The sequence below is a fragment of the Chachezhania sediminis genome (assembly GCF_009765275.1).
Taxonomy (GTDB): domain Bacteria; phylum Pseudomonadota; class Alphaproteobacteria; order Rhodobacterales; family Rhodobacteraceae; genus Chachezhania; species Chachezhania sediminis.
The window spans coordinates 1-57,671 of record NZ_VOPH01000016.1; the positions used below are offsets into that span (position 1 = coordinate 1).

General features: G+C 68.9%; 44 protein-coding genes and 1 pseudogene (1 of these 45 running past the window's edge). 31 read left to right on the forward strand and 14 right to left on the reverse strand.

Annotated elements, in window-relative coordinates; translation table 11 throughout:
- The first annotated feature begins 303 nt into the window (after positions 1-303).
- Positions 304-1,464 (forward strand): DUF2793 domain-containing protein, encoded by a 1,161-nt coding sequence (locus FQK05_RS24115; protein ID WP_158971824.1) that lies wholly within the window; start codon positions 304-306, stop codon positions 1,462-1,464.
- Positions 1,465-1,685: 221 nt separating this feature from the next.
- On the opposite strand, the gene FQK05_RS24120 is transcribed toward FQK05_RS24115, so the two are convergent.
- The gene (locus FQK05_RS24120; RefSeq protein ID WP_158971826.1) at positions 1,686-2,699 is read right to left on the reverse strand and encodes a replication initiator protein A; all 1,014 of its coding nucleotides are present in this window, start codon (positions 2,697-2,699) and stop codon (positions 1,686-1,688) included.
- Between the two features lie 460 nt (positions 2,700-3,159).
- Between FQK05_RS24120 and FQK05_RS24125 the strand changes: the two genes are divergently transcribed.
- From FQK05_RS24125 to glf, 4 genes are all read left to right on the forward strand, one after another.
- Positions 3,160-4,572: an AAA family ATPase gene (locus tag FQK05_RS24125; RefSeq protein WP_158971828.1), complete on the forward strand. Its 1,413-nt coding sequence runs from the start codon at positions 3,160-3,162 to the stop codon at positions 4,570-4,572.
- 175 nt (positions 4,573-4,747) lie between these two features.
- A complete protein-coding gene (locus tag FQK05_RS24130) occupies positions 4,748-5,821 on the forward strand; it encodes a ParB/RepB/Spo0J family partition protein (protein ID WP_158971830.1) in 1,074 nt (357 codons plus the stop codon).
- Between the two features lie 412 nt (positions 5,822-6,233).
- A complete protein-coding gene (locus FQK05_RS24135) occupies positions 6,234-7,241 on the forward strand; it encodes a glycosyltransferase (protein WP_233270662.1) in 1,008 nt (335 codons plus the stop codon).
- 138 nt (positions 7,242-7,379) lie between these two features.
- Positions 7,380-8,537, forward strand: a complete 1,158-nt coding sequence (gene glf, locus FQK05_RS24140; protein ID WP_199252760.1) for a UDP-galactopyranose mutase — start codon at positions 7,380-7,382, stop codon at positions 8,535-8,537.
- 372 nt (positions 8,538-8,909) lie between these two features.
- Here the strand turns inward: glf and FQK05_RS24145 are convergent, their stop codons facing one another.
- The 4 genes from FQK05_RS24145 to FQK05_RS24160 form a co-directional block, all read right to left on the reverse strand.
- A complete protein-coding gene (locus tag FQK05_RS24145; protein ID WP_158971832.1) occupies positions 8,910-10,016 on the reverse strand; it encodes a hypothetical protein in 1,107 nt (368 codons plus the stop codon).
- Positions 10,013-11,296 (reverse strand): hypothetical protein, encoded by a 1,284-nt coding sequence (locus FQK05_RS24150; protein ID WP_158971834.1) that lies wholly within the window; start codon positions 11,294-11,296, stop codon positions 10,013-10,015. The genes FQK05_RS24145 and FQK05_RS24150 overlap by 4 nt, the downstream gene beginning before the upstream one ends.
- A 301-nt stretch (positions 11,297-11,597) precedes the next feature.
- A complete protein-coding gene (locus tag FQK05_RS24155; RefSeq protein ID WP_158971836.1) occupies positions 11,598-12,251 on the reverse strand; it encodes an ABC transporter ATP-binding protein in 654 nt (217 codons plus the stop codon).
- Between the two features lie 292 nt (positions 12,252-12,543).
- The gene (locus tag FQK05_RS24160; RefSeq protein ID WP_158971838.1) at positions 12,544-14,214 is read right to left on the reverse strand and encodes a sugar transporter; all 1,671 of its coding nucleotides are present in this window, start codon (positions 14,212-14,214) and stop codon (positions 12,544-12,546) included.
- 336 nt (positions 14,215-14,550) lie between these two features.
- Here FQK05_RS24160 and FQK05_RS24165 point away from each other — a divergent pair, with 336 nt between their 5' ends.
- From FQK05_RS24165 to FQK05_RS24175, 3 genes are all read left to right on the forward strand, one after another.
- Positions 14,551-15,351 (forward strand): ABC transporter permease, encoded by an 801-nt coding sequence (locus tag FQK05_RS24165; RefSeq protein ID WP_233270663.1) that lies wholly within the window; start codon positions 14,551-14,553, stop codon positions 15,349-15,351.
- Positions 15,352-15,574: 223 nt separating this feature from the next.
- A complete protein-coding gene (locus tag FQK05_RS24170) occupies positions 15,575-16,120 on the forward strand; it encodes a hypothetical protein (RefSeq protein WP_158971842.1) in 546 nt (181 codons plus the stop codon).
- Positions 16,121-16,397: 277 nt separating this feature from the next.
- Positions 16,398-18,191: a hypothetical protein gene (locus FQK05_RS24175; RefSeq protein WP_158971844.1), complete on the forward strand. Its 1,794-nt coding sequence runs from the start codon at positions 16,398-16,400 to the stop codon at positions 18,189-18,191.
- 316 nt (positions 18,192-18,507) lie between these two features.
- Here FQK05_RS24175 and FQK05_RS24180 read toward each other — a convergent pair whose 3' ends face one another.
- Positions 18,508-19,500: a glycosyltransferase family A protein gene (locus FQK05_RS24180; protein WP_158971847.1), complete on the reverse strand. Its 993-nt coding sequence runs from the start codon at positions 19,498-19,500 to the stop codon at positions 18,508-18,510.
- Positions 19,501-19,503: 3 nt separating this feature from the next.
- The gene (locus FQK05_RS24185) at positions 19,504-20,082 is read right to left on the reverse strand and encodes a hypothetical protein (protein ID WP_158971849.1); all 579 of its coding nucleotides are present in this window, start codon (positions 20,080-20,082) and stop codon (positions 19,504-19,506) included.
- 423 nt (positions 20,083-20,505) lie between these two features.
- Between FQK05_RS24185 and FQK05_RS24190 the strand changes: the two genes are divergently transcribed.
- Positions 20,506-21,207 (forward strand): acyltransferase, encoded by a 702-nt coding sequence (locus FQK05_RS24190; RefSeq protein WP_233270664.1) that lies wholly within the window; start codon positions 20,506-20,508, stop codon positions 21,205-21,207.
- Positions 21,208-21,257: 50 nt separating this feature from the next.
- On the opposite strand, the gene FQK05_RS24195 is transcribed toward FQK05_RS24190, so the two are convergent.
- Positions 21,258-22,019 (reverse strand): sulfotransferase family protein, encoded by a 762-nt coding sequence (locus FQK05_RS24195; protein WP_158971853.1) that lies wholly within the window; start codon positions 22,017-22,019, stop codon positions 21,258-21,260.
- Between the two features lie 434 nt (positions 22,020-22,453).
- Between FQK05_RS24195 and FQK05_RS24200 the strand changes: the two genes are divergently transcribed.
- From FQK05_RS24200 to FQK05_RS24210, 3 genes are read left to right on the forward strand one after another with little or no spacing between them, the layout of a single operon-like run.
- Positions 22,454-23,272, forward strand: a complete 819-nt coding sequence (locus FQK05_RS24200; RefSeq protein ID WP_158971855.1) for a glycosyltransferase — start codon at positions 22,454-22,456, stop codon at positions 23,270-23,272.
- Positions 23,269-25,323, forward strand: a complete 2,055-nt coding sequence (locus tag FQK05_RS24205; RefSeq protein WP_158971857.1) for a glycosyltransferase family 2 protein — start codon at positions 23,269-23,271, stop codon at positions 25,321-25,323. Before FQK05_RS24200 ends, FQK05_RS24205 begins: the two co-directional genes overlap by 4 nt.
- Positions 25,320-26,789 (forward strand): hypothetical protein, encoded by a 1,470-nt coding sequence (locus tag FQK05_RS24210; protein ID WP_158971859.1) that lies wholly within the window; start codon positions 25,320-25,322, stop codon positions 26,787-26,789. The genes FQK05_RS24205 and FQK05_RS24210 overlap by 4 nt, the downstream gene beginning before the upstream one ends.
- A 121-nt stretch (positions 26,790-26,910) precedes the next feature.
- On the opposite strand, the gene FQK05_RS24215 is transcribed toward FQK05_RS24210, so the two are convergent.
- A complete protein-coding gene (locus FQK05_RS24215) occupies positions 26,911-27,981 on the reverse strand; it encodes a hypothetical protein (protein WP_158971861.1) in 1,071 nt (356 codons plus the stop codon).
- Between the two features lie 803 nt (positions 27,982-28,784).
- On the opposite strand from FQK05_RS24215, the gene FQK05_RS24220 reads away from it, so the two are divergent.
- The 4 genes from FQK05_RS24220 to FQK05_RS24235 all read left to right on the forward strand — a co-directional run bounded on the left by FQK05_RS24220 (position 28,785) and on the right by FQK05_RS24235 (position 33,512).
- On the forward strand, positions 28,785-29,846 hold the full coding sequence (locus tag FQK05_RS24220) for a hypothetical protein (RefSeq protein WP_158971863.1): 1,062 nt from the start codon (positions 28,785-28,787) through the stop codon (positions 29,844-29,846).
- Between the two features lie 136 nt (positions 29,847-29,982).
- Positions 29,983-30,945 (forward strand): hypothetical protein, encoded by a 963-nt coding sequence (locus tag FQK05_RS24225; protein ID WP_158971865.1) that lies wholly within the window; start codon positions 29,983-29,985, stop codon positions 30,943-30,945.
- A 56-nt stretch (positions 30,946-31,001) separates the two neighbouring features.
- Positions 31,002-32,531, forward strand: coding sequence for an FkbM family methyltransferase (locus tag FQK05_RS24230; protein ID WP_158971867.1), 1,530 nt, complete (start codon positions 31,002-31,004; stop codon positions 32,529-32,531).
- A gap of 96 nt (positions 32,532-32,627) precedes the next feature.
- The gene (locus FQK05_RS24235) at positions 32,628-33,512 is read left to right on the forward strand and encodes an FkbM family methyltransferase (protein WP_158971869.1); all 885 of its coding nucleotides are present in this window, start codon (positions 32,628-32,630) and stop codon (positions 33,510-33,512) included.
- 251 nt (positions 33,513-33,763) lie between these two features.
- Here FQK05_RS24235 and FQK05_RS24240 read toward each other — a convergent pair whose 3' ends face one another.
- The 4 genes from FQK05_RS24240 to FQK05_RS24255 form a co-directional block, all read right to left on the reverse strand.
- Positions 33,764-34,405, reverse strand: a complete 642-nt coding sequence (locus FQK05_RS24240) for an FkbM family methyltransferase (protein WP_158971871.1) — start codon at positions 34,403-34,405, stop codon at positions 33,764-33,766.
- Positions 34,406-34,409: 4 nt separating this feature from the next.
- Positions 34,410-35,081: a sulfotransferase family protein gene (locus FQK05_RS24245; RefSeq protein ID WP_158971873.1), complete on the reverse strand. Its 672-nt coding sequence runs from the start codon at positions 35,079-35,081 to the stop codon at positions 34,410-34,412.
- Between the two features lie 125 nt (positions 35,082-35,206).
- Positions 35,207-36,328 carry a GDP-mannose 4,6-dehydratase gene (gene gmd / locus FQK05_RS24250; protein ID WP_158971875.1) on the reverse strand — a complete coding sequence of 374 codons (1,122 nt, stop codon included), beginning with the start codon at positions 36,326-36,328 and terminating at the stop codon, positions 35,207-35,209.
- Between the two features lie 240 nt (positions 36,329-36,568).
- Positions 36,569-37,711: a polysaccharide biosynthesis/export family protein gene (locus FQK05_RS24255; RefSeq protein WP_158971877.1), complete on the reverse strand. Its 1,143-nt coding sequence runs from the start codon at positions 37,709-37,711 to the stop codon at positions 36,569-36,571.
- Positions 37,712-37,853: 142 nt separating this feature from the next.
- Here FQK05_RS24255 and FQK05_RS24260 point away from each other — a divergent pair, with 142 nt between their 5' ends.
- Both FQK05_RS24260 and FQK05_RS24265 read left to right on the forward strand, forming a co-directional pair.
- Entirely contained in the window at positions 37,854-38,786 is a 933-nt protein-coding gene (locus tag FQK05_RS24260; protein WP_158971879.1) for an NAD-dependent epimerase/dehydratase family protein, read from the forward strand.
- On the forward strand, positions 38,783-39,418 hold the full coding sequence (locus tag FQK05_RS24265; RefSeq protein WP_407644519.1) for a sugar transferase: 636 nt from the start codon (positions 38,783-38,785) through the stop codon (positions 39,416-39,418). Before FQK05_RS24260 ends, FQK05_RS24265 begins: the two co-directional genes overlap by 4 nt.
- A gap of 198 nt (positions 39,419-39,616) precedes the next feature.
- Here the strand turns inward: FQK05_RS24265 and FQK05_RS24270 are convergent, their stop codons facing one another.
- Positions 39,617-41,053 (reverse strand): mannose-1-phosphate guanylyltransferase/mannose-6-phosphate isomerase, encoded by a 1,437-nt coding sequence (locus FQK05_RS24270; RefSeq protein WP_158971937.1) that lies wholly within the window; start codon positions 41,051-41,053, stop codon positions 39,617-39,619.
- A 727-nt stretch (positions 41,054-41,780) separates the two neighbouring features.
- Between FQK05_RS24270 and FQK05_RS24275 the strand changes: the two genes are divergently transcribed.
- The 13 genes and pseudogenes from FQK05_RS24275 to FQK05_RS24335 all read left to right on the forward strand — a co-directional run.
- On the forward strand, positions 41,781-43,685 hold the full coding sequence (locus FQK05_RS24275; RefSeq protein WP_158971939.1) for a polysaccharide biosynthesis protein: 1,905 nt from the start codon (positions 41,781-41,783) through the stop codon (positions 43,683-43,685).
- 98 nt (positions 43,686-43,783) lie between these two features.
- The gene (locus tag FQK05_RS24280) at positions 43,784-44,950 is read left to right on the forward strand and encodes a nucleotide sugar dehydrogenase (protein WP_158971881.1); all 1,167 of its coding nucleotides are present in this window, start codon (positions 43,784-43,786) and stop codon (positions 44,948-44,950) included.
- Positions 44,951-45,268: 318 nt separating this feature from the next.
- Positions 45,269-46,288 (forward strand): NAD-dependent epimerase/dehydratase family protein, encoded by a 1,020-nt coding sequence (locus FQK05_RS24285; protein WP_158971883.1) that lies wholly within the window; start codon positions 45,269-45,271, stop codon positions 46,286-46,288.
- Between the two features lie 259 nt (positions 46,289-46,547).
- The gene (locus tag FQK05_RS24290) at positions 46,548-48,845 is read left to right on the forward strand and encodes a YjbH domain-containing protein (RefSeq protein ID WP_233270665.1); all 2,298 of its coding nucleotides are present in this window, start codon (positions 46,548-46,550) and stop codon (positions 48,843-48,845) included.
- Entirely contained in the window at positions 48,842-49,597 is a 756-nt protein-coding gene (locus FQK05_RS24295; protein WP_158971885.1) for a YjbF family lipoprotein, read from the forward strand. Before FQK05_RS24290 ends, FQK05_RS24295 begins: the two co-directional genes overlap by 4 nt.
- Before the next feature lie 277 nt (positions 49,598-49,874).
- Entirely contained in the window at positions 49,875-50,078 is a 204-nt protein-coding gene (locus tag FQK05_RS24300) for a hypothetical protein (RefSeq protein WP_158971887.1), read from the forward strand.
- A 169-nt stretch (positions 50,079-50,247) separates the two neighbouring features.
- Positions 50,248-50,469: a hypothetical protein gene (locus FQK05_RS24305; protein WP_158971889.1), complete on the forward strand. Its 222-nt coding sequence runs from the start codon at positions 50,248-50,250 to the stop codon at positions 50,467-50,469.
- A 298-nt stretch (positions 50,470-50,767) separates the two neighbouring features.
- A pseudogene (locus tag FQK05_RS24310) lies at positions 50,768-51,019 on the forward strand (helix-turn-helix domain-containing protein); the annotation flags it as partial.
- A 242-nt stretch (positions 51,020-51,261) separates the two neighbouring features.
- Positions 51,262-53,475, forward strand: coding sequence for a hypothetical protein (locus FQK05_RS24315; RefSeq protein WP_158971891.1), 2,214 nt, complete (start codon positions 51,262-51,264; stop codon positions 53,473-53,475).
- 364 nt (positions 53,476-53,839) lie between these two features.
- Entirely contained in the window at positions 53,840-55,168 is a 1,329-nt protein-coding gene (locus tag FQK05_RS24320) for a lipopolysaccharide biosynthesis protein (protein WP_158971893.1), read from the forward strand.
- A 118-nt stretch (positions 55,169-55,286) separates the two neighbouring features.
- The gene (locus FQK05_RS24325; RefSeq protein ID WP_158971895.1) at positions 55,287-56,216 is read left to right on the forward strand and encodes a sulfotransferase family protein; all 930 of its coding nucleotides are present in this window, start codon (positions 55,287-55,289) and stop codon (positions 56,214-56,216) included.
- A complete protein-coding gene (locus tag FQK05_RS24330; protein WP_158971898.1) occupies positions 56,213-57,220 on the forward strand; it encodes a sulfotransferase in 1,008 nt (335 codons plus the stop codon). Before FQK05_RS24325 ends, FQK05_RS24330 begins: the two co-directional genes overlap by 4 nt.
- 37 nt (positions 57,221-57,257) lie before the next feature.
- Positions 57,258-57,671 carry the start of a sulfotransferase gene (locus FQK05_RS24335; protein WP_199252761.1) on the forward strand. Its footprint extends 510 nt past the window's final position, so 414 of the gene's 924 nt are visible here — the first part of the coding sequence; its start codon is at positions 57,258-57,260; its stop codon lies off the right edge, out of view.

The window sequence follows — 57,671 nt, forward strand, 5'->3', positions numbered from 1 at the left end:
CCCCCCGAGATATTTGAAGATCAAAGAAGAGGGGGCCGCGCGCCCGGCTTCTTCTTTTCACAAATACTCCCGCCGGAGGCGGTCCGGCGCAGGCCGCGTTCTCCGAGCCCTGCCAGCTTCAGCGTAGGGCGTGGTTCACCCCGCCGCCCCTGCCTCGATGATCCCGGCAAAAGCCTGCGGGATGCATGGTCCCCCGCACCGTCCCCGCCACGCCCTCCACCGGTTAACGCCCCGCACGCTGCCACAGGCCGGCCTTAACCCCTGGGCGCCCATTCTCGCGCGCGACGCCTTGAGGAGACATCCATGCCCGACCAGAGCTCGCCCCGCCTCGCCCTGCCCCTGCTGCAGGGATCCCAGGCACAGAAGCATGTCACCGTGAACGAGGCGCTGAGCCGGCTCGACCTCGTGGTGCAGATGCAGCTTCAGGCGGTGGACGCGACCGTGCCACCGGGCAGCCCGGCCGAAGGCGAGGCCCACGGGGTCGGCATCGGCGCCACCGGCGCCTGGGCCGGGCAGGACAGCAAGGTCGCGGCCTGGCTGGCCGGCGGCTGGGAATTCCTGGTGCCCGCGGCCGGCTGGCTGGCCTGGGATGTCGCGGATGCGGCGGTGAAGGTCTGGGACGGCACCGCCTGGACCCTGATCGAGGCCGATGCCGACAACCTCTCGGGCATCGGCATCGGCACCACCTCTGATGCCACCAACCGCCTGGCGGTCAGCGCGCCAGCGACGCTTCTGTCCCATGCCGGCGACGACCACCGGGTGAAGGTGAACAAGGCAGCGGCGGGCGACACGGCGGCGCTGCTCTTCCAGTCGGGTTGGACCGGCCATGCCGAGATCGGGCTGGCAGGCAACACGGACCTGTCGGTCAAGGTCTCGGCAGACGGATCGACCTGGACCTCGGCCTTGGTGGTCGACGCGACCGACGGCACCGTGACCGGCGCGGGCGTCCAGGGATCCGCCACCGACACGACCGCGGGGCGGCTGATGGCCACCGGCGCCTTCGGGCTGGGCGAAACCGGGGCGCCGCCGCTCCTGGACGATTTCGACGCCACCGGCACGGCCTCGGGCTTCTACCGGATGACCGCCGCGACCGCGAACCGGCCCACCGGGCCCAGTACCGGCGCGGTGGCGGTGCTGCGCCAGGGCTCGGGCGGCTTCGTGCAGATGGTGGCCTTTTCCGACGGGACCGGCGCCACGCGGCACCATGACGGGACCAGCTTCACCGGCTGGTCGATCTCCTATGGTTCCGCCAACCTTCTGGGCACGGTCAGCCAGTCGGGCGGCACGCCCACCGGCGGCGTGATCGAGCGCGGCAGCAATGCCAATGGCCAGTACGTGCGCTTTGCCGACGGCACCCAGATCTGCACCAATGCCAATGCCGCGATCACCACGGCGCCCGCGGCGTTCTCCGGCACGATCACCAAGATCGACGGCGACAAGCTGTGGATCGGGACCTGGTTCTGAGCGGCGTGGTTCACACGGCCGATGCCGAGGGGGGCTCTGCCCCCCACGCGCCTTTCGGCGCTCCCCCCGAGGTATTTGAGGACCAAAGAAGTAGAGGCGCCAGGAATACAGGGTGGGCCCGGCTTCTTCTTTTCACAAATACTCCCGCCGGAGGCATCCGACGCCCACCCCATCCACACGGCCAGGCTCTGTGCCCGTAAGGTGCGTGGTCCCCACGCACCTTACCCCGCGCGCTTCCGCACCCAGCCCAGGAAGGCCGCATCCGGATTCCTGAGGCGCGGCTGGCCGGTGCGGACCCAGACCCCGCGCCATTCGGCTTCCAGCGCATGGACGTCCTGGCCCGGCAGCAGCGCGCGGGCGGCGTCGTGGGTCTCGGGCTTCAGGACCGGCGGGGGCACTTCCACCACCGGGTGGCGCAGGCTGAAGCGGATCAGGTCGCCCTCCAGCTCCTCCATCGCGTAATCCGGCAGGTGGCCTTCCGCGATCATGTCGCGCACCATCTTGCGGAACACCCGGCGGGGCGAGGCGGAGCCGGACTTCTTCAGGAGCGTCTCGACCGAGACCGTCCAGGCCGGCTGCCGGCCGCAGTGTTTGCGGGCCAGTTCGTAGATCCGGCGTTCCAGCGGTTTCCGGAGCCGGAAGTAATCGCGGCTGAGGGTCAGCACCGATTTCGCCAGCACCGCGCGGTAGAGCCATTCCGACAGCGTCACCGCGACCGAGATCATGCGGCCGCCGCGGCTCTTCCTGACGATCTCCCAGCTTTCGATCAGGCCGAAGCCCGCAGTCGTCTCAATCTCGCCCGTCACGATGTTCGTGGTGATCCGCGTGCCCGCCAGCCGCTCGAAGGCCTCGCGGAGGCGCCGGTAGGCATCGCCTGAGGTCTCGCGGTTCGTCGCGATCAGCAGGTCGTGGGCCTTGAGGTAAAGCGTCCGGCTGACCTGTCGCCCGGCATTGATCCCGGCCATCAGCTGGCTGATGCAAAAGATCAGGATGTCCTTGTCGTGGATCGTGGCCAACCCCTTCACGGACGGCGTCACCGTGATTTCCGTCCCGTTGTGCGCGTAGCTCAGGATCCGCCGGTCGGGGCGGGTGGCGAGCGAGAACAGCGGATGTTCCATCGACGCCATGTCGTCCTTGGGCAGCGCATCGAAGACGTCGCACAGGAAGAAATCCCCCTGGCGGTGCCGGTCGGGCAGAAGGCTGGACGCCCCCGCGGGGGACGGACGGAGAGCCATGGGATCGCCTGCTTTCGCTGCCTGTTGGACGGCCCCTTCTGGGGCCCGTTCTTATCGTGGTTTCAATGACGGCCAACCTACACGCGTCCATGACACCCGTCCATCTTTCGGCGCCGATCCATCGGGGGTTCAGAGTCACCTGGACGTGGGATCAGAGTCGTTTCATCGGGGTTTCGGAATCGCGTGCCCGGTCCCGAAGCCGCTTTTCGGCAAGCACTGCGGGAGGTTGGCAGAACACCCCCGGAGCCGTAACACTTAAATAACATGACTCTAACTCTCTCGCAGATCGCGCAAGCGCCAGGCTTCAGGCCCCGCCCCAGGCCGCAACCACCCGAATCGGCTGAGAAAAACAGTCAAAACCGCACCACGTGAACTCGATTCTTCCCATGTGCCGCCTTTTGCGGTACGATGGCGAAAACGCGGTACATGCCGCCCTTTCCCGAGGATAGTCGAGCATCCCATGGCCAAGGACCTGACCCAGGCCGGCACCCCCCTGCCGCCCTATTTCCGCATCGATCCGGACGCCGCCCTGGCCGAACTGGATGCTCCCACCGACACCGGCGGTTTCGCCGCGATCGCCGCTGCCTGCGCTCAAGGTCGGGACGACCTGGTCAGCCGCGGCAAGGACGACAGCGGCACGCGCACCCTGCGCATGTTCTCCACCTGGGAAATCACCCGCTACCTGATCCCCGTGGCCCAGGCCCATTTCCGCCGCGTCCTGCGCGCCAATCCAGACCTGCCTCAGGGCCGGTCGGAGACGGAGGGCGGCGCCAAGTGGTTCACGCTCGACGAGGTGCTCCGCCTGCGGGCCCATTTCGCCGCCGAAGGATCCCGCGCGAAGGAATACAGACCCTACCGGCCGGACGGCCTGCCGGCGAAGCTGGTGGCGGTCGCGAACTTCAAGGGCGGCGTCGGCAAGACCTCGACCGCGGCGCATCTGGCGATGTCGGCGGCGCTGGACGGCTACCGCGTGCTGGTGGTGGACCTGGACAGCCAGGGCTCCATGACCTCGATCTTCGGGGGCAAGGTGGACGACGAATGGGGCACGGCCTTCCCCCTGCTCGCCCGCCACTACGGCGAGCACCTGAGGGCCGAGAACCAGCGCCGGCTCGACCGGGGCGACCCGCCCCAGCCGCTGGACGAGGCGCTGACCGCGGCCATGACCATGACGGCGGCCGACGTGATCCGGCCGACCCACTGGCCGAACATCGACCTGATCGGGGCGCAGCTGAACCTCTACTGGGCGGAATTCCAGATCCCGGTCTGGCGGATGCAGGCGCGGGGGTGGAAGCTGTGGGACGCGCTCTCGGACCGGCTGGCGGCCGACGGGGTGCTGGACCGCTATGACGTGGTCTTCATCGATACGCCCCCGGCGCTGGGATACCTGACGATCAACGGGCTGGCGGCGGCGGACATCCTGCTGGTGCCCTTCGGCGCGTCCTTCCTGGAATTCGACTCGACGGGGCGGTTCTTCGACATGCTGCATTCCACCTTCGCCTCGATCGAGGACGGCGAAAACATGGCCGCCCGCGCCCTGGGCCGGCCGGAGACGGCCTTCGAATGGGACGCCGTGCGTGCGGTCATCACCCGCTATGACGGCGCCCAGCAGGGCGAGATGTCGGCGCTGATCCAGTCCTACCTGGGGCGGACGCTCTCGCCCCACCGGCAGGACTTCACGGCGCTGATCGGGCAGGCGGGCGAGCAGGTGTCGGGCATCTACGAAGCCGATTACCGCGACTTCAACCGCGAGACCTATGCCCGCGGCCGCGAGACCTTCGACCAGACCTATGCGGCCTTCAAGCGGCTGCTGCTGGGGATCTGGCGGAAGGAAGAACTGGCCCTGGCGGCCGAGAGCAGCGAACGGGCGGGTTAGGCGATGGCAAGGATGATGCGGCAAGGGTTGGGCGTGACGGTGCGTGGGGACCACGCACCCTACGGCAAGGTTCCCACCACGGTGATCGAACTCCGACGGTCGGTAGGGTGCGTGGTCCCCACGCACCGTTCGACCCCGGGGTCCGGAACCCGGTTTCAAACGAAGGAGCAGGCCCATGGCTAAACGCAGACGACTGGCCCCCGCGGGCCCCTTCGCCGCCGCACCGGAGACGCCCGAGGTCCCCTCCCCTGCCCCATCTCAGGTCCCGCCCTCTCCGCGCCCCCTGGGTCCGGCCCCCATCGCCCAGGTCGCGGGCGAGGCCGCGGCCACCGCTGCTCTGGCGGAACTTTCCGCCGAGATGACCCGCGCCCGGGCGCAAGGTCGGCTGATCGAGACCCTTCCGCTGGAGGCCATCGACCCCGGCCACCTGGTCCGCGACCGCCTGGCCCTGGACGAGGACGAGATGCAGGCGCTGATGGCGTCGCTGAAGGCCCGCGGCCAGCAGACGCCGATAGAGGTCATCGCGCTGCCCGACCCGCGTCCGCCGCTGACCCACGGCCTGATCTCCGGCTGGCGGCGCCTGGCGGCGCTGAAGCGGCTTCTGGCGGAAACCGGGGATCCGCGTTTCGCCACCGTCGCGGCCCGGGTGATCCCCGCTGGCGACGCGGCCGAGTCCTATGTGGCAATGGTCGAAGAGAACGAGATCCGGGTGAACCTGTCGCATTACGAACGCGCCCGGATCGCCTGGTCGGCCCACCGCGAAGGCGTCTATCCGACGGTGCGCGCGGCGCTGCAGGGCCTCTTCGGCGCCGTCTCCCGCTCGCGCCGGTCCAAGATCGGCACCTTCGTGCCACTGGTCGAGGCGCTGGATGGCACGCTCCGCTTCCCCGCCGCGATCCCCGAGAAACTGGGCCTGTCCCTCGGCCGTGCGCTGGAGGCGGCGGACGAGCTGGGCCAGACTCTCCGTGCGAAACTGGAAACGGCGGACGCACCAAATGCCGAGACCGAGCTGGTGGTCCTGCAGGAAGCGCTGGCAGGCATCGAGGCGCCCGCCTCCCTTCCCCCCGTGGCGCCTCCCCGCACCCCGGCCGCAAAGTCCCCGGCCCCCGACCTGACCCGCTACGACATCGCGGCGGGCCTGGTGATGCGGCACTGGACGGGCCCGGCCGGCGACCGGATCGAAATTGCCGGCCGCCAGGTCGACGCGCGCTTCCTGGCGGATCTCAAGGCCTGGCTGGAACGGCGGTGACGAGGCAAACCCCGCCCTACCCCGGTTTCCGGCGTTGGGCCCGGCCGCACCGTCGGACCGCCTCCGGCGGGAGTATTTGTGAAAAGAAGAAGCCCGGGACGCGCCCCCGCTTCTTCGGTCTTCAAATATCTCGGGGGGAGCCCGAAGGGCGTGGGGGGCAGAGCCCCCCGTCCACGGTGCCTTCATGCGAAACATACATTCAATAAAGTGATTGTTTCGCGCGCGAAACAAATTCATGTAACCCATTGATTTTACGTAATCCGGGCGACTGAAATGGGGGCTCTGCCCCCGCCCTCCCCTGTGGGGAGAACTCCCCCGGGGATATTTGAAGACCAAAGAAGCGGGGGACGCGGTTTGACTTTCGGGCGGGGGTCTGCGCAATGGCGGGCAAGATGAAGTGCCGGGAACTGCCGTGAACGCCCTGTCCGAAAACCTGTCTTCCGATCCTGCCGCGGCCGGGCCCAAACCGTTCCTGGCGGCCGTTGTGGTGACCTTCGACCGGCTGGACAAGCTGAAGGTGACCGTGGCCCGGCTGCTGGCCGAAAAGCCGCAGGATCTGGCGGCGCTGGTGGTGGTCGACAATGCCTCGACCGACGGGACGGGCGCCTGGCTAGCGGGGCTGTCAGATCCTCGGCTGGACGTCGTGACGCTGCCGGACAACCGCGGCGGCGCCGGGGGCTTTGCCGCCGGGATCGCGCGGGCGGCAGAGGCGGTCGACCCCGACTGGATCGTGGTCATGGACGACGATGCCCGCCCCCTGCCCGGCGCGCTGGCGGCATTCCGGACCGCGCCGCGGGCCGTGACCGAGGCCTGTGCCGCGGCGGTCTATTTCCCCGACGGGCGGATCTGCGAGATGAACCGCCCGTCGCAGAACCCGTTCTGGTCGCTGAAGCGTTTCGTGGCGACACTGCGCAAGGGCCGCGACGGGTTCCACATCCCGCGGTCGGATTTCGACACCGGGCGGCGCCGGCCGCTCGACATGACGTCCTTCGTGGGCTTCTTTCTGAGCCGCGAGATGGTGGCGAAGGCCGGCCTGCCGGAGGCGGGGCTGTTCCTTTATGGCGACGACGTGATCTACACGCTGGGCCTGCGGCGGATGGGCTTCACCATCGCCTTCGACCCGACCGTGCGGTTCGAGCATGACTGTTCGACCTACGAAAACGACGACGTGCGCGTGGTCCGGCCCCTGTGGAAGGCCTATTACATCTACCGCAACAGCCTGATCATGTACCACGATGCCTCGGGTGTCCTGTTTTGGCCGCTTCTGGTGCTGGTGGCACTGAAATGGCACCTGTCGGCGCGGCGCTATGGCGAGGATCGGTCGGTCTATCTGCGGCTGATGCGGCGGGGGCTGGTCGATGGCGTGCGGCGGCGGACGGGGATGTCCCTGGCCGAGGTGAAGGCGCTCGCGGACGGTTAGGCGCGGACGGTTAGGGCGGTGCGTGGGGACCACGCCCCCTGCGGCGCTGACCCCCGTTCCAAACGGGCCATTGCGATGCCGGTGCGATTTGCCTTTAAGGGGCCCCGGGAAACCGGGGAACCACCGAAAGGAATTTTCATGACGAAGGGTCATCTGCTGATGGTGGGGGCGGGCCTGTCCGGCGCCGTGATCGGTCGGCACCTGGCGGAAGAGGGCTATCGCATCACCGTCGTCGATGCGCGCGACCACATCGCCGGCAACTGCCACACGGTGCGCGATGCGGATACCGGCGTCATGGTCCATGTCTACGGGCCGCACATCTTCCACACCGACGACGCCGAGGTCTGGGACTACGTCAACCGGTTCGAGACGTTTCTCCCTTACAAGAACCGGGTGAAGACGACGAGCGGGGGGGCGGTCTATTCGCTTCCCGTCAACCTTCACACGATCAACCAGTTCTTCGGGCGTACCATGCGCCCCGACGAGGCCCGTGCCTTCATCACGGAAGAACAGGCCGACACCTCGATCGAGGATCCCCAGACCTTCGAGGAGCAGGCGATGCGCTTCGTGGGCAAGGATCTGTATGAGGCGTTCTTCAAGGGCTACACGACCAAGCAGTGGGGCTGCCATCCGTCGGAACTGCCGGCGAGCATCCTCAAGCGCCTGCCGGTTCGCTTCAACTACGACGACAACTATTTCTTCCACCGGTTCCAGGGCATGCCGGAGAACGGCTACACCGCTATGGTCGAACGGATCCTCGATCACCCGGGGATCGAAGTGAAACTGTCCACCACCTTCAGCCGGGACCAGGCGGGCGATTACGATCACGTGTTCTATTCGGGGCCCCTGGACGGCTGGTTCGACTTTGAACTCGGGCGCCTAGGCTACCGTACCCTGGATTTCGAGCGCTTCACCTATGACGGCGACTACCAGGGCTGCGCGGTGATGAACTATGGCGAAGAGGCGGTGCCTTACACCCGCATCACCGAGCACAAGCATTTCGCGCCCTGGGAAAGCCATGACGGATCCGTCTGCTACCGCGAGTTCTCGCGCGCGGCGGAACCCGGCGACATCCCCTATTACCCGATCCGGCAGGTGGAGGAGAAAGCGATGCTGTCGGACTACGTGGCGCTGGCCGAAGCCACCTCGGGCGTCAGCTTCGTGGGGCGTCTGGGGACCTATCGCTATCTCGACATGGACGTGACCATCCGCGAGGCGCTGGACGCCGCGCGGGGCTTCCTGGCAAAGGTCGGGGCAGGGGAGAAGGTCCCGGCCTTCTTCACCGCGCCGCTGTAAGGGCGAACCGGGGACGGGGGGCTCTGCCCCCCACGCGCCTTCGGCGCTCCCCCCGAGGTATTTGAAGACCAAAGAAGCCGGGCGCGCGTCCCCGGCTTCTTCTTTTCAAAAATACTCCCGCCGGAGGCGGCCGGACGGTGAGGCCGGGATCCAGGCCGGAAACCGGGGAAGGGCGGGGGTTACCCCGCTGCCACCGCGCGCGCGGCCGGAACGCCACCATTGCGCGGATCCGCAGGGGCGGCGCATTCGAAAGGCCCGGCCGGGATCCCGCCATGGTGGGCGGGGCTGGTGGCAAAGCGTTTCGCCCGGGGAAGGCGAAGCGGCCGCGATCATCTTCGGCGGCGATGCCTGCGCTGCTGCCGGGCGCGGGGCCTAGACGGCGTTGTCTTCGTTGTTTTCTTCGTCCGGGCCGCCGGTCGGCACGATCGGCTTGTTGCGGTGCTCCGGCGGGCGGGCGGCCCGGGTGAAGTAGCGCGGGTCGGCTTCCATGATCCGGGTCAGGAAATCGGCGATGGCGTGCAGCCTGCGGACCTCGTCGGCCGAGAAATGATCGCTCGCCAGGACCGATTGCGGTTCTGCGATGGCCTTGCCGGCGGCCGCCGCCAGCGCATCCGACATCGGCGTGCCCTCGAAGAAGGCCGCGTCCAGCGCCGCGGCATCGTCGGCATAGGTCTCGGCCACACGTTCCGCCAGATGGCGGTGCAGCGCCAGCTTGGTACGGGTCGTCGCCTCGAGCCCGGCCAGCATCGGCGCGATGTTCCATCCCAGCGCCTGCTGTGCGGGGTTGATCCCGGGATTGTTCGACGCGATCCGTTCCTGGATCTCGCGCATCATGGCAAGGTCTTCCAGCGACAGCGAGGAATTGGTGGCATCGCTCCTTGTGATCCGGAAGTCCTCGGACCGGAACAGGTAGTGGAAGAAATCCTCGACCACGTCGCCCTTGTAGAGCTGGTCGCGCACCATCGGGTGCAGTGTGAAGCGGTCGCCGAAGACCTGGCGCCACTTCTCGAACCGGGGGGTGTAATACAGCATCCCCTGCGCCTTCAGCCGCCGGTGCATGTCCTCCATCTGGCCGCTGAAATTGCCCTTCTTCACCCGTTCCGAGAAGGTCGAGACCAGCCGGTCCGCATGGGGCCGGACATAGGCGATCAGCCGGGCCGTCTTCGCCAGTCGGGGCATGTACTGTTTTAGTGCGGCATCGAGCGCCTCGGGGGCGACGAATTCGAAATGCTCGGCCGAGATCACGCCCTGCTGCGCCTCGGAGGCATGGAAGGCGCGGCGCACCCCGGTCCAGCGGGGCTTGGCAAAGCGCTTTTCGCGTTCGACGGTCAGCGTCTTGGCCAGCGGGATGTGGTTGACCTTGGCAGTATAGGCGATCGACCGCCCGGGAGCTTCCCAGCCGTTCTCGGCCAGGGTCAGCTGCAGCGAGGTCGTCCCGGTCTTGCAGTCGCCCAGGTGGAAAACCAGTTCCTCGATCATGCCTTGCCGCTCCGTTCGATGGGGGGACCGGCCGTCACCGGCTCGTGATGGCCGGCCTCGGCCTGGCGTGCCGGGCCCTGGGGCCGCACGGCCCGCACCGGATCGGGCACCGTGGCGGAAAGATCGAGGTTCGACAGGAATTCCGCCACGGCGGCTCCGTGTTCGCCCTGGGGCGGATGATCTTCCAGCCCGGCCCGCAGCGCCGCCAGCGCCTGGGCCGCGACGTCCTCCTCGGGCAGGGACCGGGCCTTGCGCGCGGTCTGGAGGTCGGGGAAGAAGCCGGGGCGCCCGACCAGCCCGCCCAGCCAGGCGTCGATCGGTTCGAACCGGTCGACCAGCCGGTCGCGGAGGCCGGCACCGAACAGTTCCACCTCGCGCGAGGGGGGAAGGCCCAGGGCGTCGGCCCGGTCGGCCAGGTAGCCCCGCAGCGCCGGCGCCGCCTCGTCCTGCAGAAGGACATTGCCCCGCCGGGCGATGTCGATCAGCCCGCGGTGCAGGCTTTCGTTGGTGCGGTCGGGGGCGGTGAGGCCGGCGGGCAGGGGCGCGCCGGTGATCCGTTCCAGTTCGGCACGGAAATCCTCGACCGAGCCGCCGGAGGCCAGCACCTCGTCATAGGTCTTCAGGCGCAGGTCGGCATGGGCGAAGGTCTGCGTCCAGGGTTCGACCATGCCGCGGTAATCGAAGTGGATATTGCCGAAATACCGTTCCGCCGCCCCGCCGGACAGCGACAGCATCCGGTCGCCGAAGCGCAGCCGCTGGCCGTGCCAGGAGGCCAGGTATTCGTCGATCCGGCGCAGGGTGGCCAGGACGGTCACCTCCGCCTCGGGGAAGAGCCGCGCGATGCGGCCGATCAGGTCGGTGCCCGAGACCTCGGCGGCATGGCCGAAATTGGCGAAGACCTCGGAACACAGGATCACGGCGCGGGGCTTCAGGTATTCCGCCTGCATCCGGATGGCGCGGAACATCTGCCCCGATCCGGGCAGGCCGGGATGGAAGGCGGGCACCTTGCCGGGCTTGCCGGCGGCATCGGCCAGCATGCGGAAGGCCAGGGCATTGTGCGCCTCGCGCAGGTTGATGGGCAGCGCGCCGCTGTCGCCCTCGCCGCCGATGGCCGGCGTCTCGCCGTGCAGCGCGCGCGCCAGCAGCAGCGCCTGCCCCTGGGCGTCGACGGCGGGGTAGAGGATGCCGGCCCGCAGAAGGGCGATCGCGTTCCGCGACAGGAAATCCTGCAGCGCGGTGGAGCCGACCTTGTGATGTCCGATGAAGAGTATGAGCTGCATGTTGCTCCTGCACTGCCCGGTTCGTGCCTGCCGCCTTGCCGCCTGCCGGTCCGCCGGTGGCTGCCCCTCCACCGGTCCGCGCGGCGGGTTGCACGGTTTTCCCGTCCTGTGCGAAATCGGCTGAAATTGCAATGCCCGGGCCCCCGCAGGGGCGCTGGAGCGCGGTCCGGCGTGGCTTTGCCACCGCCGTCCCCGATGGAATGGCTGCACCGTCCGGCACAGCATGGTGGACGCGTAGGGCGGGGTCACCCCGCCGCTTCCGAACCCACACCCGCACCCGGCCTGCGGTCTGTTCCGGGCGTCAGGCCAGCATTTCCTCGTGCCGCGCAATGGCCTCTTCCAGGTCCTCGTAATAGGTGACCTTGCCGCCTTCCAGAAGCAGGCCGGAATCGCAGAATTCGCGGATCTGGTTCATCGAGTGGTTCACCACGATGGCGCCCGAATTGGCCATGCGCTCGCGGAAGATGGCGCGGCTCTTGCGGCGGAAGGCGGCATCGCCGACCGAGGTCACCTCGTCCACCAGATAGGTGTCGAAGCGGATTCCCATCGAGGCGCCGAAGGTCAGCCGCGACCGCATGCCGGACGAATAGTTGCCGACCGGCATGTGGAAAAAGCTGCCCAGCTCGGCGAAATCCTCGACGAAGGCCAGCAGCGCGTCGGTGTCGACGCCGTAGATGCGGGCGATGAAGCGGACGTTCTGGGCGCCGGTCAGGTCGCGGTGGAAGGACCCGCCGAAGCCCACCGGCCAAGAGATCGTGCCGTCGGTGAGGATCCGCCCGCTGTCGGGCCGGATGGTGCCGGCGATCATCTGCAGCAGCGTCGACTTGCCGGCCCCGTTCCGCCCCAGAAGCGCCAGCGACTTGCCGTCGGGCAGGGTCAGGTTCAGGTTGTCGATGACCAGCTTGCGCTCGCCCCGGACCCAGAAGCCCTTGGTCAGGTTCTCGAAGCGGATCATGGGTGCCGTCCCCGGGAATGGTGCGTAGGGACCACGCACCCTACGGCCAGAACTCCGGCCGCGCGCCCGGGCGTACCGTCGGGCCGCCTCCGGCGGGAGTATTTTTGAAAAGAAGAAGCCGGGCGCGCGCCCTTTTCTTGCTCGACGTGCGCGCTGTCTCCGGGAATCCGAGACTGCGGCCCCCCCTTCTTTGGTCTCCAAATACCTCGGGGGAGTCCGCCCGCAGGGCGGGCGGGGGCAGAGCCCCCGACGGCAACGGCGCAGCGAACCCGGCGGTCAGCCATGTCCGGCCCTAGCCCCGGTCGCGGATCGAATAGAAGATCATCGCCCCGATCGCCCAGACCAGCAGCAGGAACAGTGCCGCCAGCCCGGTGATCTGCCAGCGTCGGGGATATTCCGCCGTCTGCGGCAGGGACGGCGGGATGTAGGTTGCGAGATACCGGCTTTGCCGCGCCGCGTCGGCGCGGGCGGCGTCGAGATTGGCCAGCGCCGCGCGATAGGTTTCTTCCGCGAATTCGCGGTCGACGGTCAGGCTTTCGTATTCCGCGATCAGCGTCGGATAGTCCTCGCCGATGGCGCCGGTGTCGGTGATGTCGGTGGCAAAGCTCTGCCGTTCCGCCGCGATCCGTTCGCGGATCACGTCGATGAGGCTCAGCGCCTGTTTCACGCGGGGGTCGCCGTCGGGGACCGCGCCGCGCAGCAGGTCGTATTCCACCAGCGCATCCGCCAGCTTCTGTTGCAGGTTGTTCATTACCCCCATGCGGCCCTGCAGGTCGGCGGCCGGATCGACGATGCGGGTGCGGGTGCGGAACTGGGTCAGCGCCTCGCGCGCGTCCTTGAGGCGGGCCACGGCCTCGTCCAGTTCGGCGCGGGCATAGCGGGTCGCGTCCTCGCGCGCCTGGGCGCTGAGCGCGTTGATCATGTCCTGGCTTTCGGACACGATTTCCCGGCCGATGGCCCGGGCGGTGTCGGGGTCGAAGGCCTTGACCTCGACCTCGATCAGGCCGGTCGACCCGTCATAGGACACGCCCACGATCCGGCCCCAGTACCAGACCAGGTCCTCGATGCTGGCATCGGGCCAGAGCCCGAAGGCCCAGTCGCCGTCGAAGCGGGAAAACCAGCTCTGGCCGGCGGGGGGCAGGGTCCAGGGCGTCCAGGTCCAGTCCGCGGGCCAGTTCTTCGAGTAATGGGCGCGCAGGTCGATCCGGTCGTTGATGGTCTGCACCATCTCCTGGCTCTGGATGAACTCGTAGAGGATGTCGCCGTCCTTGGCGGCCGTGCTGCCCGAGATGCTGAGGATCGGGCTGAGCAGATCGGCCGAACTGCTGCCTTCCTCCTGCCGGACGGTGAAGCCGGTGACCGAGGAATACTGGTCCTCGGCCAGGGTCCACATGTAGGCGGCGACGCCGGCGAAGGGCAGAAGCACCATCAGCACGAAGGACAGGACCAGCCCCCAGTGGCGGCGGCGCATGCCGGCACGATGGGCCACGGGATGGACCTCGACCACCGTGGTCTCGGCCGCCCCGCGGGCCAGCTTGCCCATCTTCTTCTTCGGTTTCCTGGGCCCGGTGCCGGAGGAGGTCCGGTCCGCGTCTTCCGGCGTGCCGGAAGACGTCTGGGCGGATGTCGCGGACGGGCCGGGGATCGGTTCGGCCCGGGGGGCGGTGCCCCATGAGGCGTCAGGCGAGTCGTCCGGTCCGGTTTCCGGGACGGCCCGGAGCGCGGCCGGGCCGTTGCGCAGCGCCAGCCGTTCGGCCCGGCGTTCGGCCTTGCGATCGGCGATGCGGCCCGCCTTGCCGGCCGCATCGCCGGCATTCGGGCCCTTGCGGGGGCCCTGTCCTGCATTTGGCCCTCCCCCCCCGCCGGCGCGCGGGCCGCGGCGTGCGGCGGGCGTGCCGGCGCTGTCGCCGTCGGAGGATTCGGGGCGGGCGGAGGGGGCAGAAGGCTTGGCGGGGTCGGTCATGGCTGGCGTCGGGTATCGCGTATCGTCGCGGAGGGCCGCGGGTCATGAGGAAGGCCGGGCCCGGATCCTGGTGGCGGTGCCCCCGGAGATCCCATGGAACGATCCGCTGGAAATCCGTTTGCGCCTTCTACCCGTTCGGCGGCATAAAGGCCAGCATTCCCGGGGGGATCCGGCGGACCGGTGTCTGTCCCGTCCCGGTCCCGTGTCCTGCCCGTGTCTTGCTCGTGCCCTGCCCGACCCCGTCCTGGAACCTGTGCCTTTCGGATGACCGTCTCTTCCCGTCCCGCCCCGACATCGCCGAGCGCGCCCGCGCCGATTCCGCCCGCGCAGGACCCCGTGCGCAGGGTGGCAGGAGGGACGTCGGGGGGCGGCGGCCATGGCACCGCGGTGCGGGCGATCGTGGCGCTGATGCTGCGCGAGATGTCGACGCGGTACGGACGGACGCCGGGGGGCTATCTCTGGGCCGTGCTGGAACCCCTGGCCGCCATCCTGGTGCTGAGCCTGGGTTTCAGCCTGCTCCTGCGCTCGCCGCCGCTGGGGACCAGCTTCATCCTGTTCTATGCAACGGGGTACACGCCCTTCAACCTCTACCAGTCTCTGTCGAATTCGGTCGCGCGATCGCTGAACTTCTCGCGCGCGCTGTTGCGCTATCCGGCGGTGACCTGGGTCGATTCGGTGCTGGCGCGGTTCCTGCTGAACACGCTGACCGGGATCCTGGTGTCGTTCCTGCTGCTGGGGGGCATCCTGGCCACGCTGGACACGCGGGTGGTGATCGACCCGGTGCCTGTGATCGAGGCGATGGGCCTGTCGATGCTGCTGGGGCTGGGCGTGGGGGTGCTGAACTGCGCGCTGATGGGCCTGTTCCCGATCTGGGAGGTCGCCTGGTCGGTGATCACCCGGCCGCTGTTCATCGCCTCCGGCATTCTGTTCCTCTATGACAGCCTGCCCGCGGGGGCGCAGGCGATCCTGTGGTACAACCCCCTGATGCATATCGTCGGGCTGATGCATTCCGGGTTCTACCCGATCTACACCCCGAGCTATGTCAGCTTTGCCTATGTCATCTTCTGCGCGCTTGCGACGCTGTCGACAGGGGTGCTGCTGATGGGGCGCTATCACCGGGACATCCTGAACCAGTAGGGCGGAGTTTACCCCGCCGCCTGATTGGCCGTGACGGTCCGGCGGGGCAACACCCGCCCTACGGGAGATCGGCGCGGCCGGCGTCGACGGGGGGCTCTGCCCCCCGCGCCCGTTCCGGGCTCCCCCCGAGATATTTGAAGACCAAAGAAGTGAGGGGCCTTCCGGTTTGCCGAGGGGGGGGGGTATCGTCGAGGTCGGAAAACAGGGACTGGGAGGGAAGCCCATGGAAGATGTGGTCAGGTCGGGAGAGAGGCTGCAGAGGCGGTCCGCGGGGATCCTGCTGGCGGCCGGTGTCGTGCTTGCGGGGCTGGCGGGCTGCGATACCGGGACGGGGCGGACGATGGTCGGTCCGGTCGAGGCGGCGATGCTGTTCTCGACGGTCTGTGTTGATCCCTGGCCCGATGCCGCCGCCGCGCGGGCCGCGCTCGACACGTTGCCGGTCGGGGCCGGAGACGATGCCGGCATCCGGAACCACCGCGCGCTGAAGGCCGCTTTCGCGGTGACGGATCCGGACACCGGCAAGGCGTCCTGCAGCATGGTTTTCGTCAGTCCGACGCCTCCCGACGCCGGGGCCGCGGGCCTGGCCACGACGTTTGCCGCGGCGGTGAAGCCGTTGGTCCAGGGCGGGCAGCCCAAGGTCATGGTCGGGCCCGGCGGCGTCGTGGTCACCGCGTCCCTGAAGCGGGGTAGCCATTTCGTGCTGCGCTCTGCCGGACCGGCGGCCGGCGGCGGCTTCACCTACAGTGCTCGGACCGGCGACTGGCCCTGAAAGATCGAGCCTGACGGATCGGGCCCGGGAATCTCGTCGTAGGGTGCGTGGTTCCCACGCACCGCACCCCGGAGCAGGACACGAGCGAACCGCGGAAAACCTGGGCAGTTTGCTTCACCGTTTCGGGATTTCCGGATTTCGAAAACATCCCATCGGGGAACGCCGGGGCGGCGCGGCCTCATCCCGCGGGGAAGCCCCTTCGCCTTGCTTGACACGCCCCCGGGGGCCTGACAGGTCAGGCGCCATTCGTTTTTCAGCCATTTCACGGAGCGCCCGGATGCAAACCCTGCAGAGGTTCCTTCTTCCCGATCCTGCGATCTGTACCGAGGAGGCGCTCTACTACCATGCCAAGGGGCCCTGTGGCTGGGACACGGGCAGCGCCACCCTGACCATGGGCCCCGGCGCGAGCATCGGCTTCGGCAGCTATTTCAATCTCTTCGCCCTGGGCAAGTGGGCCTCGGCCTGCACGCTGGACGGGCTGGTCCTGGAGGTCGAGGGCGAGGGCCTGGTGCAGCTGCGCGTGTCCCGCGCGATTCCGGACCGCTCGTGGGCGATCCTGACCTCCCAGGTGGTCACGCTGGTCCCGGGCACGGTCCATGGCATCGATCTCGGCGCGCTGCTCGACGGGGACGAGGACGGCGAGGCGCCGCGGGGGGTGCTGTGTCTCGACATCACCAACCTGGGCGATTCCGCGCGCTTCACCGGCGGCCGCTTCGCCACCCGGGCGGAACCGGAAAGCTGGCCGGCGCTGACCGTGTCGATCACCACCTTCAAGCGCGAGGTGCAGGTCCGCGATACCGTGGCCCGGCTGGAGGACTTCCTGGCCGGCTACGACCACGGTGACCGGATCGCGGTGCAGGTGGTCGACAATGGCCAGAGCGCGGGGATCGAGCCTTCGGCCCATGTCCGGCCGATGCCGAACCGCAACCTGGGCGGCGCCGGCGGCTTTGCCCGGGGCCTCTTGGAAGCGCAGGCGTCGGGCGCCACGCATTGCCTGTTCATGGACGACGACGCGTCCTTCCACATGGAAAACATCGCGCGCGCCTACATCTTCCTGGCGCTGGCCAAGGATTCGAAGACCGCACTGGCGGGCGCCATGATCAACAACACCCACAAATGGGCGATGTGGGAAAACGGCGCCTGGTTCGACGGGTCCTGCCACCCGATGTACTGCGGCACCGACCTGCGCGATTTCGGCCAGGTCGTGAAGATGGAATTCGACAGCATCGCCAACCGGCCGGACACGCTCTATGGCGGCTGGTGGTTCTTCGCCTACCGCATCGATCAGGTGGTGCATCACCCGTTCCCGTTCTTCGTGCGCGGCGACGACATCAGCTTTTCGCTGATGAACCCGTTCCAGGTGGTGACGCTGAACGGCGTGGTCAGCTTCCAGGACGACTTCACGGAAAAGGAAAGCGCCCAGACGCTGTACCTGGACCTGCGCAACCACCTGGTCCAGCACCTGGTGACGCCGGGGCTGGAACGGTCGGCCCTGGGCACGTCGAAAGTGGCGCTGCGCTTCATCCTGCGGTCGTGCCTCAGGCTTCATTACGAAAGCGCCGAGGCGCAGCTGATGGCCTGGCGCGACGTGATGGAGGGGCCGCAGTTCTTCGATGAAAACATCGACATGAGCAAGCGGCGCGGCGATATCAAGGCGCTGATGAAGGACGAGGTCTGGGGCCCGATGCAGCGGACCAAGGAGCGCCGCCGCCGGTCGGTCGGGCGGCGCAAGGTGATCGAGCGGCTGGGGCTGATCACGCTGAACGGTCATCTGGTGCCGTTCTGGAATACCTTCGGCGACCGGATCGAGGTGCCGATCGGCCAGCGCGGGCTGGTCTATTACTGCCTGGGCGCGGCCGAGGCGACCTTCGTCAACACCGACCGGACCCGGTCCTATACGCTGAAGCATTCGAAGCGGCGGTTCTTCGGGATCATGCGCCAGGCGCTGAAGCAGACGATGGACTTCCGCCGCGACCACGACGCGATCCGCGCCCGCTGGCGGCAAGGCTATGACGAGATGACCACGAAGGCCTACTGGGAAGAGACCCTGGCCAAGCCCGACGCGGCCTGAGCCGGTTGCGCCTTGCGATGCGGCGGGGTGAACCCCGCCCTGGGCGTTGCACCCGTGGCCGGTGTCGAGGGGGGCTCTGCCCCCCACGCGCCTTTGGCGCTCCCCCCGAGATATTTGAAGACCAAAGAAGTCAGGGGCGCGCGCCCGGCTTCTTCTTTTCAAAAATACTCCCGCCGGAGGCGGCCGGAGGACATGGCCGGGTGCCGCGCCCGAAACCGGGGTAGGGCGGGGTTTACCCCGCCGTCACGCCATGGCGGGGTAAGCGGCGGCTACTCAAGCAGACCTTCTCGCAGGCGCGTTACGCGGCAGGAACACATCAGTTCAATGGGGCGTGGCCGCCGCTTACATGGCGGGCGATCAGGCGCCGGATCCCGGCCCAGAGTGCGGGTTCCGCGGCCTCGAGCGCGGCCCGGCGCTCCGCCGGCAGATACGTGGACAGGAAGGCGGCCGTGGCGCGGGACAGGTCGGGGCGCAGCTTTGGCTCCAGCATCGTGTCGATCCACAGGATCAGTCCGGCCGTGAAGGTCCAGAAGGCGGGCCCGTAGGGGCTGCCGGGGCGCTGCGCCAGTTCGGCCGCGATGCGGGCGAGGGGGCCGAAGGCCTCCAGCCGCTCCGGGCCACGGCGGTTGGTCAGGCGGTCTCCGGTTTCGGCCACGTAGTGGATCGCGCAGACCCGGTCCGAGACCAGGATCTGACGCGCGTTCAGGAAGCTCTGCCAATGCAGTTCCACGTCTTCGTGGACCAGGATCGGGGTGCAGTGGATGGCGTGGTCACGCAGGAAGGCGGTGCGGTAGATCTTGTTCCAGGGATAGTTCGCCGTCTGCGCCAGGAGCGCCCCCTGGTCCGGCGTCAGGGCCGTCAGCGCCCCCAGCGCCACCCCGGCCGCGTCCCAGAAGCGCTGGTCGAAGCGCATCTGCCCCCAGGCCAGCTCGCGCGCGCGGCGGCTGTCATGATGCTGGAACAGGCAGAAGTCGAAGGCGCAGCCGTCCAGATCGGCCAGGAGCCCCGGCAGGTCCGCTGTCGGCAGGTCGTCGGCATCGAGGTAAAGGAGCCAGTCTCCCGTCGCTGCCGCCAGTGCCGCGTTGCGCGCAGCACCCGGGCCCAGGGCGGTGTCGTGCCGGATCAGCTGCAGCGTCCCGGGGGGCAGCCCCGCGGCCGCAGTCAGTGCGGTTGCCTCCAGCGGTTCGGCCGAGCCGTCGTCGACCACCACGACCTGGGGCGCCACCGCCAGCCGCGCCAGCCGCGCCAGCAGGCGCGCCAGCGGTTCCGCATCGTCATGGGTCGGGATCGCGACGGTCAGGGATGCCATGGGTCAGGCCAGCACCACGTCCAGCGCGTGGACATGCCAGGACAGGCTTTGGGGGGGAAGGAACAGCACCAGCTCGCGCCAGGGGGCGGTGTCGGGTGCATCCCCGGGCAGGAGTGCCGGCAGCCAGAACGCGTCCGTGTGGGTCCGCGGCTCCGCCACGGCCAGCAGGTGGCGCGGGAAGAACAGGTCGGTGAAGCCGCCCTCCTGCAGGCCTGACCGCAGGCAGGGCCGGACCATGATCTCTGTCCCCGCGGCCGACCGGCACATCAGCGCCAGGAAACGTGCCCCGGACAGGGCCCCCAGCTCGGGCAGGTCCAGCGCCACGTGCAGCGCGGCCCAGCTGCCGGTCCCGCCGGTTTCCAGCGACAGTTCCACGATCCGGTCGGCCGGGCTGCTCCAGTGCCCCGCGGGGGCCAGTCCCGGGTCGGCATGGAAGGACAGGCCGGGAGCCAGGTGCGTCTTCGCTCCCAGCGGGCCGTGATCCCGCGCCGCGCGCAGCCCTGCCAGCCCGGGCGCCACCGAGCGCGGGCCGCTGGGGGCCGAGATGGAGCCGGAACGGGGCGGGGCGGAGAGGTCGGTCATGGTGCTCCCTTAGCCTTCCGTGGCGGGCCGCGTCCAGTGGCGGGGAGGAGGGGATGGCGGGGTGAAGCCCGCGCTACGCGTTGTCCCTGCCATGACTGTCGAGGGGGGCCTGCCCCCCACGCGCCTCCGGCGCTCCCCCGAGATATTTGAAGACCAAAGAAGTGGGGGGCGCGGAAGCAAGGTCGCGCCTGCCTTCTTCTTTTCACAAATACTCCCGCCGGAGGCGGCTGGACGCCCGCAGCGTTTGCCACGACCTGCCAGCTTTCCCCTTTCCCGTAGGGCGGGGGTCACCCCGCCGACCCTTCTTCCAGGCCGCTGCCCCGGGGACTTGCAGGGTGGGAGAGCGGGTGCGACAAGGACCGCCAGAACGCGGCGGGACTTTTGCCCGCGACCGGAAGAGGATGGCACATGGGAGACGGCGGGATGCAGGTCAGGACCGGGTTGGAACGGATCCCGGTGGCCGATCTGCTCAAGGCGTCCCGGCGCGAGACGGTGACGAATTCCTGGCTGACCTGCGCGCCTTCCGTGCGGGACCGGATCCGCCTCAGCCTCCTGGGCAATCCGGACCTGCCCCGCGACGGCTACGAGATCGAGATCCTGTCGCCCGGTTTCGCCGGCGAGATCTGGCTGCAGATGGGCCCGGGGTCCGGGCGCCTGCGGGTTGCCGGATCGGGGCCGATGCGGCTGGACATCCGGATGTGGCGCGGGGCCACGATCGACATCGGGGTGGGGACCACCGTCAACGGCGCGCGGATCGTGGCCGACGATGCCGATGTCGTGGTGGGGGCCGACAATCTGTGGTCGGACGAGATCATCGTACAGTCGAACGACCAGCACGGCATCGTCGATGCCACCACCGGCGCGGTCCTGAACGGCGGCCGGCGCCGGATCGAGATCGGCGACCATGTCTGGATCGGCCGGCGGACGATGATCCTGCCGGATGTCACCATCGGGTCGGGAAGCATCCTGGCCGGCGGCGCGATCCTGAGCCGCGACATGGAGCCAAACTGCATCTACGGCGGCAACCCGGCCCGCCTGATCGCCGAGAACCGCAGCTGGAGCCGCCAGCCCACGGGCCCCAGCGCGGCCGAGGCGCGGTTCCTGGGGCTGACGCCCGAAGGCTGAGATCGATCGGGAGCGGTGCGTGGGGACCACGCACCCTACGGCCGGGAACCTCAGAGGTAGTCGGGGCCCCAGAAATCCGCTTGCTTGCCGGCATAAGCGAACAGAGCCTGCACGTCGGGCTTCAGCGCCTCGACGATGGCGGTGCGGGCCGGGGTCGACAGGTCGGCGACCTTGGCCACGTTCCGCGCGCCCTGCATCACGTTGTGGGGGGCGGAGTCAATCTGGGCCGCGCTCTCGGTCACGCCCAGGAAGGCGAAGACCCGGTTCAGGGCGGGCACGAAATCGCGCTTCAGATCCTCCAGGAAGACCGGTGCCACCTGGTCCGCGGGGAAGAGGTCCAGGTAGGCCTGCAGCTGGTGGTGATAACGGGTCCGGTCGACGAAGATCTGCCGTTCGGCCGGGTCTTCCATCGTCGCGTTCAGGTCCCGGTAGCGGTCGGGCTGGGTCCGGGACCAGTGGTTGAAATGCGACACGATCCGCGACAGCGGCTCGCGCATGACATAGAGGATCTTCATCTCCGGGTTATAGTCGCGGATCCGTTCCGCGACCTTCGGGAATTCGTCCCGGAAGGAATATTGCGGCGTCGCCTCGAAGCGGATCTTCACCTCCGGCCGGTCGGGCAGGGGCGGGAAATGCGCCTGGTACCAGTCGGGCCCCTTGCCGTAGCGCTGCGAGAAATACATCACTTCCTTCACCTCGGATCCCGCGATCTGGGGATGCGCGTCGAGATAGCGGTAGAGCGAGGTGGTCCCCGCCTTGCCGGCGCCGACGATGATGGCGTTGGGGATGGTCGCGGAAGAGGTCTGTGTCATCGGATCCTGGCCGTGAGGGGCGGAAGGGCCGGGCCTGCCTAGCATGGTGGCGGGGACGCTGCCAGAGCGGGCGGCGGAAGGGGGCGCTGCCCCCGCCGCGCCTGGCGGCGCGACTCCCCCGGAGTATTTGTGAAAAGGAGAAGCCGGGCGCGCGGCCCTTCACTCCCGTGCCCCTGACTTCTTTGATCTCCAAGTACCTCGGGGGGAGCGCCAAAGGCGCGTGGGGGGCAGAGCCCCCCTCGACCGTCACGCCAGGGACACCGCACAGGGCGGGGTTCACCCCGCCGTTTCCGGGGCGGCCTGCGCGGGGGCCGATCCTTGACTTTCGGGGGCTGGACCGGCATCCCCGGGACCTGTGCCAGTGGCGTCCGTTCCGTCGTCGTTTTCCCGTCCTTGCAAGAGAGTGCGAGCCCGATTTGACTTCCGGATCCCCGATGCCCGCACCCGAGGTCACGCCTGAGATTTCGCCTGCCATCTCGGTCGTCACGATCAATTACAACGACCTCGAAGGCCTCTATGCCACGCTGTCCAGCGCCGCGGCGCAGCTCTGGCCCGAGGGCGCGGCGGCGCCCGACTGGGAACTGGTGGTGGTCGATGGCGGATCCTCCGACGGGTCGGCCAAGGTGGTCGAGGATTTCGACCCCTGGATCGCGCGCTGGGTCTCGGCCCCGGATGGCGGGATCTACGACGCGATGAACCGCGGCGTTTCCATGGCCCGGGGGCGTTACGTCAACTTCATGAATGCGGGCGACTGTTTCTTCGACGGGTCCGTCCTGGCGCGCGCGGCCGCCCATATCGCCGCGCGGGAGGCCACGGGCACCGTGCCGGGGCTGTTTGCGGGCCGGGCCTATGCGCAGAACTCCGGCAAGCGCTACCAGTACAACGACGTGCTCTGGAAGGGGATGGTCTGTTCGCACCAGGCCACCTTCAGCCGCCGCGACCTGCACCAGCGGTTCCCGTTCTCGACGACGTTGAAGATCGCGTCGGACTACCGCTTCTATGTCCAGTGCGAGGATGCGGGCTTTCCGCTGGAGTTCACGGATATCGACGTGGCGCGCATCGACACCTCGGGCGTCAGCTTCCTGGGGCTGGAGGGGCGCACGCTGGAACGGTTGGGGATCTGCCGGGAATACTATCGCCGGCCCGAGGTCTGGGCGCATTTCGACCGGATCGCGCGCGAGGGCGGATTTGCCCTGCCCGACTGGGCCGCGACCGAGGCCGCCTTCCTGGCAGCACCGGAGCCGGTCGCATGAGCGGGCCCCGGATCCTGATCGCGGGCGTCGGTCGCTCCGGCACCTCGTTCCTGTTCGAGGAACTGTCGGCGGCGCTCCGCGCCCGGGATGCCGGCGCGCGGCTGTTCTATGAACCGTACCTCTGGGGGCCGGCCAAGGTGAACGCCACGGGGCGGGTTTCGGCCGAGCCCTTCGATACGCGGAACCTCTCGCCCTTCGGGATCGCCGTCCATTGCGGCAGTCCGCTGTTCCTCGATGGCCCGCACCCGGAACATGACCGGATGATCGACCATGTGCTGGGGGACCGGACGGGCGCCGCGCTGGCCAAGGTGATCCGGGGCAACGGGCGGCTGGGGGCCTGGCTGGCCGCGGATCCCGAGCTGAAGGTCGTGGGTGTGCTGCGCGATGCCTTCGGCACGGTGAATTCGGCCGCCAACCACTTTTCCTTCTTCGGAGAGGAATTCCACCCGACCGACCGCCCGCGCTTCGCCCGCGAGGTCGAGGCGCGGACCGGGGCCATGCCGCGGGTCGGCGTGCCGGAGCCCGCGGCCCGTGCCGCGGTGTGGAGCGCCGAGTACTGGAAGGCGATGACCGCGGCCCTGCTGGACGCGGCCCAGGCCCATCCCGGCCGGGTGCTTCTGATCGACTATGAAAGCCTGCGGGCCGATCCCGACGCGGCCTATGGCGCCATCGCGGCCCATACGGGTCTGAATGTCGGCGCCCACCGGCTGCAGGCCCGGGTGGGGATCGTGTCGGGCGCCAATTACCTGGCGGGTGTCGGCCCGGCGCACCTGGAACCCTTTGCCGACTGGTACCGCGACGCGATGCGGGCGCGGATCGGGCAGGGCGTGATCTGCCGCGACGACAGCGCCGCCTTCCGTCCCGTGGCCGAAGCCATGGAGGGCATGCGGGAAAAACCCGGCGTGGTGCCGCGCTATCCGCCGTTCCGCACCGTGCTGGGCTGGCGCTATGACGCCGAACGCCGGGACCTGGCCCAGGTGGCCCGGGCCGGGCTGGAGGATCGCGTGGCCGATCAGCGGTCCCGCGCCGCCTTCCGCCGGCTGGCGGCGCCCGCCCAAGGATCGCCCCTGCCCGAGGTCAGTGTGATCGTCCCGATGTGGAAGTCGGAAGGCTCGCTGGAGGCCACCGTCGCCTCGGTCTGGGACCAGGCCGGGGTGAAGGCGCGGGTCGTGCTGGTCGACGATGCCTCGCCCGATGGCTCCGCCGCGCTGGCCGAACGACTGCTGGCGCTGGGGCCGGGGACGCTGATCCGGAACACCCGGAACCTGGGTCCGGCGCTGGCGCGCCATCGCGGGATCATGGGGGTGGAGGCCGGGCTGGTCAGCACGCTGGATGCCGACGACGTGGCCTTTCCGCTGAAGCTGGCGGCGGAGGTCGAGGCGCTGGAGGGCGATGCAAGGGCGGTGGCCTATTCGGATGTGCTCTACCAGCGGGGCGGGGGGCTCAGCCTCTGGGATTTCGCGCATCTGGAGGGGATCGACCGGACCCAGCGGCTGGCGGCGATTGCCGGACGCACCGGGCCCCTGCCGCGCGACATGACCTTTGACCGCGCGCTTTATGCCCGGACCCGCGGCTTCGATGCGACGCTGCGCATGTACGAGGATTTCGCCTTCAAGATCGAACTGGCGGCCGTCGCGGGGGACTGGCGGAACTCGGGCGAGGTCGGCATGCGCTATGACCATGCCGAGACCGGGGCCTCGGCCGCCGGGCCGGGCCGGCACCTTTACGCGCTGCACGCGGCCTTCCTGAAGAACGCGGACCTGCTGGTGCTGGGGCTGGGCGGCAAGGTGCTCGATGCGCTGGAAGGGGCCTGCCGGTCCTTCGGCACGCCCGCGCATCTGGTGGACGGCCTTGCCTTCCTGCGCAGGCGCGCGCGCTTTGCCGGCCACCTGCTGGGCGACATGCGCCGGCTTCATGCCGAGGTCGCGGCGCGGATGTTCCACGAGGCGCCCGGATACGATGCGAAGCTGGCCGCGGCCTATGCCGCGCTGATCGCGGGGGCAGAGGCCACGGACCGGCCACTTGATCGGCCGCTGGAGGACGCATCATGAGCGGTTTCCTTCATGTCACGACCCTGATCCCGGTGGGGATCGAGGCGCAGCTGGACACGCTGGGAAGCTGGCACAAGGCCCATGGCCAGCCGATCCATGCCTTCAACCACAGCCGCGAATTCGCCGCCGTGAAGGACCATGTGCCGGACTGGATCGTGCCCCACGAATGCCGCTTTCCCCAGGGCTTCGGGCGGGATTACCTGCCCTTCACGGCGCTCCTGGACGGGGTCCGGGGGATGGACCCGGATCCGGAGACCCGGGTGCTGCTGGTCAATTCCGATATCGGGCTGAAGGATCCGGGTGCCCTGCCGGCGCTGGACGATGCGGCGCAGGATCTGGTCTTCGCCTCGCGCATCGATATCGAGGCCGACGGCACGCCAAGCGCGCGCTACGGGCAGGGCTATGACGTGTTCTCGATCCGCGCCGGGGCCATGGACATGCTGGACCTGCCGGGCTTCTCGCTGGGGATCCCGTGGTGGGATTACGTGCTGCCCCTGACCGCCGTTCTGGCGGGGCGGAAGGTCAAGCGGCTGGAGACCGAGGCCTTCACCCATGTGCTCCATCCGCAGCGCTGGTCGCTGGTGGCCTTCGACCACCTGGGCTGGGAAGTGATGCGGGCGCTGCCGGCGGATGCCTGGGACGCGATCGGCCGGAATGGGGCGAACGGGTCGGCCTCGGATGGTGCGTGGGAACCACGCACCCTACGGCCGGGGCATGACCTGGTGCTGGACTTTGCGCGCGCCGTGAACGGGTTTTTGAACGATCCCGTCCTGGCGGGGGGCGCGGCCCCTGAAGACTTGCGCGCCGCCTGCCTGGCGCGGCTGCGCGACATTCCGGTGCCGCCGGAACCGCTGCTTCTGGTGGAACCCGTGCAGGCTGGACCTGTCGCGGGGGGCGTGGCAGAGGAAGGGTCCGGGACGTCTGACGGGGGTGGATGGATGCAGGCACATGATGGCAGCGTGGCCTTCGCGGGGTTGATGGACCAGATCGCGGGGCTGGGCACGGGGGAACCTGTGGCGGTGACGGGCGGCCATGCCGACCTGGGGCCCGACCTGTGGCTGTCGACCGACCCGGCGGGCACGGCGGAACTGGCGGTCGAACCGCGGGACGAGGGGTTTGCGCTCAGCCTGGTGCGCGGCAACAGCGGCGGATGGGCCTGTCTTGGCATGCGGATCGCGCCCGAGGTGGTGGCCCGCGGGCGCTATGTCGGCGTGCTGCTGCGGCTGCGCAGCGACGCGCTGGTCAGCATCCGGCCGACCTTGCGCTATTTTCCCGAAGGCCAGCCCCTGGTCGATGTCGCGGCGGAGCCGGTGGTGCTGCCGGCAGGCACCCATACGGCGCTGGCCCATATCCCGGTCGATGCCGACCTTGCCCGCCGGTCGGGCCGGGCCGAGCTGAACCTCTATGTCCATACCGACACGATGCGGGCGGACGTGCTGGCGCTGGAGCCGTTGCTGCTGTCCTGAATGGTGCGTGCGGAGCACGCACCCTACGGCTGTCCCGGACGCCGGATCGGGGCCCAGACGGTTTGCCTCAACGGCAGCCCTCCCGTCACAAGGCGATTGAAATCGCCTTGGAAGGCCGTTTCTAACGGCCTTGGGTCCCGGTGGCGCCGTCCAGCACGGCCTCTAGCGTTTCAAGGACTGCATCGGCCAGCCGGTCGCGTTCCCTGACCCAGATCAGCGTGTCGCCGAAAAGGGCGGCCAGCCGCGCCTGCGCTTCGGCATAGGCGTCGAAGAAGGCCGCATCGAAGGACCAGTCGGCCAGACGTGCCGCGCCGTCTGCCGGGCTCATCCCCCAGAGGTTCGCCCAGGATCCTTCGGGCAGGCCCAGGTCGTGCACCCGGTGGCCCGGGTCCGCGACATAGACCGGCAGCGCCCCGCAGGCGAAGGCATCGAAGAGCTTCTCGGTCAGGTAATCCCGCTGGTGCGTGTTCTCGACCGCGCCCAGGATCCGGGCCCGGCCGTCCAGGCGTACCAGCTTGTCCAGGTGCCAGTCGCCAAGGCTGGGCCCGATCTCGAACCGCGTGGGCCCGCCCTGCCAGCTGGATCCCAGCCGGGCGATCTCTCCGAAGGTGTACGCCTCGGCCAGTTCGGTCCGCCAGGAACACAGCCCGTAAAGCCCCGCCTCGGGCCAGGCGATGGCGTGGAAGGGTTCGGGCCGGCGTTCGAACATGAAGGCCGCATCCAGCGGGGCCGCGGCGAAACGGGCCTGCCAGTCGGCCGGGGTGACCCCGGCATTCCGGGCGAACCGCGCGGCATAGGCATTGGCGAAGCGGTGATCGGTCAAGAGGTAATAGGGGATCCGGTCGAAGCGGAAGATGGCCGACGTCACATGGTTCAGCTGCGCCACCGGCAGGGCGCCGGCCCGCGCCTCGCGCACGAGGCGGGGCTCCAGCGGGCGGCGGCCCCAGATCGTGTCCCAGAAGGGTTCCTCGGACAGCAGCACCACGGGCCGTTGGCGCGCCCGCCAGTCCAGCACGGCGGTGTCCGGGGCGGCGTCGATATCCAGCACATGGGCGTAAAGGTGCAGGTCTGCGGCCTCGGGCGTGTCCACCCGCTCTACCCGCCCGGCGAAGAGCGGCGCCAGCGCCGGATAGGCCAGCGGGCTGCGGTGGGCATGAGGGCCGGTGGTGAAGAAGCGGATCGGGCGGGACACGGGATGGTTTCGACGGGTGAAAGGGATCGCATGGGACCCGGTGGGGCAGGCGCGGTCCGGACCTCATAGCAGCCCCGCCGGACGGGGGCAGTACCAATCCGCGGATGGGCAGGAGAGGGCCCGGAGCGGGATCCCATGGGACAGGGGGCAGAACAGGGGACCAACAGGGGACGGACAGGAAGGCCGGGGCGGGGAGGACCGGGGGGCCGCGTGCTGCCAGCGGGTTTCGGGAGGCTGAAAGGGATTCCATGGGATCCGCAGGCACCGGCCGGCCAAAGCGCGGGGAAGGCCACCGGGACCGGGCGGAGACCGGCCTTCGGACGGCGCCGCCCGGGGATCGCACGGGATCCCGTCCCCCGGGCCTCCGGGGAGGGTGTGGGACGGGATGGGACAGGGCCACACCGTCCCGGACCAAGGGGGCCCGTCCCATGGGCGCGTGGGGTCAGGGGAGGTTTAGGGTCATGCCGGAGAGAGGACCGGGATGCTGGGATCGGATGGGAGGACAGGGGATGTGTTCGGGACGAAGGACATGTGAGAGGCGGTGCGTGGGGACCACGCACCCTACCCGCCGTCGGAAGGTGAGGGCTGTGGTGGGAACCTTGGCGTAGGGTTCGTGGTCTCCACGCACCGCTCCCGGGATCGCGGTGCCCTTTGGCTCGTTCTTCGGCCTGCTTCCCATCCATCCCCACGCGCGCCTGTCCTGCCCCCGCCTGTCCCGGCCCCGCCCCACCTTGCCAATCTCCGAGCGGGACCTGTAAAACCGTTCTGCACGTAAAGATCGCACGACACGGGACAGGCGCTTCATGGCACAGAACGAGGCAGCGCCCCTGCCGGGAACAGCTCCGATCACAGATGCCGGCATGAATTCGGGCCTGTCGGCCGTGCCCGTGCTCTGCATGGGGATGACGGCCCGGGTGGCCGATCCCGCCATCGCCCGGCTGCAGGCCATGCTGGCCCCCGACATGACCCTGGTCCGGGGCCCGGATATCCGCCCCACGGAAGACGGCCGGACCCCGGAGGCCCCCGCAGGCAATGCCCGGACCGTGCTGGTCCTCTGCCCCGCCGCCCCCCGGGCGCTGGCCCGTTCGATGGCCGCAGGCATCCCCCCTTCGGAGGCCCTGGCCGACTGGAGCGAAGCGGCCGCCACGCTTCTGGCGCTCTGGCAGCGCCAGCGCGCGCGGATCCGGATCCTGGACCCCGACCAGGTGCTGGCCTGCCATGCCGGGGCGCTGCGTCAGGCGCTGGGGCTGGCCGGCCCGCCCCGGGCCCCGGTGCCCCCCGTTCATCCGGCCGAGGCGACGCTGCCCGACCCGGCCCTGGCCCTTCTGGCCCATCGTGCCCTGGCCGGCGACGCAGAGGCCCGCACCCGCGCCGGCACGCTGCAGGCGGCGACGCTGGAACTGCTGCCCGCCCCCGGTTTCGAGCCCGCGCCCCTGGACGATCCCGACCTGGCCTTCGCCCGCCTGGGCCAGCTGCGGGCCCTGCCCGCGGCGCTGGAGCTGGCAGAGGCCCGCGCCCGGGACCAGCAGGCCCTGCTGGAAGCGACCCAGGCGCGCCTGCAGGAACAGGCCGCCGCCGCCACCGCCCTGCGCGCGGACCTGGCGGCCTCGACGGCCCGCGTGGCCGGGCTCGATGCCCAGATGGCGGGCAAGGATGCCAGCCTCGCCGCCGCCGGCCGCGCCCTGGCCCTGCGCGAGGCCGAGATCCAGGCCCTGACCGACACCCTTGCCACGCGCGAGGCCGCGGCCGAACGTCTGGCCGCGGAACGCGATGCGGCCCGGGCCGAGCTGGACCGGGTGATGAACTCGCGCTCGGTCCGGATGATGGCGCCGTTCCGCCGCCTGCGCGGCGTGCTGCGCGGATGAAGGGGCGGATGAAGGCCCCGCTGAAGGGCTGGACGAAGGGCCGGGCCAGGCTGGCGACGAGATGGAAGGCTGGGCCTGAAACGGGGCCTGAAACGGGGCTGCGGACCGTACCGGACCGCGGCGGGAGGAGAACGCGATGAGCATCGAGGCACTGGCCGGCTGGCTGCAGTCCCTGTCCGGCAGCGGCGCCGAGACGGGGCCCCTCTGCCTGGTGGGGGCCGGCGCCACCGGCGCGGCCCCGCGCCTGCTGGAGGCTGCCCTTGGCGCCGGCTTCTCGCGCATCCTGCGGCTGGAACCCGACCCGGACGAACGCGGCGCGGCCCCGGCCCCGGGGATCGTGCTGGACCCGCGGGCGCTGGCGCCTGTGTCCGGCGCGGCCACGCTTCATGTCTGCAACATGACCGCACTGTCGGCCCTGGCCCCGGCCACCGGGCTGGAGCCGCTCTTTCCCGGCCTGAAGGAAACTGCCCGCGTGCCGGTCGAGACGGTCGGCTGGTCCGCGCTCCTGTCGGGCGAGACCGGCGCCCCGGTCCTTCTGGCCCCCAGCCCCGGCCTGGCCGCCAGTGCAGCCGCTGCCGTCCTGGCCGCGGATGACACGGCCCCGCTGCCTGTCCACATGCTGCTGATCCTGCCCGCGATCCAGGCCTGGCAGGGCCTGCCCTCGGCCGAGACGGTGATCCGCGACCTGGAACCGGCCGGCTACCGGGTGCAGGCGCGCGATGGCGGCGATCCGGATTTCCCGGCGCTGCATCTCTACCGCGATCCGATGGTGGCCGAACTGGCCCGCCAGGCCGCCGAGACCGAGGCCACGCGGCAGCAGCTGGCGGCGGAGGCGGCCGAAAAGATTGCCGCCGCCGAAGCCGCAAGGGACGAGGCCCGGACCGAGGCCGCCCGCAGTGCCGAGGCGGTGACCGCGGCCCTGGCCGAACGCGATGCCGCACGGACCGCAGCCCAGGGCGACCGCGAGGCCGCGGCGGCCGAGGCCAAGGCCCGCGCCCGGGCCGAGGCCAGGCTGGAGGCCTGCCGGGCCGAGATCTTCAAGGCGGAAGGCCAGATCGCCCTGATCCGCGACCTGCTGCTGCGCGGGTCCGACCTGTGACCGAAGGCAAGGGGGGGAGCGAAGAGTCGGGCGCCGCCGGTGAGGCCCCCGATCGCGTGGCGGAACGCGAAGCCCGTCGCCTTGCGCGCCAGGCGGAACGCCGCGCCCGCCGCCTCGCGGCCGAGGCCGCCGCGTTGACGGAAACCGGGGAAGAGGCCGAAGCCCTGTCCGAAAACGGGCCGGAGACTTCGGCTCCCGAGATGGCACCTGCGGAGGGGACGGCACCGGAGGGCGCTCCCGAAACGAAACCCGACACGCCACCTGGCGCCACCCCCGAAACCGGATCCCCGGTGGCCTCGCTGACCGACCCCGGAACCGGCATGACCGGTGCCGCCAGCCCCGCGGCGGCCCTTCTGGACCGCAGCCGCGCAGCCTGGGAAGTGGGCGACTGGGCCGCGCTGGCGCGGCTGACCGGCCAGCCGCTGGAACGGATGACCGACGACACGGGGCGCGAGGCCGGACGCGCTTCGGGCCGTGATTCAGCGCGGGCCCGGCTGGCGGCGCTGGCCGCCGTGGGCCTGGCCCAGCAGGGCGATCTGGACGAGGCCCGCCGCTATGCCACCCTGGCCCGCGACTGGGGCTGCCCGGCGGACCTCTTGGCGCGGATCCTGATGGGGGGCGCGCTGAACTCGCTGGGCCGTGCCGCCAGCCTGATGGGCGAAAAGGAGCAGGCGCTGGAGTATTTCGAGGCCTCGATCGCCACGGTCAATCCGCGTGCGGACGCGGCGCTTCTGGGCCGGACCCGCGCGGTGGCACAGCAGGCCGACCTGGGCCTTCTGACCGAAGCCGTGGGCATCATCGGCCCCGCTCTCCGCCAGGGCAGGGAGGCCGGCCGGATCGGCCCGGCCGAGGCCGAGGTGCTGGGCTTCCAGATCGAGCTTCTGAACAGCGCCCTGGGCCTGGCCCAGAAACGCGGCCAGATCGGACCCGGGGCAGGGGCGGGCGCCGGGACGGACGAGGACGACCTCCGCACCCGCTCGGTCTCGCAGCTGGGGCAGGACCTGTGGGTGCTGGAGCGCACGAACCAGATGCAGGGCGGCTTCTTCGTCGAATTCGGCGCCACCGACGGGATCCTTTTGTCGAACACGTTCCTGCTCGAGACGGGCTTCGGCTGGCGCGGCATCTGCGCCGAACCGAACCCGGCCTTCTTCCGCAAGCTCCGCGCCAACCGCTCCTGCACCGTGGCGCCCGACTGCATCCTGGACGAGACGGGCCGCACGGTGGACTTCGTGCTGGCGGACGAGTTCGGATCGATCGCCGAGCACGCGGATTCGGACGACTACGCCACACGCCGCGCCGCGGTGCGCGACCGGGGCGACGTGATCCGGCTCCAGACCGTGTCGCTGGACGATTTCCTGAAGAAATACGGCGCGCCGCACCGGATCGACTACATGTCGGTCGACACCGAAGGGTCGGAATACGAGATCCTGGCCGCCTTCCCCTTCGACCAGTGGGACGTGCGGCTTCTGACGGTGGAACACAACTTCTCGCCCTTGCGCGAGAAGATCCGCGTGCTGCTGGAAGGCCACGGCTACCGCCGGACCGAGGCGCAGTGGGACGACTGGTACGAGAAGATCGACGGCTGAGCCCCCGTCGCGGGGGCAGGGAGGGGCCGGTCGCCCCCTGCACCCCGGTGCAGGTTCGACCGTGACAGGCCCGCATCACGGAAGGGAGACGAGCACATGGACAGTGGACCCGCACCGGACGCCGGGCTCGACGGGCTCGACAAGGCGGCCCCCGGGGATTTCCGCGGCCGCTTCCGCGAGATCCTGTCGGATCCGCTGAACCTGCTGATCCGCCGTCATCCCCGCGCGGGTGCGGTCGAACCCGATGGAGACGGCGAATTGGTCACGCTCCACAACGGCCACCGCGTGCCGCTCAGCGGCAAGGGCGCCTATTACGGCCGCTTCAGCGACATCCTGGTGCTGAACCGCGGCGTGCACGAACCGCTGGAGGAATATGTCTTCCAGGAGGTGCTGCCCCACATGCCGCCCCGGCCGCTGATGCTGGAGCTGGGCGCCTACTGGGGACACTATTCGCTCTGGCTGAAGCAGCACCGCCCGGAAGGCCAGGTGCACCTGGTCGAACCCTCGCCCGTCCATCTCGAGGCCGGGCGGCAGAACTTTGCCCGCCACGGCCATGACGCGAGCTTCGTGCAGGAGGGCGTGGGCCGGGATGCCTTTGCCGTCGATGCCTGGCGCAAGATGGGCGGGCACGGCCGGATCGACCTGCTTCATGCCGATATCCAGGGCGCCGAAGTCGAGATGCTGGAAGGTGCGGCCGAAACCCTGGCCGCCCGGGCGGTGGGCCACCTGTTCGTGTCGACCCACTCGCAGGAGCTCCACGCAGAGGTCGAGGACCGGGTCCGCGCCGCCGGCTACCGGATCGAGGTCTCGGCCGATTTCGACCGGGTCACGACCAGTTTCGACGGCTTCCTGCTGGCGGTCGATCCCGACCTGCCGCCGGTCTGGCGGGGGCCGCCGCCGCTGGGCCGGGAAGAGATCGGCATGGCCGCGCCTGCCGAGCTGCTGGCGCGGCTTCTGGCACTGTCTCCCGGCCGGGACTGACGCAAGACCGGCAGACGGGGGGCTCTGCCCCCCACGCCCTGCGGGCGCCCCCCGAGATATTTGGAGACCAAAGAAGAACAGGGAGCGCGCCCTTGGCTTCTTCTTTTCACAAATACTCCCGCCGGAGGCGGTCGGACGCCAGGGTCGGGACTGTCCGTGGAAACCGGACTCCCGCAGGGCACAGGGAGGCGCAGCGGGGCGTAGGGGGGGGCGCAAAAGGCAGGGTGCGTGGTCCCCGCGCACCGCGCCCCTCAGTCCGGGGCGCCGGCGCGGAAGAACAGGTCGAAATGCAGGACCTCGGCCGTGTCGGGATGGCGCCAGGCGGGCCAGGCCTCGATCAGGCCGAAGCCCCGGTCCGCCATCAGCGAAATGGCCTCGGCCACCGTCATTTCGCCTGCGTAGACCTCGTGGACCGCGACCTCCATCCGCACGAGCAGGATCCGGTCCAGGACGCCGGCCGCCCCTTCGATCACCGCGCGCTCGAAGCCCTGGGTGTCGATCTTCAGGCAGACCGTATCGCCGGGCCGGATCAGCGCCGGGGCGACCGTGTCCAGGCGGGCGATGGAAATCTCCTCCTGCCTTGCCTGGCGGACCGGCGCGTGGATGGCGAGCAACCGGTCGGTCGCGGGCAGGATCGAGCTCGAGACGAAGTTTTCCGACACGCCGATCGTGGCCGTGCCGTCGCGGTCACCCACGCCGGTGTGGTGCACCGCCCAGTCCGGATCGTCGGCCGCCGCCTGAAGCCGGGCGAAGACCGCCGCGATCGGCTCGAAGGACGCGATGCGCCCGGCATAGCCTTCCTGCCTGAGCCGCTGGCCGGTCTGGCCGGCATTGGCGCCCACGTCGAGATAGAGCGTGACGCCGTGACGGACGAGATAGCGCTCTTCCTTCACCGGGTCACCCGTTCTCGAAGGTCCAGCCGAAGGCGGCGATGTCGGGGGCGAAGTCCTGGGCCACCCGGGCGCGGGACGCGTCGTCGTAATAGTCCTGATAGGGGATCTTGGCGTCGCCGCGTTCGGCCGTCTTGAAACGGGGCAGGATGCCCGGGTCCAGGTCCAGCTTGCCGCAGATCCGGGTGAAATCCTCTTCCAGCCGGTCATAGCGGATATAGTCGTCCGCCACCGGCTTGCCGTCGATGGAATAGATGTGGAAGTCGCGGCCCACCTCGTCCGTGCCCGGCAGCCAGGCGCGGAAGGAAGCGACCGTTTCCGCATGGGACAGGGTCTTGGCCTGGGGATGGCGGAAGTGGAACCAGGACACGACCTTGTCCCAGGGATTGCGGATATTGCAGAACTTCAGATAGCCGTTCCAGATCGCCGGATCGTCCAGCTGGCGGCGGATCCGCTGCGCCGGCATGTGGTTGAACCAGTGATCGACACCGGGGCGCGACGGGCCGCGCTTGCCGACGATGCCGGTCTCGGTCTCCATCGCGGCTTCCTTCAGCGCCTGGACCGTGTCCTCGGCCATGTCCGGGGGCAGGCAATAGCGCTGCAGCGCCATCTCGACCGAGGTGCCAGCCGTCTTGACGGTCTTGAAGTAGATGAACCTGTGGGTGTGGGACACGAGCATCTGCCACGGTCTCCTTCCGGTTTCGGGCCGGGGCGGGCCCTGGATCGCAGGCCGGGCCCGACCGGGGCCCGGGGGGCACGGCCGGACACAGGGTCATGATCCTGGCCCGGCCGGCAAGGGCGGGGTCAGGTCTCGATCGAGACCGGCATCTCCATGCCGTGCTGCTTCAGCAGCGCGTGGCGGCGGGCGGTCTTCAGGTCCTCGGCCACCATCTCGGCGCACATCTCCTGGACCGTGATCTCGGGCTCCCAGCCCAGGCGGGCCTTGGCGCGGGCCGGATCGCCCAGAAGCGTGTCGACCTCGGCCGGGCGAAAATAGCGCGGGTCGATCCGCACGATCACGTCGCCGACCTTCACCGCCGAGGCCATGTCGCCCTCGACCGCGGTAACGGTGGCAATCTCGTCCACGCCCTCGCCCGAGAATTCGAGCGTGATCCCCAGTTCCGCCGCGGACCAATGGATGAACTGGCGCACGGTGTACTGGACGCCAGTGGCGATGACGAAATCCTCGGCCACGTCCTGCTGCAGCATCATCCACTGCATGCGGACGTAATCCTTGGCATGGCCCCAGTCGCGCAGGCTGTCGATATTGCCCATGTAGAGGCAGGGCTCCAGCCCTTGCGCGATATTGGCCAGGCCGCGGGTGATCTTGCGGGTGACGAAGGTCTCGCCCCGGCGCGGGCTCTCGTGGTTGAAGAGGATCCCGTTGCAGGCATACATGCCATAGGCCTCGCGGTAGTTCACCGTGATCCAGTAAGCATAGAGCTTGGCCACGGCGTAGGGCGAGCGCGGGTAGAACGGCGTCGTCTCGGTCTGGGGGCTTTCCTGCACCAGGCCGTAAAGTTCCGAGGTCGAGGCCTGGTAGAAGCGCGTGGTCTTCTCCATCCCCAGGAAGCGGATGGCTTCCAGCAGGCGCAGCGTGCCCAGGCCGTCGACATCCGCGGTATATTCCGGCGCCTCGAAGCTGACGGCGACATGGGACTGGGCGCCGAGGTTGTAGACCTCGTCCGGGCGGACCTCGGACAGGATCCGGGTCAGGTTGGAACTGTCGCCCAGGTCGCCGTAATGCAGCCGGAAGCGGGCGTGGTCGGTGTGCGGATCCTCGTAGATGTGGTCGATCCGCTGCGTGTTGAAGAGCGAGGCGCGGCGCTTGATGCCGTGCACTTCATAGCCCTTCTCCAGAAGGAATTCGGCCAGGTAGGATCCGTCCTGCCCGGTTACCCCGGTGATCAGTGCCTTGCGGGTCATTCACGCTCCGTTTCTGCCGGCTGACGAACCGGTCTCTGTCGGTTGCCCGTTGTGCAGGTGCTCCCCCGGTCCGTCCAAGCCTTTTGGCCAAGCAGACAGGGCTCTGCAATAGCTCTTTCGGCGCGGAGCGGTCTCTGAACCGGCCGGATGCCGACCTGCGCGTGGGTGTGGCCTTCCTGCACCGTTCACGCAGGGGCTGCGGAGGGACGGCGGGAAAGCGGACGGGTGTGCCGGACGCGATCAGATCGCGCCGGCGCGGCTGAAGACGCCGAAGAAGTTGCCGACGAGGTTCGAGATCGTCAGCGCGTCGTTGATCGGGCTTTCGGTCGCGATCACCAGGTCCTGGGGCTGGATCGGGAAGTTCCGGGCCGAGAACAGCCCGTCGGTCGAGGTCAGGTCCACCGTGAAGACCACCCGCTGCTGGCGGGGGCCGCGTGCCCCGGGCGACAGGGCCGAGGCGCCGTATTCCCGCAGGATCAGGAGCCCCTTCGGATCCGCCCGGTTGTCGTTGAAGCCGCCCATGATCGCCACCGCGTCCATGGCCGAGACGTCGTCCTTGGTGAACGGGTGCACCGCTTCGGTCCCGGTCGCGCCGAAGGACAGGAAATAGCGGGTATCCGCCTCGACGAAGACCCGGTCGCCGGCGGACAGCCTTGCGTCGAGGCCCGGGTTGTCCATCAGCCTCTCGACCGAGGTGCCGTAGATATGGCCCGACCGCATCAGCCGGATCTGCGGATTGGTGATGCCCTGGGATATGCCGCCCCCCGCCGCGATCAGCGCCATCACGGAATAGTCGCGGTCGGGCATCGGGTAGGGCCCGGGCCGTGCCACGCCCGAAACCAGGTCGACCGAGTTCGAGCGGCCTTCGCTCATCTCCAGCTGGACCTGGGCCGAGGGCACGATCGCCTCGATCTTCGACTGCAGCTCGGACCGGGCCAGGTCGGGGCTGAGGCCCAGCACGTTCACGTCGCCGACGTAAGGAAGGAACACGGTGCCGTTGGGGGCGACGGTGGTCTGCTGCAGGGTGACCTCGCGCTGGCCGGGGGCGGTCAGCAGCGAATTGTCGCCCGAATCCCAGATCCTCAACGCCAGCTTGTCCCCCGGCCGGATCGCCTGGGTCATCGGCCCGCGGCTGGCGGGCAGCCAGCTGAGACGTTCCGCCCGCCCCGCGGGTGGCCAGTGGGTGACGGTGGGCAGGAAGGCGCGGGTCACCGGATAGACGGCGAAATCCGTGTTCGGGTCGCCCGACTGCGAGACGACCTCTTCGCGGACCGGCCCGCCCGAGGGCAGGCGGCCGCAGGCGGGCAGCAGCCCCAGAATCGCCACGGCCGCCCCGAGGGCAAGAGCGTGCAGCGGTGACGAGGCAAAAGGCAGGCGGGGCATGCGAGATCCGGAAGGTGGGCCCGGTGACCGCCAGCGCCGGGATCGGCACCGGAATCGGCGGGCAGAACGTTTCTTTTTGTCGACGGGCAAGATACTGGGCGGAGGGGGAGCGTCAACATCTTGGCCGGAGCGGAGGCTATTCATGCGCAATGTGGTGCTTGGTGCCAACGGTCGGATCGGACGCGTGCTGCAGGCCGCCTGGCCGGTCCTGGCCCCGGACCTGGCAGCGCGGACGGTCTGGACGGCCCGGAATTGGGGCGCGTCCGGGGGAGTTTCTCCGGACGGGGCGGTGCGTGGGGACCACGCACCCTACGGCGGCGGAAGCGTTCAGATCGACATGCTGGGCGACCCGGCGGGACTGGCGCGGGCGGTGTCCGGGGCGGGAACGATTCTGTGCCTTGCCGGTGTGGTGCCAGCAGCGGCCCGGTCCGAGGCCGAATACGATGCCACTGTCGCCCTGGGCCTGGCTGCGGTGCGGGCGGCGGCCGACAGCGGGGCGCGGCTGCTGCTGGCCTCCTCGGCCGCGGTCTATGGCAGTGGCGCGGGTCTTCGGGCCGAAACCGACACGCCAGCCCCGGTCAATCCCTATGGCCGGGCCAAGGCCGCGATGGAGACCGATGCGTTGGCCCTGGCGGCGGAACGGGGCGTGGATCTCTGCTGCCTCAGGATCGGCAATATCGCCGGGCTCGATGCCGCGCTGGGGGGCTGGGCGCCGGGCTGCGCGATGGACTGTTTCCCGGACGGGCGGACGCCGGCGCGGAGCTATGTCGGCCCGCTGACACTGGCGCGGGTGCTGGCGGACCTGACGGTGGCGCCGCAGCTGCTGCCGGAGGTGCTGAACGTCGCGGCCCCCGATCCGGTCGGCGCACCGGTCGAGATGGGGGCGCTGCTGGACGCGGCAGACTGCCCCTGGATGCCAAGGCCCGCGCCGGACACGGCGATCCCGGTGGTGGGCCTGGACCTGACCCTTCTGCTGGCCCCGGCGACCGGGGTCACGCCGGTCCCCGGCAGTGCTGGCGCCCGTGCCCTGGCCGCCGACTGGCGGGCCGCCCGCGCGATGGGGGCCGTGGCATGAGCCGGACGATCTCTCCCATGCCGCTCTGGAAACGCGCCTTCGACCTGATCCTGGCCAGTGCTTTCGCGGTGCTGCTCTTGCCGATCTTCGCGGGTCTCGTTCTGTGGCTCTGGCTGACCCAGGGGGGGCCGATCTTCTATGTCTCGGAACGGATGAAGACGCCGGACACGGGCTTCAAGCTCTACAAGTTCCGGACCATGAGCACGGGGACCGAAGATGGCGGCGTCTCGGGCGGGAACAAGGCCGGGCGGATCACGCCGGCAGGTCGCTGGCTGCGCGCTACGCGGCTGGACGAGATGCCTCAGCTGATCAACATCCTGAAGGGCGACCTGAGCTTCGTCGGCCCCCGGCCCCCCTTGCGCACCTATGTCGACCGCGCGCCCGAGCTTTATGCCGAGGTGCTGGCCTGCCGCCCCGGGGTCACCGGGCTGGCGACGATCGCCTATCACCGGCACGAGGCGATGCTCTTGGCGCGCTGCACCACGGCCGAGGAGACGGACGCGGTCTATGCCCGCGCCTGCGTGCCCCGAAAGGCGCGGCTGGACCTGATCTACCGCGCCCACCGCTCGCCCTGCTATGACATCGACCTGCTGTTGCAGACGCTGGGCGGGATGGTGCGGCGGAAGAGGTAGGGGCGGCAGGGTGAACCCCGCCCTAAAGGTCCCGGTTTCTGCTGCCGCACAACGCCGCAGCCGCGCGCCGCCTCCGGCGGGAGTATTTTTGAAAAGAAGAAGCCGGGAACGTGCCCCGGCTTCTTTGATCTTCAAATACCTCGGGGGGAGCGCCGAAGGCGCGTGGGGGGGCAGAGCCCCCCGCCCCGGGTCCTCCGGTCAACTCCGGGCGTAGACGTCCTCGTACCGCACGATGTCGTCTTCGCCGACATAGGCGCCGGTCTGGACCTCGATCAGGACCATCGGCACCTTGCCGGGGTTTTCCATCCGGTGGACGCAGCCCAGGGGCAGATAGACCGACTGGTTTTCCGTCACCAGCTTGACCTCGTCGTCCACTGTCACCCGCGCGGTGCCTTCCACCACGATCCAGTGCTCGGACCGGTGGAAATGCGATTGCAGCGACAGGGCCGCGCCCGGGTGGACCATGATCCGCTTCACCTGGAAGCGCTTGCCCACGACCAGGCTTTCGAACCAGCCCCAGGGGCGGTGGTCCTTGGGGAAGGTCGTGGCCTGGGCCGCGCCCTTGGCCTTCAGCGCCGCCACCGCCTGTTTCACGTCCTGGGCCCGGTCCATCGAGGCCACCAGCACCGCGTCGTTCATCGCCACGGCCATGATGTTGTCGAGCCCGATGCCCACGACTTCCAGCCGCTCGCTGTCGGACCGCAGGAGCGTGTCCTTGCAGTCGATCGCCGTGGCCTCGCCCGAGGTCACGACGCCGTTCTCGTCCGGGCCCGCCTCGCGCCAGACCGCGTCCCAGCCGCCCAGGTCCGACCAGCCGGCGGTGAAGGGCACGACCGACAGGTTCGGCGCCTTTTCCATCACCGCATAGTCGATCGAGATGTCTTCCGCCGTGGCCCAGGGGCCCGGCGCCAGGCGCAGGAAGCCCAGGTCGGTCTGGGCCTCGGTCACGGCGGCCTCGACCGGGGTCATCAGGGCCGGGGCATGGGCCCTGACCGCGGCGATCAGGTCGGAGGCCCGGAACAGGAAGATGCCCGCGTTCCACATGAAGTTGCCGGCGGCCAGCATGGACTCGGCCGTCTTCATGTCGGGTTTTTCGACGAAGCGAGACAGCTTTACAGCGCCGCCATCGGCGCCCGGTTTCGAGGCCAGTTCAAGGTAGCCATAGGCGGTTTCGGCATGGGTCGGCGCGATGCCGAAGGTCACCAGGTCGCCGGCGGCGACGGCCGGCAGGCCCTTGGCCACCGCGGCGCGGAAGGCGGCCGCATCGGGCACCACGTGATCCGACGGTGCGACCAGCATGATCGCGTCCGGGTCGGTTTCCGCCAGGCGCAGCGCGGCGGCCAGGATCGCGGGCGCGGTGTTGCGGCCTTCGGGTTCGATCAGGATCGCGCCCGGGTCGATGCCCGCGCCCAGCAGCTGTTCGGTGACGATGAAGCGGAAATCGGAATTGGTCAGCACCATCGGCGCGGCAAAGGCGATGTCGCCGGTCGTGCCGCTGAGCCGCCGGGCCGAGGCCTGGAACAGCGTTTCCTTGCCCACCAGTTCGACGAATTGCTTGGGATAGCTTTTCCGGGACAAGGGCCACAGCCGGGTGCCGGAGCCACCGCAGAGAATGACCGGAGTGATTTGCGTCATCGCCATCGCCTCATCCATTAGGAACATACATTGGACCGCTGTTCATCCCCTAGCAGGTTGCCTCTGAAACTCAATTGATGAAACGTCGCGGGGTGTTTCGGGATGTCCCTGTTTCAACTGGAAAGTTTATCTTCCGGCCGATTTCGGAGCGGCTCGGCGAGGCCATTCCGGGACCATTCCGGGGCGGATATCCGGCCTCCGGCTCCGGATGTGCGGCGTCTGGAAAAGTTTGCCGCGGACCCGGGCCCTTTACCGGGCCTTAACCTCTGTCCGGTCAGGTGCGGGGCTGGCAGCGTGACGGGCGCGTGGCCGATGGACAGGAAAGGTGGACAGGAAACCGGCCGGCCCCGCGCCGGTGGTGTCGGCAACTCTTTGCTTGTTTTCGCCGGCTTGTTGCAGGAGGCGGTATGGAAGCAGGGATGTTTGACACAGAACGTGGCTTTCTGGGCCTCCGGGAGGCAGCCGTATTTGACGTGCCTGCGACAATGCTGATACGCGATAAGTGTCCGTAAGAGCGAAATGACGATCCCGGTGCAGCTGCCACGGGTGTCACCGGTCTCCGGATCGCCGGCCCGTTCCGCTGTTCGAATGGGGGTTCGACCTGCCTGCCCTTGTGCAGGCCGGTGGACAGGCCGGACAGGAAAAGGTTCCGGCACGACGTCCGGGGAAGGGCCCGGGGATGGGTCTGCAGAAGGAGCCAGCGATGGTTGCGCAGATGGGACAGGCGATGCTGAACCTGATCAGCGGGCTGTCGCGCCGGCAGAAGGGTTACGTGTTCCTGGCCCTAGACCTGGTCCTGATCCCGCTTGCCCTGCTGTTCACCTTCGCCGTCCAGGCGCTGCCCGCGCCCGCGCTGACGACGCTGTGGCATACCTGGCCGGTCCTGCCCTACCTGATGTTGTCGGCAACTGGCCTGTCGATGTGGCTGGGCCTGCCGATGATCCAGCTGAACGCCTATGAACGCCATGCCGTGGGTCTGACCGCGATCTATGCCCTGGCCGTGGCCGGATCGCTGGCGGTCCTGTCGGGCATCGCCCAGCTGGGCCTGCCGCCCGGTACCCATGTCGTCTTCGGCATTTCCTATTTCCTGGCCATCGTCGCGGCGCGCGCGGTGATGCTCTATCTCACCATCGCCGTCTACCAGAGCGCGGGGCCCCGCTGCCGGGTGCTGATCTATGGCGCCGGCGCCACCGGCGCGCAGCTGGCCCAGGCCCTGAAAAGCCACGAGGCGATCGACCCGGTGGCCTTCGTCGACGACAACTCCTCGCTCCAGGGGATGATGCTGGCCGGCCTGCCGGTGCTGGCGCCGGCCAAGATCGCCGAGATCGTGAAGGCCCGTGCCATCAACCGGGTGCTGCTGGCCATGCCGTCCGTCAGCCCGCCGAAACAGGCCCAGATCGCGCGGCGCGTCCAGAAGATGGGGCTGGAGGTGCAGACCCTGCCGTCCTTCGCGCAGCTGATCGGGGAAGAGGCGCTGGTCGACAAGCTGGCCCCGGTGGCGCCGCAGACCTTCCTGGGCCGCGCCTCGCGCGCGGGGGAACTGGGACGCGCGGCGTTCAGCTATGCCGGACGCTCGGTCCTGGTCTCGGGGGCGGGCGGGTCGATCGGGTCGGAGCTCTGCCGCCAGGTGCTGACCTGCCAGCCGCGCAAGCTGGTGCTTTACGAGCTGTCGGAACTGGCGCTTTACACCGTTCACCAGGAACTTCTCAGCCTGACCGAGGAGACCGGCATCGAGGTGGTGCCGGTGCTGGGGTCCATCACCGATCCGCGCCAGGTGCGCGGGGTCCTGGCCGAGCACGAGGTCCAGGTGGTGCTGCATGCCGCGGCCTACAAGCATGTCCCCCTGGTCGAGGCGAACCCGCTGCCGGGGCTGGCCAACAACGTCTTCGGCACGCAGACCCTGGCGGTCGCGGCGGCGCAGGCGGGGGTGGAACGGTTCATCCTGATCTCGTCCGACAAGGCGGTGCGCCCCACCAACGTGATGGGCGCCTCGAAACGGCTGGCGGAACTGGTGGTGCAGGACCTGGCCACCCGCACCGGTCGGCGCAGCGCCCGCCAGGGGCGGGTCTCGCCCACGATCTTCGCCATGGTCCGCTTCGGCAACGTGCTGGGTTCGTCGGGATCGGTCATCCCGCTGTTCCAGGACCAGATCAGCCGCGGCGGCCCGGTCACCGTGACCGATCCCAACGTGCGCCGCTTCTTCATGACCACGCGCGAGGCGGTGCAGCTGGTGCTGAAGGCCGGGTCCGAGGCCCGCGGCGGCGAGATCTTCGTCCTCGACATGGGGGAACCCGTGTCGATCCTGCACCTGGCCCGCCAGGTGATCGAAAGCGCGGGCTATACCGTCCGGGACGAGATCCATCCCGAGGGCGACATCGAGATCGCGATCACCGGCCTGCGCCCGGGCGAGAAGATGGAAGAGGAACTGACGCTGACCGACGACCTGATCGGCACGCGCTACTCCAAGATCTTCTGCGCCCACGAGGACTACCTGTCGGAAATCGAGGTCGCGGCGATGCTGCGGTCCCTGCGTCAGGCGCTGGCGGCAGGCGATGCGGCGGCGGCCCGGGGCGTGATCCTGCGCTGGGTCGAGGGCTATGCGCCGCTGGTCGCCGAACAGAAAAGCTCCTGAACCGGCCCTCGGCCTTTCTCTGGCATCCGCGTCCATGTCCCGGTAAGGGAGACCACCCGCGCATCCGCGCGATCCAGGTTTCGTAAAGAGGTGAAGGCATGAAGATTGCCGTTGCCGGGCTCGGCTATGTCGGGCTGTCCAATGCCGTGCTGCTGGCCCAGGCCCACGAGGTCGTGGCCGTCGACATCTCCGAAACCCGCGTGCAGGCGGTCAATGGCCGGCAATGCCCGATCGTCGACCCCGAGCTCGAGGATTACCTGGCCCACCGGCCGCTGCAGCTGTCGGCCACCACCGATGCGGCCGCCGCCTATGCGGACGCGGATTTCGTCATCGTGGCGACGCCCACGAACTACGACCCGAAATCCAACCATTTCGACACGTCCAGCGTGGAAGCCGTGGTCGACCAGGTGATCGCGGTCAACCCGCGCGCCACCATCGTGATCAAGTCGACGATCCCGGTGGGCTATGTCCAGGAGCTGCGCCGCGAGAGGGAGACCGACCAGGTGATCTTCTCGCCGGAGTTCCTGCGCGAGGGCAAGGCGCTCTACGACAACCTGCATCCCAGCCGGATCATCGTCGGCGAACGGTCGGAGCGGGCGCGCGTCTTCGCCGACCTGCTGCTGGAAGGCGCGGTGGAAAAGGATGTCCAGATCCTGTTCACCGACCCGGCCGAGGCCGAGGCGATCAAGCTCTTCGCCAATACCTACCTGGCGATGCGGGTGGCCTTCTTCAACGAGCTCGACAGCTATGCCATGGCGGCGGGGATGGATTCGCGCCAGATCGTCGAGGGCGTGTGCCTCGATCCGCGGATCGGCGCGCATTACAACAACCCCTCGTTCGGCTACGGCGGCTACTGCCTGCCCAAGGACACCAAGCAGCTCCTGGCGAACTACAACCACGTGCCGCAGAACCTGATCCGCGCCATCGTGGACGCGAACCGGACGCGGAAGGATTTCCTGTCGGACCAGATCCTGATGCGGGGGCCGAAGGTCGTGGGGATCTACCGGCTGGTGATGAAGGCGGGGTCGGACAATTTCCGGCAAAGCTCGATCCAGGGCATCATGAAACGGCTGAAGGCCAAGGGGATCGAGGTGATCGTCTACGAGCCGGTGCTGGACGAGGATCACTTTTTCCATTCCCGGGTGATCCGCGACCTGGACGCCTTCAAGGCCGAGGCCGACATCATCGTCGCGAACCGGATGACCGACGACATCCGCGACGTGAAGGCCAAGGTCTTCACTCGCGACCTGTTCGGCGCCGACTGAGGGGCAGACCGGGGCCGGCGGCGGGGTTTGCCCGCCGTGGGCGGGTTGCGACCGGGGCAGGGGGGCGCTGCCCCCCGACCGCGCGTGCCGCGCGGCCTCCCCCCGGAGTACTTGGAAAAAGGAGAAGGGAAGGGCGCGCGCCTGTCTTCTTCTTTTTCCAAATACTCCCGCCGGAGGCGGTCCGTCCGCGGTACAGGTCCAATGCCGGAAAAGACGGGTGCGGGGGGACGGATCCCGCGGTAGGGTGCGTGGTCTCCACGCACCGTCCGCACATCGGCGCCGGTTGCCGCGGATCGGGAGCGACAGAAAGGGCCTTTCATGAGTGAAACGCGCACCGCGCTGGTGACCGGGTCTTCGGGCTTCATCGGCTTCCATCTCTGCCGGCGGCTGCTGGCGGACGGGTTCCGGGTGGTCGGGATCGATTCCCTGAACGACTATTACGACGTGGCCCTGAAGGAGCGCCGCCAGGCGATGCTCTTGCAGAACCCGGCCTTCAAGGTCGTCAACGACTGCATCGAAAGCCCCGGCCTGATGATGTCGCTCTTCGAGGAGGAGCATCCGGATATCGTCGTCCACCTCGCCGCGCAGGCAGGCGTGCGCTATTCGATCGACAATCCGCGGGCCTACCTGGAAGCGAACCTGGTCGGCACCTTCGAGATCCTGGAGGCCGCGCGGGCGCATCCGCCGCAGCACATGCTGCTGGCCTCGACCTCGTCGGCCTATGGCGCCAATACCGACATGCCCTATCGCGAGGTGGTGAAGGCGGACCACCAGATGTCCTTCTATGCCGCGACCAAGAAGGCCACGGAATCGATGGCACATTCCTATGCGCACCTGTTCGACCTGCCGGTGACCATGTTCCGCTTCTTCACCGTCTACGGGCCCTGGGGGCGGCCGGACATGGCGCTGTTCAAGTTCACCAAGGCGATCCTGGAAGACAAGCCGATCGACGTCTTCAACCATGGCGACATGAAGCGGGACTTCACCTATGTCGACGACCTGGTCGAGGCGATCCGGCTCTTGATCGATGCGGCCCCGGTCCGGCCCGCGGACGGCGTGGTGGAAGAAGGCGACAGCCTGTCGCCGGTGGCGCCCTGGCGGGTGGTCAACATCGGCAACTCGGATTCGGTGCAGCTGGTCGATTTCATCGCCGCCATCGAGGCCGCGACGGGCAGGACCGCCACGCGCAACCTGATGCCGATGCAGGCCGGGGACGTGCCCGCGACCTGGGCCGACGCGGCGCTCTTGATGAAGCTGACAGGCTATACCCCGAAGACCAGGGTGCCCGAGGGCGTGGCCCGTTTCGTGGAATGGTACCGGGACTATTACGGGGTCTGAGGGGTGGCCAGGCCGCTGGCCGGGGACGGCGGTGTCAATCCCGTCCTGCCGGTGCGGCTGGCGTAGGGTGGGGCTTACCCCCGTCGCTCCGTCCGCTTTCCGCGTGCGGCCCGCCGATGCGCCCCCGGTCCGGCCTGTGCCTGCAATGTCGCGGTCCGGCCCTGCTGCGGGCGGGACCGCCGGCGGATATTGATCCCGGGTGCTCCGGCGTGGTCTAACCGGGACCAATTTGATGCCGAGCAGAGATTAAAGACCTGGAATGACACGGGCCCGGTTCTCCGTCCTTCTCCGACCCGTGCGTGACCGCGCGGCACCGCTGCCGGGCGCCATGGCGCCCGCCGGTCCGGCACGCCTGCGGGCCGTCGCCCTGGCCACCGGCCTTGCCGCCATCACGACGGTCACCGCAACGGGCGCCGCCGCGCAGGAGGCGACCGTGCCCCCGGGGGGCGCCGCATCCGACTGGGTCGATCCCACCTTCACGCCGCTGCCGGCGCCCAGCCTGAACTTCTATGGCATGACCGGCCTTATGGACATGCCCGGGGCCGAGATGATGCCGGATGGGCAGGGGGCGCTGACCCTGGCCTATTTCGGCGGGACCGGCCGGCTGACCGGCACCTTCCAGGTGTTCCCCTGGATGATGGCCAGCTTCCGCTATACCGGGTTCCAGAGCTTCGACCGCTATGGCTATGACACCTATTACGACCGGTCCTTCGACGTCCGCTTCCGGCTTCTGAAGGAAAGCCGTTACGTCCCGGCCCTGACCCTGGGCCTGCAGGACTTTGCCGGCACCGGTGTCTATTCCGGCGAATACATCGTCGCCACCAAGGGCTTCGAGGTTCCCGCCCTGGGCCAGTCGCGGACGCCGGGCAAGATCAAGGTCACCGCCGGCCTGGGCTGGGGGCGGCTGGGATCCTCGGGCTCGATCGGGTCGATCGGCGAACGGCCGGCCTTCGGCGACGACGGCCCGGACCTGGGCGGCAAGCCCGCCACCAACACCTGGTTCCGCGGGGACTATGCCCCCTTTGCCGGAGTCGAATGGCTGGTCAACGACCGCTTCGGGGTAAAGGCGGAATATTCCTCGGATGCCTACACGCTGGAGACCGAGGCACCGTCGAACATGTTCGTACGCCGCTCGTCCCTGAACTTCGGCGTCGAATACCAGGCCACCGAACGCACCCGCCTGGGCGCCTATTACATGTACGGAGACACGTTCGGGCTGTCGGCGCAGATCCAGTTCAACCCGAAATACCCGCTGACCAAGGAAGAGATCCCGGCCCCGCAGCCGATCACGCCGCGGCCGTCGCGCAGCGCCGCGCCCGAGGCCTGGTCGACTGCCTGGTCCGGCAGCGTCGAGACCCGCGAGCAGATCCGCACCGGGATCCAGAAACCGCTGGAAGCCAACGGGCTGATCCTGGAAGACCTGACCCTGACCGGCACCACCGCCACCCTGCGCTTCCGCGACATCCGCTGGGACCCGCGGGCCAATGCCGTGGGCCGCGCCGCGCGGGTGCTGGCCCTGACGCTGCCCGCCTCGGTCGAGACCTTCGTGCTGATCCCGGTCTGGAACGGCATGGGCCTGTCGGCGGTCACCATCCGCCGGTCCGACCTGGAAGCGCTGGAATTCGCGCCCGAGGCCGTGGCCGGCCTGCGCGCCGTCACCGGCATCGGCGAGGCACCTGCGAAACCGGGCGCGGACGCGATGCAGGTGGTCGGGCTCTACCCGGATTTCTCGTGGGGGCTGGGGCCCTATCTCGACCCGGGCTATTTCGACCCGGACCTGCCCTTCCGGATCGACTTCGGCGTGCAGCTGGTGGGCGCCTTCCAGCCGGCGCCGGGCTGGCTGACCGCGGGCACCCTGCGCTACAAGCTGGCCGGTAACCTGGACGACGGGCAGGCCTCGAATTCGGTCCTGCCGCATGTCCGGACCGACCAGTCGTTCTATGCCGAATACCGCTTCACCATGAACAACCTCTATGCCGCGCGCTACTGGCGGCCGGGGCGCAACCTTTATGCACGCGTCACCCTGGGCTACCTGGAAGAGATGTACGGCGGCATTTCCGGCGAACTCCTGTGGGCGCCGGTCGACAGTCCGCTGGCGCTCGGACTCGAGGTGAACTCGGTCCAGCAACGCGACTTCGACCAGTGGTTCGGCTTCCGGGACTATGGCGTCGCCACCAGCCATGCCACCGCCTATCTGGACATGGGCGGCGGCTATCTGGCCCAGGTCAGCGCCGGGCGCTACCTGGCCGGCGACGTCGGCGCCACCTTCAGCCTGGAACGCACCTTCGCCAACGGCTGGCGGGTCGGCGGCTTCTTCACGCTGACCAATGTCTCGGCCGACGATTTCGGCGAAGGGTCCTTCGACAAGGGGATCACCTTCAACATCCCGGTCAGCTGGTTCCTGGGCAAGCCGAGCACGGCCGGGCTGGGCACCACGATCCGGCCGATCCAGCGCGACGGCGGCCAGATGGTCAACGTGCCAGGCCGGCTTTACGGCCAGGTGCGCAAGGCCCATGGCCAGGCGCTGGACAATGCCTGGGAAAGGGTCTGGCAATGAGCGCGCATCCAATTCCGCGCCGCGGGGTGTCGGGCCTGATGCGGGCCCTGGTGCCGGCGCTTGGCCTGTCGCTGGTGCTGGCGGCCTGCGGCAACCGGATGGACAAGCCGTCCGAGGCACCGGACGCCTATACCCAGCTTCTGGTGACCGGGCAGGAGATCGCCGCCCGGATCAAGCGCGACCGCAGCGCGCCGTCCAAGCCCGGCCGGGCGCTGATCGACGAACAGAAGGTCCCCGTGATCGAGGTGATGATCGAGAACCGCGACCAGACCGGCCATGCCTTCAAGGGCTTCACCCGCACCGACGATTACGGCGGCCGGGTCGCGGTCTGGCGCACGCCCGACAACATCGCGCTGAACTTCCGCAACGGGATGCTGATCGGCACCCGCGGCATGGGCTGGGACATGGTGTCCGCCGGGGTCGAGCTGCGTAATCCCGGGCCCGGTCCCGCCGGCGGACCGCGCACCTACGTCTTCCGGGCGCTCGATAACAAGGCGATCGAGGTCTCGATGGCCTGCGAGGTCGCGGACATGGGGCCCGTCCAGCTGCAGATCGACGACCTGTCCCATGCCACGCGCCACCTGCGGGAAAACTGCCGCGGTGCGCAGGGCACCGTGGTCAACGATTACTGGATCGCGGCGCGGCCCGGATCGAAACAGGCCGCCACCGAAGGCGGGGTGATCTGGCAGTCCCGGCAATGGGCCGGCGGCAATATCGGCTATCTGAAAATCCGGCGGATCAGCCGCGACTGATCCTGCGGGGCGCGACCGGGCCCCGATCTTATTTCGGCGGTTTTTATGGGTTTCTGATCGGGGCCTGATTGGGTTTGGACCCGATATCGGCCGTTTTTGCCAGCTTTCCGGCAGTCCGGAGGCGCCGGCCCCCGTCGGGGGCATTCGGGGACCTTGTGACTCTTCTGCCCCAGTTCTGCCCTGCATTGTCGCAGCCCCGGACACTTCAGTTGCAATCCGCGCCGCCCACCCTACCATATGGAATAATAGTCCATTCGAATCACAGGATATTTGCCCCATGAAGCCGACTGTTCTCGCGCTTACCCTTGCTGCAGCCGCGTCCCTGGGCCTGGCTTCCGCTGCATCCGCCCAAGACCAAGCCTTCGGCGGTCTCGGCGTCGGTGCCGGCGTTGGTGCCGCAATGACCGCCCTGGTGGTGGTTGTCGCCGTCGCCGACAGCGACGACAACAACTCGACCACCACGACCACCACCACCAACTGAGGTCGGACGGCCCGCGCCTCTGCCCCGTCCGGGCAGGGCACTGCGGGCACGGTCGAAAGATTTACGGAACGGCGCTGGTCTCCGGCGCCGTTTTGCCGTGCGTAATTGAATTGAAAGACCTTGCCGACTATAGCTTTGGCAAGACAGTCTTTCACGAGGGATTTCCGGCATGAAATCGGCAACCAAAGCTCTGGCCCTGGCCACCATCACCGCACTGGGCCTGACACTGGGCCTGGCCTCGGTCGCCTCGGCGCAGCAACGCGGGGGCTTCAGCGGCCTGGGCGCTGGCGCGACCGCGGCCGCTGCAGGCGCATTCGCCGTGGTCCTGATCGCCGTGACCGACGATGATGGCAGCGTCGTCGGGACCAGCACCACCACCACCGCCAACTGAGCTGCCGCGGTCCCGGGGGACCGCCCGCACGCGTCGGCAATGCAACGCGACGGGGCCGGCCTTCGGGCGCGGCCCTTTCCATTGGCGCATCCGTCTGCCCGTGCCTGCGCCATGTCGCTTTCCCCCGTCACTTCCCCTCCATCGCGTTCCCTGTGCCCGTCGTCACTCCCCTTTGCCGTCCAGTTTTTGCATAACCCCCACTACAGGACGCCGCGCTGTAAGCGCCAAGTTAGAATGTCCCACATGAGCAAAGCTGAAGTGTCACACTCTCCTGATTGGGCAGGATTGGAGTGCGGCCGTGGGATTGGTGGTCATGAGCGAGCGCGAGCTGAACCGGATCGAAGTCCTGAGTGATGTGGCGCAAGGCCGGATGTCTGCGGTGGCGGCAGCCTCGGTCCTGGGCCCGAGCCGAAGGCAGGTTCACCGGCTTCTGAAGACGTTCCAGGCCGATGGTCCGGCGGCGATCCGGCACAAGGCCCGCGGACGTCCGTCCAACAACCGGATCGATCCTGCGGTGCGTGAGTTTGCGCTGACGCTGATACGCGCCCGCATCCTGAGCCGACCGGGGGGCATTTGCGCCTGCCCCTGGCGCGGCCCGGCACCCGCCGTTGCACTGCGCCACGTTCCCCCGGACGGGCCCAACGTACGGTGCCTTCAAGAGATCAAAAGCAATTCTTCCTACTTTTCCGCCTGCACGGATCCGTAGCAGGTCGCGACCCTGGCGACGGGCTGATCGGGGCGTGACCGCGATCCGCGCCTTTCGGGTTTTGAAACAGATACGGGAAACATCTCATGGCCGTCACCATCCCCACGTTGCCCATGAGCGGCGTGCAGCTGAAGAACACGCTCGACGGGCTTCGCCAGACACAGGTTTTCAACCTGGCCTCCAAGACGGCTGTCATCGCCAATCCCGACCTGCAGCCGGGCGATCTCTGCCAGACCCCGGAAAGCCGGTTCGTGATCACGACCCCGGGCAGCATGGCCGTGAACGGCACCACCGTCACGGCCATGGGGTCGGGGATCGGGCTCGCGGTGCTGGGCCCGACCTCGCCGCTGGCAAGCGTTGCGGCACTTCTGGCAGACACCCGCCCCCAGAGCTGGTTCACCACCGGCGACTGCATCCGCGTGCCCGATGTCTGCAACTATACCGTCGTCGACCCGGCCGGGACCGATTACGAACTGCTGACGGCCGGAGGCGTGAAGCTGCGTGCCGATTGCGCGTCCAGCCGGTGCCTGTCGGCCCTGGCGCTGGGATGCGACGTGGTGTCGTCGGCGGTGGCCGCGCAATCGGCCGAGGATGCGACGGCAAAGATCCAGTCCGCGCTCGACCGGGGCTACGATGTCTCCATCGGCGGCTGGGTCAACATCGCCGGACGGCTTGTCGTCGACAGCGCCCGCCTGGTCGGCAGCGGACGCCGCCTGTCGGGCCTCTGGGCCTCGACCCCCGAAGCCGGCGTGACGCTGCTGGGCATCGGCGGCGACCTGCGCAGCCTGTCGATCCTGTCGGATTACACGGCAACCCACCTGCTGGTGATCGGCGACGGGATCCAGGGGTCGACCAATGACTGCACCGTGGACGACATCACGGTCAGCGGCGCCCGCGACCGCTGCCTGCTGGTGCGCGAATACGCCAATGGCGAGGCCCGCTTTTCCAAGTTCCGCCTGACCGGCGGGCGCACGGGCACGACCAGCATCGAGGATCCGAACCGGCACACGGCCGAGGTGCGCTGCATCTTCAAGATGATCGGGTGCGACGTCTCCGGGGGGACCGGCTGGTCGCTGCTGCTGAGCGGCGAGGAAACCTGGGAGGAAGCCCGGCTGTTCTTCGTCGGCGGGCGCATCCAGTCCAGCGCCGCCGGGCTGGTCAAGGTGGTCGGCTACAATCACAACCACATCACGACCGCGATCTTCGACAACGTCTATTTCGAGAACCCCGGCATCACCGGCAATCCCGGCGTGAACAATCCCAATGCCGGCGCCGCGATCGTGGCCCAGGGGCCGGGGGCCTTCGTCAACATCCGCAGCTACCAGAAGGCCAGCTGCCGCAAGGCCCCGTATTTCCTGGGGGCCTATGACGGCGCGCGGCTGCGGGCGCCGCTGGGCGGACCGGTGCATTTCCAGGCCCTGGGCGGCGCCGCACCGGGCCGGCTGTTCCAGGCCGCCACCTGGACGCCGCTGACCTTCGCAAGCGGCATCGACGTGTGCGATCCCGGGATCCTCGTCAACAACGGCGGCACCGTCTATGCGCCCAGGCCGGACCTGGTGCCCTTCACGACCACTGCCACCTTCGATGCCGCCCAGTGGACCGCGACCGGAGAGCGGGAGCCGGGCGCGCTGGTCATGGAAGGGATGCCGCCCATCCGGTCCTCCGACAGCGAGGAGTTCTCGCTGACCGACTGGACCGAGCTGGGCCTTGGCACACCTCGGATCAACCGGATGTCCTTCGACTTCCGCGACAAGCAGCTGGTGACCACGCTGCTCGACGGGACCAGCACGGCGCCGATCCTGTCGGCCAATCCGTCGGTGGCCAACGGCACGGTCCTGGGCACCACCACTGCGGCGGGCGAATTCCTGTCGAAGGGCAGCGCGGTGACCATGGCCCCCTCGGCCAATACGACCCCGGCCAGCTACCGGATCCAGTTCACCGTGACGCCGGACCTGGTGGGCCAGATCATGATGATCACCGCGGCCTGGGCCTATCGCCAGGTCGGCGCGACCTTCGGCAGCGCCGGATCGGTCCGGGCGCGGCTGAAGGTCGAGGACGGAACCGCCTCGGCCTTCCCGTCCAACGGCCAGAGCCCCTATGTCGACGTGGTCCATTCCGGCGGGGACGGGACAGTGACCCCCTGGTACAAGGGGGGACATGTGTTCCGCCCCTCCGGGACCGGCACGCTGACCTTCCTGCACACCTGGGACACGAACACCGTATCCCGCGACGACGTCTGCCTGATCGACAACGTCAAGCTCTGGGTCATCCAGTCCTTCGACAGTGGCAGTTGGGTCTGATCCCGCGGTCCGACCGAACCCCGATCCAACCCCGGTCCAATTTCGGCCCGCCCCCGACGGGCCGAGCACGACGGTATGACCTCGCCCGCGACGGCCTCCCGGCCCTGCCCTTCACGGCCTGCCCGTTTCCGCGGCTCCGGCCCCGTTCCGGCCGGCGCAACCCTTCGGGTTGCGCCGGTTCCTGCCTATTCTCCAGCGGAATCCCTCCCCCGGGGGCCCTTGCCCTTGCTGCAATGCCGCAGAGCAGCAATTCAAGTTGCCAAGCTGCAAATCGGCGCTTTAAGCTGGCCGTGTTCGCACGAATATCGGGCAACATTGACCTCCCGGGCGGCCCGGTCGCCGCAGAAAGACGATGGCAGAGAGCATGTCACAAAGTGTAGGCCAGTCTCTCACGAAGAAGCTTGCCCGTGGCGGAGCCAGCAGTCTTTTCGTCAAGATCGCCTCGGCCGGCCTGTCCTTCTTCATGTTCATCGTCATTGCCCGGGGCATGACGGCGGACGGCTTCGCCCTGTTCGGTTTCGGCTTCTCGGCCGCCACGCTGATGGTGCTGGGCGGCAGCATGGGCCAGCGGGTCGGCGCGCTGCGCTTCATCCCCGTGCACATGGAACGCGGCGACATCCCGGGCATGCGCGGCTTCACCCGCCGGGGCTATCTGCTGGTCCTGGGGGGCTGCGCGATCCTGTCGCTGCTGTTCGTTCTGGCCAGCGAGGTCTCCGACCGGCTGACCGGGGGCTTCTATCCCTGGACCGTCGCCTTCTTCACCGTGTCGCTGGGGCTGGCCGAATACCAGTCCCACGTGCTGCGCGCCCATGGCTCGATCGTGCTGGCCCTGGCCCCGCGCGAGGTGATCTGGCGCGCCGCGGTCGTCGCGCTGTTCGCCATTCCCGCCATCGGCCTGTCCGGCCCGATCCCGGTGACCTGGGGCTTCCTGGTGATCTCGCTCATGCTGCTGGCGCTGACCATCGTCCAGGCCGGCCTCTATGCCGAGACCCGGCCGCAGGCGCTGCTGCGCTCGCCCGTCAGCTACGAGTCCCGCACCGAATGGGACCGGTCGGCCTGGGTGTTCTGGAGCAGCAGCGTGCTGTCCGCCGCAACCCCGAACGTGGCGATGCTGATCGTCGGGGTGCTGCTGTCCGCCGAGGACAGCGGCGCCTTCTTCGCCGCCCTGCGCCTGGCCATGGTCGTGAACCTGTTCATGGTGGCGGCCAACATGCTGGCCATGCCGATGATGTCGGCCGCCCACGAACGGGGCGACATGGACGGCATCCGCGACATCAACCGTTTCGTGGTGCTGTTCACCGGCATTCCGGGGGCCCTGTTCTTCCTGCTCTTCCTCCTCGAGGGGGGCTGGACGCTGGCACTCTTCAACAAGGAATTCAGCTTCGCGCACTGGGCGCTGGTGCTGGTGGCCGGCGGCTATCTTGTCCGGGTCCTCAGCGGCCCGGCCCCGGCGATGCTGCAGATGATGGGCCAGGAGCGGCGCTACATGAAGATGCTGCTGTGGGCCATCGGCGTGCTGCTGGCCTCGCTGGTGCCGCTGGTCTGGGCCTTCGGCATCCACGGCGCGGCCGTGGCGGCCGGGCTCGAACAGGTGGCGACGGGGGTCTTCGGCGTCTGGATGTGCCGCCGCAGCCTGAAGATCGACCCCAGCGTCATGTGTCTTGTGAACAAGGGTCGCGTGGCGGCCGGATGACCATCGCAGGGCGCAGGGACCTGCCGTCAGGTCGCTGCGCCCGTAACGAAACGACGCCCGGAAAGGGTGTGCCCCGCGACCTGCGCGGCAATTGCGAGCAACGGGAGTACCAGCCCATATGACGACGCGGAAACCCAACGTCTTCCTGCTGGGCGCGCCGAAGTGCGGCACCACCAACCTGGTCCGTGCGCTGGAGCAGCACTCCAAGGTCTTCCTGCCCTACCCGAAGGAAACCGGTTTCTGGGCCACCGACCTGGTCCGCGACAAGGGGGTTTCCAACATCCAGACGCTGGAGGACTACCTGGCCCTCTTCGCGGTGGCCCCGGCCGGGAAGACCCACCTGATCGACGGCTCGGTGGTGCATCTCTACTCGGAAGCGGCGGTGCCCAACATCCTGGAGTTCAATCCCGACGCGCGGTTCATCATCATGCTGCGCAACCCGGTCGAACAGGTCCAGTCCTGGCACCAGGAACAGGTCTTCAACCTCAACGAGGACGAGCGCGATTTCTGGGCCGCCTGGAGCCTGCAGGAGCAGCGGGAGAAGGGCGAGCGGCTGCCGGCCACGGTGGGCGAGCCGGGCCGGATCATCTATGGCAAGTACTGTAGCCTGGGCGACCAGCTGGAACGCGCCATGGCCCATATCCCCGAAGGCCGGCTGCTGGTCGGCTTCATCGACGACATCCGCGCCGATGCGCCCGGGTTCTACAGGTCGGTCAGCGACTTCCTGGGGCTGGAGGACGAGGATCTCTCCGACATCGGCGTGGTCAAGGCCTCGCACCAGCACCGTTTCCAGGGGCTGGCCCGGTTCTACCAGTCGCCGCCGCCGGCGATCGCGCCCGCGGTGCGCGGGCTCAAGAAATGGCTGCGCACCGGCAACGGGGGAACCCTGAAGGCGGTCAAGGGGATGCTGACCAAGGACCTGAAACGGGCCCGGCTCTCCCCCGAGCAGCTGGCCGAACTGCACCGGGTCTTCGACCCGCAGACCGACAAGATCGAGCGCCTGACCGGCCGCGACCTGTCGCACTGGAAAGCCGGAGTAGCCGCATGAGGATCACCTTCCTGATCTACTGTGCCCGGTCGGGGTCGACCTTCCTAGCCAACCGCATCGCCGAGAACCGTTCGAACGTGGTGGTGATCCCGGAATTCCGCCTGCCGCTGCTGCTGTTCTGGCGCAGCGAGGACGAGATCCGCGGGCTGGATGCCGACGGGCTGACCGCGCTGTTCCGGCGCGACATGCAGATGGACAATCTGGGCCTGGACGAGACGCGGCTGGCCGCGCTGGCCACCGCCCTGGCCGGCCAGGGCCGGCGCGAGATCCTGCTGGCCTTCCTGGACGCCTACCGCGAGACGCACGGCCTGTCGGGGCAGCATTTCCTGGTCAAGAACGCCGAGGTCGTGTTCGAGGAAGAGGCCGTGCGCGCCGTCGTGCCCGAGGCCGACTTCCTGGAGATCCTGCGCGATCCGCGCGGGGTCGTGAACTCGATGATGAACACCCGCACCGTCTATTCCTATGGCGGGCCGATGGCCGGGGGCGACCCGCTGCGCGCCGCCGCCGCCTGGCTGAAGCACCGCAGGGCCAGCGCGGCCCTGTCGATGCCGCTGACCGTGATCCGCTACGAGGACCTGATGAGCGATCCGGAGTCGATGGACGCCACGCTGGACGCGCTGTTCGGCCCAGCCGGTGAAACGGCCACCGCGACCCCGTCCGGCAAGGTCGTGTCGGCAAAGGAACAGTCGCTGCACAAGCTGGTCGGCAAGGCCGCCGACAAGGGCCGCAACGAGGCCTGGAAGGACGCGATCCCGGCCCGGACCGGCATGGCGCTGGAGGCGGTGCTGGGCGCCACCATGACCGAGGCCGGCTATGTGCCCCATTTCACCGCCGGCGCGACCGAGGCCGACATCGGCGCCGCCCTGTCCCGCCAGCGCCTGGTCGGCCGCGCGATCCGCGTCCGCCACCTGGCCCGCACCGGAATGCACTGGGCCCGCGAGGCCATGCATGCCCCGGGCGAGGTCCTTTTCCGGATCGAGAACGCCCGCCGCGCGCGCCGCTGAGGCGCCGGCACGAGGACCCTGCACGAGGACCCTGCACATGACCCCGAACTTCTTCATCATCGGTGCGCCCAAGTGCGGGACATCGGCGCTGGCGCAATATCTCGACGATCATGCGAACGTCTTCTTCTGCAATCCGAAGGAGCCGTTCTACTTCTCGGACGACTACCCGGAACTGTCCAAGCAGCACGAGCTGGACGACGACGAAAGCTATCTGCGGCTCTTCGCGGCCGCGGACCCCGCGGTGCACAAGGCCGTCGGCGAAGGATCGACGAACTACCTCGCCTCGCACCGCGCGATCCCGCGCATTCTCGAGATGGTGCCCGATGCGCGCTTCATCGTCATGCTGCGCGATCCGATCCAGGTGGCCCATGCCTTCCACATGGAACAGATCTGGGACCGCAACGAGGACGAGGAAGACTTCCGGAAGGCCTGGGCGCTGCAGGATGCCCGC

Bases quoted from the DNA above. Each gene is read 5' to 3' on its own strand.
- FQK05_RS24195 (WP_158971853.1), bottom strand. From the start codon at position 22,019: ATGACACAGACCTCTTCCGCGACCATCCCCAACGCCATCATCGTCGGC.
- FQK05_RS24115 (WP_158971824.1), top strand. From the start codon at position 304: ATGCCCGACCAGAGCTCGCCCCGCCTCGCCCTGCCCCTGCTGCAGGGA.
- FQK05_RS24290 (WP_233270665.1), top strand. From the start codon at position 46,548: ATGACACGGGCCCGGTTCTCCGTCCTTCTCCGACCCGTGCGTGACCGC.
- FQK05_RS24270 (WP_158971937.1), bottom strand. From the start codon at position 41,053: ATGACGCAAATCACTCCGGTCATTCTCTGCGGTGGCTCCGGCACCCGG.
- FQK05_RS24260 (WP_158971879.1), top strand. From the start codon at position 37,854: ATGCGCAATGTGGTGCTTGGTGCCAACGGTCGGATCGGACGCGTGCTG.
- FQK05_RS24205 (WP_158971857.1), top strand. From the start codon at position 23,269: ATGAGCGGGCCCCGGATCCTGATCGCGGGCGTCGGTCGCTCCGGCACC.
- FQK05_RS24305 (WP_158971889.1), top strand. From the start codon at position 50,248: ATGAAATCGGCAACCAAAGCTCTGGCCCTGGCCACCATCACCGCACTG.
- FQK05_RS24235 (WP_158971869.1), top strand. From the start codon at position 32,628: ATGGACAGTGGACCCGCACCGGACGCCGGGCTCGACGGGCTCGACAAG.
- FQK05_RS24265 (WP_407644519.1), top strand. From the start codon at position 38,783: ATGAGCCGGACGATCTCTCCCATGCCGCTCTGGAAACGCGCCTTCGAC.
- FQK05_RS24120 (WP_158971826.1), bottom strand. From the start codon at position 2,699: ATGGCTCTCCGTCCGTCCCCCGCGGGGGCGTCCAGCCTTCTGCCCGAC.
- FQK05_RS24125 (WP_158971828.1), top strand. From the start codon at position 3,160: ATGGCCAAGGACCTGACCCAGGCCGGCACCCCCCTGCCGCCCTATTTC.
- FQK05_RS24160 (WP_158971838.1), bottom strand. From the start codon at position 14,214: ATGACCGACCCCGCCAAGCCTTCTGCCCCCTCCGCCCGCCCCGAATCC.
- FQK05_RS24130 (WP_158971830.1), top strand. From the start codon at position 4,748: ATGGCTAAACGCAGACGACTGGCCCCCGCGGGCCCCTTCGCCGCCGCA.
- FQK05_RS24255 (WP_158971877.1), bottom strand. From the start codon at position 37,711: ATGCCCCGCCTGCCTTTTGCCTCGTCACCGCTGCACGCTCTTGCCCTC.
- FQK05_RS24210 (WP_158971859.1), top strand. From the start codon at position 25,320: ATGAGCGGTTTCCTTCATGTCACGACCCTGATCCCGGTGGGGATCGAG.
- FQK05_RS24325 (WP_158971895.1), top strand. From the start codon at position 55,287: ATGACGACGCGGAAACCCAACGTCTTCCTGCTGGGCGCGCCGAAGTGC.
- FQK05_RS24280 (WP_158971881.1), top strand. From the start codon at position 43,784: ATGAAGATTGCCGTTGCCGGGCTCGGCTATGTCGGGCTGTCCAATGCC.
- FQK05_RS24190 (WP_233270664.1), top strand. From the start codon at position 20,506: ATGCAGGTCAGGACCGGGTTGGAACGGATCCCGGTGGCCGATCTGCTC.
- FQK05_RS24245 (WP_158971873.1), bottom strand. From the start codon at position 35,081: ATGCTCGTGTCCCACACCCACAGGTTCATCTACTTCAAGACCGTCAAG.
- FQK05_RS24285 (WP_158971883.1), top strand. From the start codon at position 45,269: ATGAGTGAAACGCGCACCGCGCTGGTGACCGGGTCTTCGGGCTTCATC.
- FQK05_RS24295 (WP_158971885.1), top strand. From the start codon at position 48,842: ATGAGCGCGCATCCAATTCCGCGCCGCGGGGTGTCGGGCCTGATGCGG.
- FQK05_RS24275 (WP_158971939.1), top strand. From the start codon at position 41,781: ATGCTGAACCTGATCAGCGGGCTGTCGCGCCGGCAGAAGGGTTACGTG.
- FQK05_RS24150 (WP_158971834.1), bottom strand. From the start codon at position 11,296: ATGCAGCTCATACTCTTCATCGGACATCACAAGGTCGGCTCCACCGCG.
- FQK05_RS24300 (WP_158971887.1), top strand. From the start codon at position 49,875: ATGAAGCCGACTGTTCTCGCGCTTACCCTTGCTGCAGCCGCGTCCCTG.
- FQK05_RS24175 (WP_158971844.1), top strand. From the start codon at position 16,398: ATGCAAACCCTGCAGAGGTTCCTTCTTCCCGATCCTGCGATCTGTACC.
- FQK05_RS24155 (WP_158971836.1), bottom strand. From the start codon at position 12,251: ATGATCCGCTTCGAGAACCTGACCAAGGGCTTCTGGGTCCGGGGCGAG.
- gmd (WP_158971875.1), bottom strand. From the start codon at position 36,328: ATGACCCGCAAGGCACTGATCACCGGGGTAACCGGGCAGGACGGATCC.
- FQK05_RS24220 (WP_158971863.1), top strand. From the start codon at position 28,785: ATGGCACAGAACGAGGCAGCGCCCCTGCCGGGAACAGCTCCGATCACA.
- FQK05_RS24145 (WP_158971832.1), bottom strand. From the start codon at position 10,016: ATGATCGAGGAACTGGTTTTCCACCTGGGCGACTGCAAGACCGGGACG.
- FQK05_RS24185 (WP_158971849.1), bottom strand. From the start codon at position 20,082: ATGACCGACCTCTCCGCCCCGCCCCGTTCCGGCTCCATCTCGGCCCCC.
- FQK05_RS24170 (WP_158971842.1), top strand. From the start codon at position 15,575: ATGGAAGATGTGGTCAGGTCGGGAGAGAGGCTGCAGAGGCGGTCCGCG.
- FQK05_RS24330 (WP_158971898.1), top strand. From the start codon at position 56,213: ATGAGGATCACCTTCCTGATCTACTGTGCCCGGTCGGGGTCGACCTTC.
- glf (WP_199252760.1), top strand. From the start codon at position 7,380: ATGACGAAGGGTCATCTGCTGATGGTGGGGGCGGGCCTGTCCGGCGCC.
- FQK05_RS24315 (WP_158971891.1), top strand. From the start codon at position 51,262: ATGGCCGTCACCATCCCCACGTTGCCCATGAGCGGCGTGCAGCTGAAG.
- FQK05_RS24180 (WP_158971847.1), bottom strand. From the start codon at position 19,500: ATGGCATCCCTGACCGTCGCGATCCCGACCCATGACGATGCGGAACCG.
- FQK05_RS24320 (WP_158971893.1), top strand. From the start codon at position 53,840: ATGTCACAAAGTGTAGGCCAGTCTCTCACGAAGAAGCTTGCCCGTGGC.
- FQK05_RS24225 (WP_158971865.1), top strand. From the start codon at position 29,983: ATGAGCATCGAGGCACTGGCCGGCTGGCTGCAGTCCCTGTCCGGCAGC.
- FQK05_RS24200 (WP_158971855.1), top strand. From the start codon at position 22,454: ATGCCCGCACCCGAGGTCACGCCTGAGATTTCGCCTGCCATCTCGGTC.